This window comes from Nocardia sp. N2S4-5 (assembly GCF_044628355.1).
In the GTDB taxonomy this organism is placed as follows: Bacteria; Actinomycetota; Actinomycetes; order Mycobacteriales; family Mycobacteriaceae; genus Nocardia; species Nocardia wallacei_B.
In genome coordinates this window covers 5,862,240-5,918,803 of record NZ_JBIUPM010000001.1, presented here as the reverse complement: position 1 = coordinate 5,918,803, position 56,564 = coordinate 5,862,240, and the positions used below count along the sequence as shown (strand labels likewise).

The 56,564-nt window shown below is 68.9% G+C and carries 55 protein-coding genes (2 of these 55 cut by a window edge); 22 read left to right on the top strand and 33 right to left on the bottom strand.

Going from position 1 to position 56,564, the window contains the following annotated elements; genetic code table 11:
- Nucleotides 1-149, bottom strand: partial view of an alpha/beta hydrolase gene (locus ACFMRZ_RS27215; protein WP_280273286.1) — the beginning only. It extends 952 nt beyond the left edge of the window; 149 of the gene's 1,101 nt are visible here — the first part of the coding sequence; the start codon lies at nt 147-149; the stop codon falls past the left edge of the window.
- The gene (gene alr / locus ACFMRZ_RS27210) at nt 146-1,294 is read right to left on the bottom strand and encodes an alanine racemase (RefSeq protein WP_400181264.1); all 1,149 of its coding nucleotides are present in this window, start codon (nt 1,292-1,294) and stop codon (nt 146-148) included. The genes ACFMRZ_RS27215 and alr overlap by 4 nt, the downstream gene beginning before the upstream one ends.
- 420 nt (nt 1,295-1,714) lie before the next feature.
- Between alr and ACFMRZ_RS27205 the strand changes: the two genes are divergently transcribed.
- Nucleotides 1,715-2,533, top strand: a complete 819-nt coding sequence (locus ACFMRZ_RS27205; RefSeq protein WP_400181263.1) for an SDR family oxidoreductase — start codon at nt 1,715-1,717, stop codon at nt 2,531-2,533.
- A gap of 157 nt (nt 2,534-2,690) precedes the next feature.
- On the opposite strand, the gene ACFMRZ_RS27200 is transcribed toward ACFMRZ_RS27205, so the two are convergent.
- On the bottom strand, nt 2,691-4,142 hold the full coding sequence (locus ACFMRZ_RS27200; RefSeq protein ID WP_400181262.1) for an NAD(P)H-hydrate dehydratase: 1,452 nt from the start codon (nt 4,140-4,142) through the stop codon (nt 2,691-2,693).
- Nucleotides 4,143-4,241: 99 nt separating this feature from the next.
- On the opposite strand from ACFMRZ_RS27200, the gene ACFMRZ_RS27195 reads away from it, so the two are divergent.
- On the top strand, nt 4,242-4,655 hold the full coding sequence (locus ACFMRZ_RS27195) for a plastocyanin/azurin family copper-binding protein (RefSeq protein ID WP_400181261.1): 414 nt from the start codon (nt 4,242-4,244) through the stop codon (nt 4,653-4,655).
- A 37-nt stretch (nt 4,656-4,692) separates the two neighbouring features.
- Here ACFMRZ_RS27195 and ACFMRZ_RS27190 read toward each other — a convergent pair whose 3' ends face one another.
- Nucleotides 4,693-5,178, bottom strand: a complete 486-nt coding sequence (locus tag ACFMRZ_RS27190; protein WP_280272564.1) for a MarR family winged helix-turn-helix transcriptional regulator — start codon at nt 5,176-5,178, stop codon at nt 4,693-4,695.
- Between the two features lie 241 nt (nt 5,179-5,419).
- Between ACFMRZ_RS27190 and ACFMRZ_RS27185 the strand changes: the two genes are divergently transcribed.
- On the top strand, nt 5,420-6,622 hold the full coding sequence (locus ACFMRZ_RS27185; RefSeq protein ID WP_400177378.1) for an IS110 family transposase: 1,203 nt from the start codon (nt 5,420-5,422) through the stop codon (nt 6,620-6,622).
- Nucleotides 6,623-6,809: 187 nt separating this feature from the next.
- Nucleotides 6,810-8,015: an MFS transporter gene (locus ACFMRZ_RS27180; RefSeq protein ID WP_280272565.1), complete on the top strand. Its 1,206-nt coding sequence runs from the start codon at nt 6,810-6,812 to the stop codon at nt 8,013-8,015.
- On the opposite strand, the gene ACFMRZ_RS27175 is transcribed toward ACFMRZ_RS27180, so the two are convergent.
- Both ACFMRZ_RS27175 and glmS read right to left on the bottom strand, forming a co-directional pair.
- Nucleotides 7,979-8,539 (bottom strand): transglycosylase SLT domain-containing protein, encoded by a 561-nt coding sequence (locus ACFMRZ_RS27175; protein WP_400181260.1) that lies wholly within the window; start codon nt 8,537-8,539, stop codon nt 7,979-7,981. The two genes, ACFMRZ_RS27180 and ACFMRZ_RS27175, sit on opposite strands and share 37 nt — an antisense overlap.
- 313 nt (nt 8,540-8,852) lie before the next feature.
- Complete coding sequence (gene glmS, locus ACFMRZ_RS27170; RefSeq protein WP_400181259.1) at nt 8,853-10,721, bottom strand: glutamine--fructose-6-phosphate transaminase (isomerizing); 1,869 nt, start codon at nt 10,719-10,721, stop codon at nt 8,853-8,855.
- 193 nt (nt 10,722-10,914) lie between these two features.
- Between glmS and ACFMRZ_RS27165 the strand changes: the two genes are divergently transcribed.
- The 4 genes from ACFMRZ_RS27165 (at nt 10,915) to ACFMRZ_RS27150 (ending at nt 14,602) form a co-directional block, all read left to right on the top strand.
- Nucleotides 10,915-11,778, top strand: a complete 864-nt coding sequence (locus ACFMRZ_RS27165) for a dienelactone hydrolase family protein (RefSeq protein WP_400181258.1) — start codon at nt 10,915-10,917, stop codon at nt 11,776-11,778.
- Nucleotides 11,779-11,975: 197 nt separating this feature from the next.
- Nucleotides 11,976-12,287 (top strand): hypothetical protein, encoded by a 312-nt coding sequence (locus ACFMRZ_RS27160; RefSeq protein ID WP_280272569.1) that lies wholly within the window; start codon nt 11,976-11,978, stop codon nt 12,285-12,287.
- A complete protein-coding gene (locus ACFMRZ_RS27155) occupies nt 12,284-14,158 on the top strand; it encodes a hypothetical protein (RefSeq protein WP_400181257.1) in 1,875 nt (624 codons plus the stop codon). Before ACFMRZ_RS27160 ends, ACFMRZ_RS27155 begins: the two co-directional genes overlap by 4 nt.
- Nucleotides 14,159-14,230: 72 nt before the next feature.
- Nucleotides 14,231-14,602: a hypothetical protein gene (locus ACFMRZ_RS27150; protein ID WP_400181256.1), complete on the top strand. Its 372-nt coding sequence runs from the start codon at nt 14,231-14,233 to the stop codon at nt 14,600-14,602.
- A gap of 15 nt (nt 14,603-14,617) precedes the next feature.
- Here the strand turns inward: ACFMRZ_RS27150 and ACFMRZ_RS27145 are convergent, their stop codons facing one another.
- Complete coding sequence (locus ACFMRZ_RS27145) at nt 14,618-14,926, bottom strand: DUF6802 family protein (protein ID WP_280272572.1); 309 nt, start codon at nt 14,924-14,926, stop codon at nt 14,618-14,620.
- Between the two features lie 145 nt (nt 14,927-15,071).
- Nucleotides 15,072-15,263 (bottom strand): PspC domain-containing protein, encoded by a 192-nt coding sequence (locus ACFMRZ_RS27140; RefSeq protein ID WP_280361732.1) that lies wholly within the window; start codon nt 15,261-15,263, stop codon nt 15,072-15,074.
- Between the two features lie 196 nt (nt 15,264-15,459).
- Between ACFMRZ_RS27140 and ACFMRZ_RS27135 the strand changes: the two genes are divergently transcribed.
- Entirely contained in the window at nt 15,460-17,121 is a 1,662-nt protein-coding gene (locus tag ACFMRZ_RS27135) for an ABC-F family ATP-binding cassette domain-containing protein (RefSeq protein WP_400181255.1), read from the top strand.
- A gap of 32 nt (nt 17,122-17,153) precedes the next feature.
- Here the strand turns inward: ACFMRZ_RS27135 and ACFMRZ_RS27130 are convergent, their stop codons facing one another.
- The 10 genes from ACFMRZ_RS27130 to ACFMRZ_RS27085 all read right to left on the bottom strand — a co-directional run bounded on the left by ACFMRZ_RS27130 (nt 17,154) and on the right by ACFMRZ_RS27085 (nt 28,371).
- Nucleotides 17,154-17,846: a class I SAM-dependent methyltransferase gene (locus ACFMRZ_RS27130; protein WP_400181254.1), complete on the bottom strand. Its 693-nt coding sequence runs from the start codon at nt 17,844-17,846 to the stop codon at nt 17,154-17,156.
- Nucleotides 17,847-17,908: 62 nt separating this feature from the next.
- A complete protein-coding gene (locus ACFMRZ_RS27125) occupies nt 17,909-18,889 on the bottom strand; it encodes a hypothetical protein (RefSeq protein WP_280270597.1) in 981 nt (326 codons plus the stop codon).
- On the bottom strand, nt 18,876-20,204 hold the full coding sequence (locus ACFMRZ_RS27120) for a hypothetical protein (RefSeq protein WP_400181253.1): 1,329 nt from the start codon (nt 20,202-20,204) through the stop codon (nt 18,876-18,878). Before ACFMRZ_RS27120 ends, ACFMRZ_RS27125 begins: the two co-directional genes overlap by 14 nt.
- On the bottom strand, nt 20,201-20,524 hold the full coding sequence (locus ACFMRZ_RS27115) for a hypothetical protein (RefSeq protein WP_280270599.1): 324 nt from the start codon (nt 20,522-20,524) through the stop codon (nt 20,201-20,203). Before ACFMRZ_RS27115 ends, ACFMRZ_RS27120 begins: the two co-directional genes overlap by 4 nt.
- 164 nt (nt 20,525-20,688) lie before the next feature.
- Complete coding sequence (gene glmM, locus ACFMRZ_RS27110; protein WP_280371609.1) at nt 20,689-22,056, bottom strand: phosphoglucosamine mutase; 1,368 nt, start codon at nt 22,054-22,056, stop codon at nt 20,689-20,691.
- Nucleotides 22,057-22,244: 188 nt separating this feature from the next.
- Entirely contained in the window at nt 22,245-22,748 is a 504-nt protein-coding gene (rpsI, locus tag ACFMRZ_RS27105; protein WP_280270601.1) for a 30S ribosomal protein S9, read from the bottom strand.
- Entirely contained in the window at nt 22,745-23,188 is a 444-nt protein-coding gene (rplM, locus tag ACFMRZ_RS27100) for a 50S ribosomal protein L13 (RefSeq protein ID WP_187685274.1), read from the bottom strand. The genes rpsI and rplM overlap by 4 nt, the downstream gene beginning before the upstream one ends.
- 350 nt (nt 23,189-23,538) lie before the next feature.
- Complete coding sequence (locus tag ACFMRZ_RS27095; protein WP_400181252.1) at nt 23,539-25,668, bottom strand: hypothetical protein; 2,130 nt, start codon at nt 25,666-25,668, stop codon at nt 23,539-23,541.
- A gap of 79 nt (nt 25,669-25,747) precedes the next feature.
- Nucleotides 25,748-27,784, bottom strand: a complete 2,037-nt coding sequence (locus ACFMRZ_RS27090) for an ATP-binding cassette domain-containing protein (RefSeq protein WP_400181251.1) — start codon at nt 27,782-27,784, stop codon at nt 25,748-25,750.
- Nucleotides 27,766-28,371, bottom strand: coding sequence for an FHA domain-containing protein (locus ACFMRZ_RS27085; protein ID WP_400181249.1), 606 nt, complete (start codon nt 28,369-28,371; stop codon nt 27,766-27,768). Before ACFMRZ_RS27085 ends, ACFMRZ_RS27090 begins: the two co-directional genes overlap by 19 nt.
- 113 nt (nt 28,372-28,484) lie before the next feature.
- Here ACFMRZ_RS27085 and ACFMRZ_RS27080 point away from each other — a divergent pair, with 113 nt between their 5' ends.
- The 7 genes from ACFMRZ_RS27080 to ACFMRZ_RS27050 all read left to right on the top strand — a co-directional run bounded on the left by ACFMRZ_RS27080 (nt 28,485) and on the right by ACFMRZ_RS27050 (nt 35,102).
- A complete protein-coding gene (locus ACFMRZ_RS27080; RefSeq protein WP_400181248.1) occupies nt 28,485-29,930 on the top strand; it encodes a metallopeptidase in 1,446 nt (481 codons plus the stop codon).
- Nucleotides 29,931-30,040: 110 nt separating this feature from the next.
- Entirely contained in the window at nt 30,041-30,253 is a 213-nt protein-coding gene (locus ACFMRZ_RS27075) for a hypothetical protein (RefSeq protein ID WP_400181247.1), read from the top strand.
- 123 nt (nt 30,254-30,376) lie between these two features.
- The gene (locus ACFMRZ_RS27070; protein WP_400181246.1) at nt 30,377-30,664 is read left to right on the top strand and encodes a DUF3311 domain-containing protein; all 288 of its coding nucleotides are present in this window, start codon (nt 30,377-30,379) and stop codon (nt 30,662-30,664) included.
- Nucleotides 30,661-32,136: a sodium:solute symporter gene (locus ACFMRZ_RS27065; RefSeq protein WP_400181245.1), complete on the top strand. Its 1,476-nt coding sequence runs from the start codon at nt 30,661-30,663 to the stop codon at nt 32,134-32,136. The genes ACFMRZ_RS27070 and ACFMRZ_RS27065 overlap by 4 nt, the downstream gene beginning before the upstream one ends.
- A gap of 54 nt (nt 32,137-32,190) precedes the next feature.
- On the top strand, nt 32,191-33,153 hold the full coding sequence (ligD, locus tag ACFMRZ_RS27060; RefSeq protein WP_400181244.1) for a non-homologous end-joining DNA ligase: 963 nt from the start codon (nt 32,191-32,193) through the stop codon (nt 33,151-33,153).
- A 116-nt stretch (nt 33,154-33,269) separates the two neighbouring features.
- The gene (locus tag ACFMRZ_RS27055; protein WP_280270609.1) at nt 33,270-33,485 is read left to right on the top strand and encodes a hypothetical protein; all 216 of its coding nucleotides are present in this window, start codon (nt 33,270-33,272) and stop codon (nt 33,483-33,485) included.
- 450 nt (nt 33,486-33,935) lie between these two features.
- A complete protein-coding gene (locus ACFMRZ_RS27050; protein ID WP_400182981.1) occupies nt 33,936-35,102 on the top strand; it encodes a glycosyltransferase family 4 protein in 1,167 nt (388 codons plus the stop codon).
- A gap of 269 nt (nt 35,103-35,371) precedes the next feature.
- Here ACFMRZ_RS27050 and ACFMRZ_RS27045 read toward each other — a convergent pair whose 3' ends face one another.
- Entirely contained in the window at nt 35,372-36,349 is a 978-nt protein-coding gene (locus ACFMRZ_RS27045) for an AraC family transcriptional regulator ligand-binding domain-containing protein (protein ID WP_400181243.1), read from the bottom strand.
- A gap of 200 nt (nt 36,350-36,549) precedes the next feature.
- Between ACFMRZ_RS27045 and ACFMRZ_RS27040 the strand changes: the two genes are divergently transcribed.
- On the top strand, nt 36,550-36,726 hold the full coding sequence (locus ACFMRZ_RS27040; RefSeq protein WP_187689621.1) for a hypothetical protein: 177 nt from the start codon (nt 36,550-36,552) through the stop codon (nt 36,724-36,726).
- Nucleotides 36,727-36,737: 11 nt separating this feature from the next.
- Here the strand turns inward: ACFMRZ_RS27040 and ACFMRZ_RS27035 are convergent, their stop codons facing one another.
- The 8 genes from ACFMRZ_RS27035 to ACFMRZ_RS27000 all read right to left on the bottom strand — a co-directional run bounded on the left by ACFMRZ_RS27035 (nt 36,738) and on the right by ACFMRZ_RS27000 (nt 43,727).
- Nucleotides 36,738-37,532 carry an aldose 1-epimerase gene (locus ACFMRZ_RS27035; protein ID WP_400181242.1) on the bottom strand — a complete coding sequence of 265 codons (795 nt, stop codon included), beginning with the start codon at nt 37,530-37,532 and terminating at the stop codon, nt 36,738-36,740.
- Between the two features lie 176 nt (nt 37,533-37,708).
- Complete coding sequence (locus ACFMRZ_RS27030) at nt 37,709-38,302, bottom strand: TetR/AcrR family transcriptional regulator (protein ID WP_400181241.1); 594 nt, start codon at nt 38,300-38,302, stop codon at nt 37,709-37,711.
- Entirely contained in the window at nt 38,292-38,717 is a 426-nt protein-coding gene (locus ACFMRZ_RS27025; RefSeq protein WP_280270613.1) for a hypothetical protein, read from the bottom strand. The genes ACFMRZ_RS27030 and ACFMRZ_RS27025 overlap by 11 nt, the downstream gene beginning before the upstream one ends.
- On the bottom strand, nt 38,717-39,022 hold the full coding sequence (locus ACFMRZ_RS27020) for a hypothetical protein (RefSeq protein WP_280371631.1): 306 nt from the start codon (nt 39,020-39,022) through the stop codon (nt 38,717-38,719). Before ACFMRZ_RS27020 ends, ACFMRZ_RS27025 begins: the two co-directional genes overlap by 1 nt.
- A 443-nt stretch (nt 39,023-39,465) precedes the next feature.
- Nucleotides 39,466-40,566 (bottom strand): gephyrin-like molybdotransferase receptor GlpR, encoded by a 1,101-nt coding sequence (glpR, locus tag ACFMRZ_RS27015; RefSeq protein WP_400181240.1) that lies wholly within the window; start codon nt 40,564-40,566, stop codon nt 39,466-39,468.
- A 235-nt stretch (nt 40,567-40,801) separates the two neighbouring features.
- Nucleotides 40,802-41,452, bottom strand: coding sequence for a GNAT family protein (locus tag ACFMRZ_RS27010; protein WP_280270616.1), 651 nt, complete (start codon nt 41,450-41,452; stop codon nt 40,802-40,804).
- A 9-nt stretch (nt 41,453-41,461) separates the two neighbouring features.
- Nucleotides 41,462-42,715: a gephyrin-like molybdotransferase Glp gene (glp, locus tag ACFMRZ_RS27005; protein WP_280270617.1), complete on the bottom strand. Its 1,254-nt coding sequence runs from the start codon at nt 42,713-42,715 to the stop codon at nt 41,462-41,464.
- A gap of 64 nt (nt 42,716-42,779) precedes the next feature.
- Nucleotides 42,780-43,727 (bottom strand): UTP--glucose-1-phosphate uridylyltransferase, encoded by a 948-nt coding sequence (locus ACFMRZ_RS27000; RefSeq protein WP_280270618.1) that lies wholly within the window; start codon nt 43,725-43,727, stop codon nt 42,780-42,782.
- Between the two features lie 283 nt (nt 43,728-44,010).
- Here ACFMRZ_RS27000 and ACFMRZ_RS26995 point away from each other — a divergent pair, with 283 nt between their 5' ends.
- The 4 genes from ACFMRZ_RS26995 to mscL all read left to right on the top strand — a co-directional run bounded on the left by ACFMRZ_RS26995 (nt 44,011) and on the right by mscL (nt 46,384).
- Nucleotides 44,011-44,619, top strand: coding sequence for a 5-formyltetrahydrofolate cyclo-ligase (locus ACFMRZ_RS26995; RefSeq protein WP_400181239.1), 609 nt, complete (start codon nt 44,011-44,013; stop codon nt 44,617-44,619).
- A 66-nt stretch (nt 44,620-44,685) separates the two neighbouring features.
- Nucleotides 44,686-45,024, top strand: coding sequence for an FmdB family zinc ribbon protein (locus ACFMRZ_RS26990; RefSeq protein WP_400181238.1), 339 nt, complete (start codon nt 44,686-44,688; stop codon nt 45,022-45,024).
- Nucleotides 45,025-45,134: 110 nt separating this feature from the next.
- Entirely contained in the window at nt 45,135-45,821 is a 687-nt protein-coding gene (locus ACFMRZ_RS26985; protein ID WP_400181237.1) for an SAF domain-containing protein, read from the top strand.
- A gap of 155 nt (nt 45,822-45,976) precedes the next feature.
- Entirely contained in the window at nt 45,977-46,384 is a 408-nt protein-coding gene (gene mscL, locus ACFMRZ_RS26980; protein ID WP_400181236.1) for a large conductance mechanosensitive channel protein MscL, read from the top strand.
- 61 nt (nt 46,385-46,445) lie between these two features.
- On the opposite strand, the gene ACFMRZ_RS26975 is transcribed toward mscL, so the two are convergent.
- From ACFMRZ_RS26975 to ACFMRZ_RS26950, 6 genes are all read right to left on the bottom strand, one after another.
- Nucleotides 46,446-47,126, bottom strand: coding sequence for an MspA family porin (locus ACFMRZ_RS26975; protein ID WP_400181235.1), 681 nt, complete (start codon nt 47,124-47,126; stop codon nt 46,446-46,448).
- Between the two features lie 58 nt (nt 47,127-47,184).
- Complete coding sequence (locus ACFMRZ_RS26970) at nt 47,185-47,862, bottom strand: MspA family porin (RefSeq protein WP_280270624.1); 678 nt, start codon at nt 47,860-47,862, stop codon at nt 47,185-47,187.
- Nucleotides 47,863-48,486: 624 nt separating this feature from the next.
- On the bottom strand, nt 48,487-49,011 hold the full coding sequence (locus ACFMRZ_RS26965; RefSeq protein WP_400181234.1) for a molybdenum cofactor biosynthesis protein B: 525 nt from the start codon (nt 49,009-49,011) through the stop codon (nt 48,487-48,489).
- A gap of 65 nt (nt 49,012-49,076) precedes the next feature.
- Nucleotides 49,077-50,597: a trypsin-like peptidase domain-containing protein gene (locus tag ACFMRZ_RS26960; RefSeq protein WP_400181233.1), complete on the bottom strand. Its 1,521-nt coding sequence runs from the start codon at nt 50,595-50,597 to the stop codon at nt 49,077-49,079.
- Between the two features lie 143 nt (nt 50,598-50,740).
- A complete protein-coding gene (locus tag ACFMRZ_RS26955; protein ID WP_280270644.1) occupies nt 50,741-52,123 on the bottom strand; it encodes a HAMP domain-containing sensor histidine kinase in 1,383 nt (460 codons plus the stop codon).
- 91 nt (nt 52,124-52,214) lie between these two features.
- Entirely contained in the window at nt 52,215-52,904 is a 690-nt protein-coding gene (locus ACFMRZ_RS26950; RefSeq protein ID WP_187685297.1) for a response regulator transcription factor, read from the bottom strand.
- A gap of 383 nt (nt 52,905-53,287) precedes the next feature.
- Here ACFMRZ_RS26950 and ACFMRZ_RS26945 point away from each other — a divergent pair, with 383 nt between their 5' ends.
- Nucleotides 53,288-56,564, top strand: partial view of an ATP-binding protein gene (locus ACFMRZ_RS26945; RefSeq protein WP_400181232.1) — the 5' portion only. 230 nt of this gene lie beyond the right edge of the window; the window shows 3,277 of its 3,507 coding nt (coding positions 1-3,277); the start codon lies at nt 53,288-53,290; its stop codon lies beyond the right edge, outside the window.

Here is a 56,564-nt window from a genome sequence, read left to right as displayed (position 1 = left end):
CGCAGTTCGTCGCGGTGGGCGGGCCAGCGCACCGAGGATCCCATGCGGCGCAGCGCGTGTGCCCCCGCCAGAGCGCCCATCGCTCCCGCGGTCGCCACGCCGCCGCGCCACGCCGTCACCCGAAAACCGTGCGGCCGTTCGGGTTTCATAAGCCACCCCCTTGTTGCGCGATATCGCCCACATAGCGTCGCACGACCCTGCCCCGGGGGGAACAGACGATCTCGTAATGGATGGTGCCGAGCAGGTCGGCCCAGTGTTGCGGATGGGGCTGCCCCGGGCCGAACAGCACGGCAGTATCGCCCTCGCGGACGTTGGCGGTGTTGTCACCGAGGTCGACCACCAGCTGGTCCATGCACACCCGTCCGACATTGGGGTAGTGCCATTCGCCGATGCGGACCGCGATGCGCCCGCCCAGCGGCCGGAACACGCCGTCGGCATAACCCGCCGGAACCAGCGCAACCGTCGTAGCGCGCGGCGCGACCCATTCGTGACCGTAGGAGACGCCCTCCCCCTCGGCGACCTGCTTGACGAGCGCCACCCGAGCCTGGAACGTCATGGCCGGTCGCAGCCCGAAGTCGGAGATCTCCGGAACCGGCGACAGCCCATAGGCGGCGATACCCGGCCGCACCATGTCGAACGCCAGGTCGGGCCGCGTCAGCGTGGCCGCCGAATTGGCCAGATGCACCAATTCGGGCTCGAGCCCGTACTCCTTCGCCACGGCAATAGCGTCCAGAAAGCGATCCCGCTGCATGTCGATCGCCGGATGCTGCGGTTCGTCGGCCCGAGCGAGATGGGAGAACAACGCCCGAAACCGCACCACCCCCTCCTCGACAAGCCGCCGCAGCAGCCCGAGCACCTGCGGATACTCGACACTGGACACCCCGTTGCGATTCAACCCGGTATCAACCTTCAGAGTCACAGTCGCGGTAATCCCCGTAGCCCGCGCGGCCCGCTCGACCGCCCGCAGATGCGCCACAGAAGACACCCCGATCTCGATATCGGCGGCAACCGCCGCAGCGTAGTCGGCATCGGAAGTATTGAGCCAACTCAGAATCGGCGCACCAATACCCGCAGCACGCAGCCGCAACCCCTCAGCGACGGTAGTAACACCAAGTTCGGCAGCCCCCGCCGCCAGCGCCGCCCGCGCCACCGCCACAGCCCCATGGTTATACCCATCGGCCTTGACCACAACCATCACGGCAGCACCCCCCGCATGCTCCGCCAGCACCCGCACGTTATGCGAGATGGCGCCCAAATCAACGACAGTCTCCACCTGCGGCTCAGCACTACTCACAGCCACCGATCCTGCCACTACCCCTCACCCGAGCAGCACAGGCTTCCCCACCAGAAATCCCCCTTGCTTAGAGCCCACTCCAACTCACTAGCGTTGTACTCGCAAACAACAACCACCAACTGACAGCTACCACCCACCCCCGCGCCCCCTCCACCGAAACCTCCCAGTCCACACACCCCCCTCCGCCGAAACCTCCTCACCCCACGCAACCCCCTCCGCCAAAAACCTCCCCTGTAGCACGCCAACCCCGTAAGTTTTCGGCGCGTCTCGGTTTTCGGGTGCCGCTGCAAAGCGACGAAGGAGCCAGCAGCGGCACCCGAAAACCGAGACCAAGGGCGCCGAAAACACGCCGCAGCGAAGCGGAGGCCAAAAAACACAGCAGCGTTCCCCACCCAACGCAACTACCCCCAGGAGCCCCCCATGCCCAAAGCCTGGTTCATAACCGGCGCATCCCGCGGCTTCGGCCGAGAATGGACCCTAGCCGCCCTATCCCGAGGCGACCAAGTAGCCGGCACCGCCCGAAACCTCAAAACCCTCCACGAAATCACCACAAAATACCCAGACACCTTCCTCCCCCTACAACTGGACGTAACCAACCGCTCCGCAGATTTCGCCACCGTAGAACAAGCCGCCCACCACTTCGGCCACCTGGACGTCGTAGTGAACAACGCAGGCTACGGACACTTCGGAATGATCGAGGAACTCACCGAACCCGAGGTCCGCGCCCAACTGGAAACCAACGTCTTCGGCGCCCTCTGGGTAACACAAGCCGCCCTCCCCATCCTGCGCGCCCAAGGCAGCGGCCACATCATCCAAGTGTCCAGCATCGGCGGCATCAGCGCGTTCCCGAATCTCGGCGCCTACCACGCATCGAAGTGGGCACTGGAGGGCTTCTCCCAAGCGCTCGCGCGAGAGGTCGCCCCGTTCGGCATCCACGTAACCTTGATCGAGCCAGGCGGATTCGACACCGACTGGTCCGGGCCATCCGCCCAGCACAGCACACCGAACCCCGCCTACGACGAGATCCGAGACGCCCGCAACCGCGCCCGCGCGGGCCAGCACGGCGGCGAGCCGACCGCCACCCGCCCCGCGATCCTCGCCGTCGTAGACGCCGACCAGCCCCCACTACGCCTCTTCCTCGGCGAGGCCCCCCTCACCATCGCCACCGCCGACTACGAATCCCGCCTCTCCGAATGGCGCAAGTGGCAGCCGATCGCCGCAAGCGCCCAAGGCAACTAACCACCTGACCCCGCCTCACAAATCCGCTCGGCAACGCACGTCGCTCGGGTCCACAAGCCGCGTCCGCTCAAGCATGCACGGCACCACTCGGGCCGACGCATCACCCGCTCGGCAATGCGCGGCGGCTCGGCGGGCTCGTAAGGGCGAGCTGGGCTGGTCAGGTGGGGTGGGCCATGGCCCGGAGGGTTTGGATGGCTGGGCGAATGTGGTCGAGGAGGGGGGAGGCGGAGATCGGGGCGGGGGCGGGGCCGTGGGCGTGGGCCGCGAGGTTGGCGGCGAGGGAGTGGGCGCGGGCGGCGGCGGACGCGGCCCAGGATGGGTCGCGGCCCGTGGCCAGGAGTGCGCCGAGGATGCCGGAGAGCACGTCCCCGGAACCCGCTGTGGCCGCCCAGGATCCACCTGCCTCGTTGACGTAGACCGGGCCTCCGGGGCTCGCGACGAGCGTGGCACGGCCCTTGAGCAGCACGGTGACCTGCCATTGCTCGGCGAGTTGGCGGACCGCCGCCACGCGGTCCGGGCCAGGCTCACGACCGGTGAGCCGGGTGAATTCTCCCGCGTGCGGGGTGAGCACCACGGGTGCGCGCCGACCGGTGACCGGAGACGGGTCGTCGGCCAGCATGGTGAGTCCGTCGGCGTCCACGACCACCGGCAGGTCGGTCGCGAGGATCTCCGAGAACCGTTGGCGCGCGGCGTCGTCGGTGCCCGCGCCGGGGCCGAACACCCATGCCTGCACCCGCCCGGTCTCCGAAACCGATTGCGCCGCAATGACCTCCGGGAAGTGGGCGAGCACCTCCGCGGCTCCGGTCCCGGCGTATCGGACCATCCCGGAGGTCGCGGCCACCGCGCCGCCGGTGGACAGCACCGCCGCGCCCGGGTATCGCGCACTGCCCGCGCAGATTCCGACCACACCCTGGCTGTACTTGTCGTCCAGTGCGTCGGGTACCGGCCATGCCGCGCCGATCGAGACCGGTTCCAGCGCAGCCAGATTCGGTTCCGGCAGGGTCAGGCCGATCGGCACCAGTTCGATTCGGCCACACCGCGGAGCAGCCAGCGCATGCACCGGTTTGTATGCGCCGAACGCCACCGTCACGTCGGCGCGCACCGCCGGACCGTCGACGGCGCCGGTATTCGGGTCGACGCCGCTCGGCAGGTCCGCGGCAATGATCGGAACCTCCACCGCCGCAACCAGTTCGGCCGCCTGTGGACGCAGCGCACCCCGTCCCGAGATGCCGACGATACCGTCGACCACCAGATCCGGCTCGCCCAGATCGGTGCGGATCTGGCCACCGGTACGGCGCAGGGCGGCAAGGCCTTTCGCGTGTGCTCGTTCCGGCGAGAGCAGCACCGCCGACACCGCGACACCGCGACGGCGCAGCATCGATCCGGCCCACAGCGCGTCACCGCCGTTGTCGCCGGATCCCACCAGCAGCGTCACCGCACGCCCGGCGACGCCTCCGGTTCGCTCGCGCAGCTCGGCGGCGACGACCTCGGCCAGACCGTGGGCCGCCCGCCGCATCGGCACCCCGTCGGCGACGCGCTTGAACAGCTCCGCCTCCGCCGCCCGCACTTCATCGGCGGTGAAGTACCCGCGGACCGTCGGTGCGGTCATGCTCGCCTCCTACCTGCCCGCGGCATCGTGCGGGCCGACTCGGTAATCCGCAACGAGTGCAGAGTACGCCCGCCGACCGCGGCTACTACGCTGTCCCGCATGTCGACTGCTACCTCCGCGCGCGTCCTGGTCACCATGCTCGCCGCGGCGGGCGTGCTGCTGGCCGGGTGCGGTTCGGGTGACTCGGAGAAGACGCCGAATCCTGCCACGGCATCCACCGCGTCCGGCTCGTCGGCTCCCACGACGGACGCCCCGCAGTCGGCGGTGACGGTCCGGGTCGACAACATGGCATTCTCCCCCTCGTCGGTCACCATCACCGCCGGTGGCACCGTGACCTGGAAGTTCTCCGATTCGGCCCCGCACGCGGTACAAGGGATCGGCGACGCGGCCATGGGTCTGAACAGCCCGATCTTCCGAGACGGCGAGTGGAGCCACACCTTCACCACCCCCGGCACATACCGCTACCTGTGCCCCCTGCATCCCGACATGCGCGGCACCGTCACCGTCCAGTAGCGGGGATCTCGCCGCGCGGGAGAATTGCGAATACCCTTCAGACAGGCCGATATTCGCGCGATCGCGCGCCGAGGGCCGAAGTGTTGAGCGCCTGCACCGCGGCGACCAGAGGGGCCAGTTCCGGATCGGCGGCGGCTTGGCGGAGCGCGCCTGCCAGCGCGTCGTCGTAATCGGGACGCGCCTTCTCGAGCAGTTCGAGACCGGTCGCCGTGACGTCGGTGTAGATGCCGCGGCGGTCGTCGGGGCAGAGATAACGCTGTAGTAGGCCCCGATCCTCCAGCCGGGTGACCAGGCGCGTCGTCGCGCTCTGACTCAGCGCCACCGAGTCGGCCACCTGATTCATGCGCAAGTGCCCGCCCGGCCCGTCGTGCTGACGGCTGAGCACGGTGAGGACCGAATACTCGCGGACGCTCAGCTCGTGGGTCTGCAACGCGCGTTCGAGGTGCGCCTCGATCCGGTCGTGCAGCACCGACAGCGCGCACCAGCCATCCGCCAGGCCGGTCAGCGCGGCATCCGCTGTCATGGGTTCCTTACCTTTCTTCGTAGGTGGCCGAGCCCGCATCCAGTGGGTGTCGAATCACCTGGGAGTGGCGGGTATGGCTTTCATGTTTTTGCTGAGGTTCATGGCCGAGGAGGATTGGCCGCCCGCCGCTCCACGACGACCCGACTGCTGATTGAGAAACGCGAACCGATCGCTGTGTAAGGACACGACAGCGTGGTCGTCGGCCATCCGAACAACCAGTGCGAACCTGATGGAGGTGGTTGTGCCGCAACAACTGTGGGTGGGAATCGACGCGGGAAAGACGGCGCATCACTGCGTGGTGATCGACACCGACGGCACACGACGGTTCTCGCGGCGGGTCGGCAACGACGAGACCGAGCTGACCGGGTTGATCGACCAGGTCACGACACTGGCCGACGGCGCGGACCCGACGTGGGCGATCGACCTCAACCACGGCGGCGCGGCCCTGTTGATCACGTTGCTGCTGACTCGGGACCAGCGGCTGCTCTACATCCCCGGCCGGGTCGTGCACCACGCCGCCGGCAGCTACCGGGGCAACGGCAAGACCGACGCCAAGGACGCCGCGATCATCGCCGACCAAGCCCGCATGCGCCGTGACCTGCAACCGTTGCGTGCCGGTGACGAGATCGCGGTCGAGCTGCGCATCCTCACCGCGCACCGCACCGACCTGTCGTGCGACCGAACCCGGGCGATCAACCGGCTGCGCGCTGCTCTGGGCGAGTATTTCCCCGCGCTGGAACGCGCTTTCGACTACAGCAAGTCCCGCGCCGCGCTCATCCTGCTCACCGGCTACAACACCCCCGACGGACTGCGTGGGCTCGGCCGTGACGCACTGACGCAGTGGCTGCGAGACCACAAGGCCCGCAACGCAGCCACGGTCGCGGCCACCGCTGTCGCCGCTGCCGATGCCCAGCACACGCGAGTGCCCGGACAGCAGGTCGCCGCGGCCATGGTGGCGCGGCTGGCGAAGGAGGTGATGCGGCTCGATGACGAGATCGGTGACACCGAAACCGTGATCGAGCAGCGATTTCGCCGCCACCGCCACGCCCGGATCATCCTGAGCATGCCCGGCTTCGGGATCCTGCTCGGCGCGGAGTTCCTCGCCGCCACCGGCGGCGACATGGCCGTGTTCGCCAGCGCCGACCGGCTCGCCGGCGTCGCCGGCCTGGCACCAGTGCCCCGCGATTCCGGGCAGGTCAGCGGCAACCTCAAACGCCCCCGCCGCTACGACCGCCGCCTGCTGCGCGCATGCTTCCTGGCCGCCATGGTCGCCACCCGGCACGACCCAGCCTCGCGCGCCTACTACAACCGGAAGAAGACCGAAGGCAAACGCCACGTCCAAGCCGTGCTCGCACTGGCCCGCCGACGCCTCAACGTGCTGTGGGCAATGCTGCGAACCGGAACCCTCTACCAAGCCCCCGCACCGGCGACAGCCACCGCCTGACCACATCAGCGGTCCCCACACCACTTCGAGTCACTTGACAACTTCATTGAGAATCCTCCTGAGTACGGGGTGTCTCACCCAGGATAGCCACTCAATGCAATAGCCAGCGCTTGCAATTATCAGGCGTGTGCAATTATTGTCGACGCCTGTAAAGCTCGTTCGCAACATCGCTAGGGAGGCCGCGGCCATGCCGCTCGCTCTGTTCGCCCTGACGCTCGGGGCATTCGCCATCGGCACCACCGAATTCATCGTGGTCGGCCTGCTCCCGGGCATCGCCGACAGCTACTCCGTCACCATCCCGACCGCCGGATGGCTGGTCACCGGGTATGCCCTCGGCGTCCTGGCCGGCGCGCCGATCATGACCGGGCTCGGCACCCGCGTCTCACGCAAGCGCATGTTGCTGGCGAGCCTGTTGCTGCTCATTGCGGGCAATGCCCTCTCGGCAATCGCTCCGACTTTCGGGCTCATGCTCACCGGGCGCATCGTCGCCTCGCTGGCGCACGGCGCGTTCTTCGGCATCGGATCGGTGGTGGCGGGCACCCTGGTCGGCCCGGATCGCCGGGCCGGGGCGATCGCCATCATGTTCACCGGCCTCACCGTCGCCACCGTGCTCGGTGTGCCCTTGAGCACCCTGCTCGGCCAGCACTTCGGGTGGCGGCTGGCGTTCACGCTGGTCGCCCTGGTCGGCGTGATCGCTTTCGCCGGTGTGGTCGCCCTCGTGCCCGACCGCCCCGCGCCCCGCGACGCCCGGCTGCGGCACGAACTGGCCGTGCTGAAGAATCCCCAGGTGTTGCTGGCAATGGCCATGACCGTGCTCGGATTCGGCGGAGTCTTCGCCGCGATCACCTATCTCGCGCCGATGATGACCGACGTCACCGGATTCGCCGAGGGCACGGTCACCTGGATCATGGTGCTGTTCGGCCTGGGCTTCCTCATCGGCAATCTGATCGGCGGCCGCTATGCCGACCGGCACCTGATGCCGATGCTGTATCTCACGCTCGGGACGCTGGCGGTGGTGCTGGGCCTGTTCACCCTGACCGCCCACAACAAGATCGCCGCCGGGATCACGGTCCTGCTCATCGGCGCACTGGGCTTCGCGACCGTGCCACCGCTACAGAAGCGGGTGCTCGACCAGTCCGCCGGCGCGCCCACGCTGGCCTCGGCGCTCAATATCGGCGCGTTCAACCTCGGCAACGCCCTGGCCGCGTGGCTGGGCGGCCTGGTCATCGCCGCGGGCTTCGGCTACACCGCGCCCAACTGGGTCGGCGTGCTGCTGTCCGGCAGCGCGTTGGGATTGGCCGTACTGTCGGGCGCGCTGGAACGGCGCTCGACCGCGAAACAGCCTGTCCCCGTTGGTCAGTACGCCGAGAAGACGTTGTCGATGGAACCGTAGCGGTGCGCGGCGTAATTGCAGGCCGCGGCGATATTGGCGACCGGGTCGAAGATGTCCCACGACGTCCCGTCCACATGGAACGCCGCGAAGGTCGGGTCGATGACCTGCATGAGCCCCTTGGACGGGATACCGGCCGCGGCATTGGAGTCGTACAGGTTGATCGCGGCCGGATTACCGCCCGACTCCCGCATGGCATTGCGGTAGATGCCGTCGTAACTGGCCGGGATGCCGCGCTGCCCGAGGATATGCAGGGCATTGCGGATCCAGCCGTCGAGGTCGTTCGCGAAGATCGGCGGCAGTAATTGCGGAATCGGCTGCGGCATCGGCTGGATGAACTGCTGCAATTGATCCTGCTGCGCCTGCGGCAGTTGCTGCTGCCACTGCGCGGCCTGTAACTGCGCCTGCTGTGCGGGTTCCTGTAGTTCCGGCGGTACGCCCGCGATCGGAGTCTCGGCGTAGGCCTGCGCGGGAACGGCCACGACGGCGGCGAATACGGCGAGCGGTAACAGTTTTCGTACATGCATGATGAAGGGCTCCGACAGCGCGGCGGTACCACACCGGGGCCCCTGGCTACCGGCGTCGTTGTTGCGCTGTTTTCTTTTGTGACTTGTGTTGGGGGATTCGGCGGATCACCGCACGCGACAAACAGACTTGCGGTCTGTTATCTGGCACATCACAGACTGATTGCGAAAGGTGAACGCAATCTGAACTGGCAGTGAACTCTGGGTTCTATTGTCCTGAGAGAATTCCTCCGACCAGCACCGACCGAGATCTCGGCCACATCACAGCTTCGACGCTGTTCGTGAGAACCAGATTTGCCCGGGAGTGCCGGTCGGCTTATTCGACCGTGACCGACTTGGCCAGATTCCGCGGCTTGTCGATGTCGTAGCCACGCGCCTGCGCCACCTCGGCGGCGAACACCTGCAACGGAACGGTCGACAGCAGCGGCTGGAAAAGCGTTGGCGCGGCAGGGATTTCGATGAGGTGATCGGCGAACGGCCGCACCGTGTCGTCGCCCTCCTCGGCGATCACGATGGTGCGCGCGCCGCGCGCCTGAATCTCCCGGATATTGCTGAGCAGCTTGGAATGCAGCACCGCCCGGCCCTTCGGCGACGGCATCACCACGATCACCGGCAGGCCCTCCTCGATCAGCGCGATCGGGCCGTGCTTGAGTTCGCCGGCGGCGAAACCCTCGGCGTGCATGTACGCCAGTTCCTTCAGTTTCAGCGCGCCCTCCAGCGCCACCGGGTAACCGACATGGCGACCGAGGAACAGCACCGTCGGCACGTGCGCGAACTGCCGGGCGATCGCCCGCACCTGCGGCGCCGTCTCCAATACCCGAGCCACCAGCTTCGGCATCGCCTCGAGTTCGCCGAACTCGCGGGCGACCTCGTCGGGGTACTTGGTGCCGCGCGCCTGCGCGAGGGCGAGGCCCACCAGGTAATTGGCGGTGATCTGCGCCAGGAACGCCTTGGTGGACGCCACCCCGATCTCGGGTCCGGTCCGCGTGTAGACCACGGCATCGGATTCGCGCGGGATCTGCGCGCCGTTGGTATTGCAGATGGCGAGCACGCGGGCCTTCTGTTCCTTGGCGTGCCGCACCGCCTCCAGGGTGTCGGCGGTCTCGCCCGACTGGGAGATCGCCACCACCAGCGTCGAGCGGTCCAGAACCGGGTCGCGGTAACGGAATTCGCTGGCCAGCTCCACCTCGACCGGCACCCGCGTCCAATGCTCGATCGCGTACTTGGCCAGCAGGCCCGCGTGATACGAACTGCCGCAGGCCACGACGAAGACCTTGTCGAACTCGCGCAACTCCTGCTCGGCCAGGCGCTGCTCGTCGAGCAGGATGCGGCCGTTGGCGAAATGCCCGATCAAGGTTTCGGCGACGCCGGTCGGCTGCTCCTCGATCTCCTTGAGCATGAAGTAGTCGTGGCCGCCCTTCTCGGCCGCGGCCAGATCCCAGTCGATGGTGAAGGGGCGGGTGCGCACGCCGTCGGTGTTGCCGTCGAAGTCGGTGACCTCGTAGGAGTCGGCGGTGATCACCACCGCCTGGTCCTGTCCCAGCTCGACGGCCTCGCGGGTGTGCTCGATGAAGGCGGTCACATCGGAGGCGATGAACATCTCGCCCTTGCCGACGCCCACCACCAGCGGCGTGGAGCGGCGCGCCGCCACGATCGTGCCGGGATGGTCGGCGTGCGTGAAGACCAGCGTGAACGCGCCCTCCAGCCGGCGCAGCACGGCCAGCGCGCTGCCGACGAAATCGCCGGCGGTGGGCCCGGCGGCGTAGGCCCGCGCGACCAGATGCACCGCGACCTCGGTATCGGTGTCGCTGCTCAGTTCCACGCCGGCGTCCTCGAGTTCGCCGCGCAGCGGGGCGAAGTTCTCGATGATGCCGTTGTGTACCACCGCGACCTTGCCGGTGACATCGCGATGCGGGTGCGCGTTGCGATCGGTCGGGGCGCCGTGGGTGGCCCAGCGGGTGTGGCCCATGCCGGCGCTGCCCAGGAACCGCTCGATACCCGTCTCGGCCAGCTCGGCCTCCAGATTGGCCAGCCGACCGGCCTTGCGCTCCACCGCGATGGCGCCCGCGCCGTCCAGGATCGCTACTCCCGCGGAGTCGTACCCCCTGTACTCCATGCGGCGCAGCGCGTCCACGACGACGCCGAGCGCGTCCCGGTACCCGACGTAGCCCACGATTCCGCACATGGTGCCTCAGCGTACTTGGAGCCGAGACGCGCAGCGACGCCGCCGCAGGCCGATCGGTGCGCCGGAATAGGTCGGTGACCACGCACGCTCGTTCCGGGCGGCAAGCCGTCACGTTCGCTCGCCGCGGGCGGAACGGACGCCATGGCCGCACTGAAACGCCGGAAGAGTGCGTTCATCCGATAAGTTCGTCCACGTGTCGGCGTCTGTGAAATCGCTTCTGAGCAAACTCAGTACCCCCGGACCGCATCGGGTGCTGCGCGGCAATCTCGGTATCGCGGGGCAGCCGGGGGTGGTGTTCACCCCGGAGACCGGGCTCAATCTGCCCGCGGTCGTGTTCGGCCACGGCTGGCTGGCCGGTGTGGGCAACTATCGGAAGTTGTTGGAGCACCTCGCGTCGTGGGGTTTCGTGGCGGCCGGACCGGACACCGAGCGCGGACCGATCCCGTCCCACCTGAACCTCGCCACCGACCTGCTGACCACGCTCGACATCTGCACGGGCGTGCGCCTGGGCAACGGTTCGATCAGCGTGCACCCCGACAAACTGGCCCTGGCCGGACACGGCATGGGCGCCGGGGCGGCCGTGATCGCCGCCGCGCAACGCCAGGTCGCCGCCGTCGCGGCCCTCTTCCCCGCCCCGACCGCCCCCGCCGCGGAATCCCTCGCCCCCGACATCGAGGCCCCCGCTCTCATCCTCGCCGCCGAGGACATCGATGCCGTCGGCTCCAACGCCCTCTCCTTGGCCACCGCCTGGGGCGGTCCCATGGCCCTGCGCACCGTCGACAAGTCCACTCACAACGGCATAGCCTCGGGCCGCCGCGCCCTCGCTGCCCTCGGCGCCGCGAAATACGAACCCCGAACCGACCGCATCGTGCGCGGCCTCCTCGTCGGCTACCTGAACTACCAGCTACTGGGCGACAAGACCTACCAGCCCTTCGCCGACCCCGACGAGCCCATCCCCCACACCCAGCCCGTCGACCCGCACGCCGTGAGCGAGGAGGAGCCGGAGCGCCCGTCGAAACTCCAACTCCTGCAAGCCGTCCAGACGCTGCGGAAGTAGCGGACACCGGCTGTTTCGGGCGATCTCGGCACGCACGGAACCGGGGAGCCGTCGAGAACGTCAAACCCTTCGAACAGCCAAGCTATGTGGTGCCGCTCGAGCCTGGCAGCGCCGATGGTCGGTCTGTCATGATCGTAGGACCGCGGCCGGCCCTGGGTGGCCGGTTCTCTGTGGAATCGGGAGATGAGGAGGGGGCCGTGCTGATCGACCCGCAGTCCGTACTGAACATGGCGAAAACGTTGGAGCCCAGCGTCGACGCGACACAGAACCACGCGACCCAGATCGCCGGCGTCGGTTTCGACGCGAGTCACACCGGTCAGGATTACCAGGACGAAGGGCAGAAGCTCGCCGCGGGCGTCGACAACATCGTCGGAATGCTGCAATCGTGGTCGCAGGCGTCCGACGCCACGGTAGCGGCGATGCGTCAAGCGGTGACGGCCATTCAGACGCAGGAGCAGCAGAACACCGACGGTCTCGGCCAAGCGCCCGAAGGTTCGGGTACTGCATGACCGGCGCGCAGCAGTACCGGCAGGCTTACCAGCGGGATTTGACGGCCGCGCGAGATGCGCTGGGCCGTTTCCTGCGGGACGACGGCACCAACGTCTTCGACAAGAAGATCTGGAACGACACGGTCAAGGCCACCGGTGCGGACGTCAACGCTCTACTGAATTCCGCGGCTCCGGGTCTGCAATGGTTCGAGCGGGCGCTGATCCGATATCACCGTTGCGGCGACATCGGCCTGCCCGGGTTCGATGAATTCGCGGTGCCCGCACTGCCCGTGGGCGGGGAAACGCTCGGCGGCGAGACCATCAAGACGCGGGACGACCCCGGTAAGGAGATTGTTCGGCTGGAGGGCAAGTGGTACGACCAACAGCGGAGCATGAACCTCGCCAGTCTGCGCGATTTGTCGAGCCAACTCGGACTGGCCTCGACCGCAAACGGTACGCAGGTCTCCGCCAGTGAGATCACACAGGACCTCAACGGTGTCGCCCAAGCGGTGCCGGAGTACTGGCAAGGTCAATCCGGCGGCGCTACACAGGACCACCTGGCGGGTTTCCATGCCCATGCCGACCAGCAGACCCAATACCTGCAAGCGGTGACAGCCGCGTTGAACGGCCTGCCGGAGGTGCTCCTGCAGATCGTCAGCGACAAGGCGAATTTCATCGCCGGGTTCAACAGCGAGCAACTGCCGGTCGCCGGACACGCGATGCGCGTCGGGGACGAGGACCCGGTGAGCACGATAATCACGGTGGCGGCGGGACAGGGGAAGTCGTATTCCCTCCGCGCCGATCGGGAAGTGGTAGTAGACCAGTTCCATCTCCAAACCTATGAGAACGCCGACGGTTACAAGGAATTGGTCGCCAACACCTGCAAACAATGGTTGACCGATCATTTCCGCCCGGCGGTGCAGGAGGCATTCAAGGCCTTCGTCCACCAGTGCGCGCTCGCCGACTACTACATCCGTCAGGCGTACAAGCCGGTAATCACCCTGCTCGACAGCCACGACACCACACCGTTCCCCGCGCCCGCCCAACCGGGCCCTTCCACACCCGGCCCCTCCACGCCCGGCCCTTCTACTCCCGGTCCCTCCACGCCCGGCCCTTCCACTCCCGGCCCGAGCACCACGCCCGCCGCCACCCAACCAGCCTCGACGACACCGGCGGCCACGACGCCCGACCTCAGTTCGGTGCTGTCCGGTCTGGGCCAGCTCTCCAGCGTCGGCCAGACCGTGGGTCAGCTGGCCACGCAGGGGATCAGCTCGCTGTCGGGAGCCATTCAGCAGAGTCTCGACGGAGTGCTCGGGCAACAGGATGTCTCGCAACAGGTTTCGGGCAGCCCGACGGATGGCAGTGCCGCCCCGAAGCCGTCGGCGGAGTTCGATCTGGCCGGTAAGCACCTGAAGTTCGAGATGGGGCCGAACGGCGAACTGCAAGTGGTCACGACCGACGGTGGCGGCCAGGACACGAAATACGAGCTGAAACTCGATGAGCAGGGCAGGCCGACCATCGCCGTCGCAGGCCAGTCTCCGGAAGCTCCGCAGGGCGAGAATCCGGCCGGTGCGCCCGCACCCGGCGGCCCACCGCCCGGCGACCGGCACGGCGAGGGACAGCCTGCCGAACCGGCCGACCAGCCACCGCGGGGGCAGCAACCACCGCAGCAACAGCCCACGCCGGGGCCTCAGCACACCGGCGAGCATCCGCCGCAGGCGACCGGCGACCAGAACGCCCACCAGCCTCCGCCCCCTGCTCAGCAAGCCCCGCCGCCGAGGGTGGCCCCACCCAGTTATCGCCCCGTGGGCAATCAAAGCGGGCCACCGGTCGCCTCACCCGCCCAGCCGATCGACAGCGGCGCGGAATTGTCGGAAGCGGGCCCACTGTGAACTTCGCGGAAACCGGCCGATTCCTGATGGCTCGGCCAGCGGCGGTTGTCGACCGAGATAGGTGACACAGCAATGGATTATCAGGCGGAGATGGACCGAATCCTCGCCGAGTACAGGACCGCGGCCCGCGGCGTGCAGAGCGAGTTCTTCGAGGCCGACGAGCGGACCACTCGAGGCGGCGCGGCGGTCTTCGAAGAGCTTCGGCAAGAGGTGAATCAGCCCGAGCCACAAGCGGAAACGCCGGAGGAAGCGGCGGCACGCGAAGCCCGAGAAGAACACGATCGGCTGCTGCGTGACGCCGCCGAGCGAGCACGTGCCGCGGCCGCGGAGCGGACGGGGCAACCCCGGTCCGGCCGGAAAGCGTATGTGCTGCCGTCCGACTGGACCGATGAGGACGAAGCCCGGATGGAAGGCTACGGTCCACCGGACTCCTGGCTGCGCTAACCGCCGGGCACTCCCCTACTTCCCCAACTCCCCCTTGTCCGTACGGACCCACTCACTCGTCCCGTCGGGATGCTGGTGGAATTCCCATGCGGCATAGGCCCCGTCGCGATCGATGGTCTTGACGTGGTCGGCGGTGCCGTCGTGGTCCATGTCGGTCCAGATGTCGGTGCCGTTGGGGGTTTGGATGGATTCGGTGTCGGGAATGCCGTCGGCGTCGATGTCCTGTGTGGGGTGGTGGAGTTCGACGGCACCGAGACCGCCGAGATCGGAGTGCGCATCGACGTCCGGCAGGTGCAGACCCGGCAGATCGTCCGATGTCATCATGTGCGGCTCCTCGAGGACGTGCGGCGGATGTCGCTCCATCCTGACATCCGCCGGGCCTCTCGCGCAGCCCCGCTGTGGATAACTGTGCCCGGCGGAGCGAGATGACGCCCGGCCTCGCTCGTTGCCTGTGGATAACCGCGTGCGGTCAGCCCTTCGGAATGACCAGCCACAGAATGATGTAGAGGATGAACTGCGGCCCGGGCAGCAGGCACGACAGCACGAACAGCAGGCGCACCACGGTGGCGTTCCAGCCGAAGTATTCGGCGAGGCCGCCGCAGACGCCGCCGATCCACTTGTCACTGCGGGATCGGGTGAGGCGGCGGGTGGGGGCGGTCATGTCGGTTCTCCTTCTCTCGTTCGCTACGTCTCCACTCTGCGCCGATCCGGGCCCCACCGGCATCGGGCGCCGGACCTATCCACACCCTGATTTTTCCCGGGCCGGACTCAGGGTCCGACCCCGAGCACGGCAGACTCTTCGGGGTGAGCGAACCGAAACCCGGATGCGGGCGGCCCCTGTGCGCCGAGGCGCGGCCGTGAGCGCCACCCTGCACGCCCGCGGCCTGGCGGCCGGTCACGGCGAGCGCACGCTGTTCAGCGACCTCGATCTGGTGCTCGCGCCGGGTGACGTGATCGGCCTGGTCGGCGTCAACGGCGCGGGCAAATCGACGCTGCTGCGGATGCTGTCCGAGCGCACCGCGCCGACCGGCCGGATCACGCTGAGCCCACCGGACGCGACGGTCGGCTACCTCGCCCAGGAGCCCGAACGCGTGCCCGGCGAGTCGGTCATGGGCTTCCTGACCCGGCGCACGGGAGTGGCCGCGGCACAACGGGTGATGGACGCCGCGGCGGAGCAACTCGCGGCGGCCGACGCATCCGGCGACGAATACACCCCCGCGCTGGAACGCTGGCTGGCGCTCGGCGGCGCCGACCTGGAACCGCGCGCCGAGGAGACCGCTGCCGACCTGGGCCTGATCGACAGTCTCCCGGACGGCCTGGACACCCTCATGACGGCCCTGTCCGGTGGCCAGGCCGCGCGCGCCGGGCTGGCCTCGGTGCTGCTGTCCCGCTTCGACATCCTGCTGCTGGACGAGCCCACCAACGACCTCGATCTGGACGGCCTGGACCGGCTGGAGCGCTTCGTCACCGGCGTGCGGGTGCCGCTCATGGTGATCAGCCACGACCGAGAATTCCTGGCGCGCACCGTGAATCGGATCGTGGAACTCGACCTGGCACAGCAGCAGGTGGGTGACTACGACGGCGGCTACGAGGCCTACCTGGCCGAACGCGAGATCGCCCGCCGGCACGCGCGCGAGGCGTTCGAGGAGTACGCCGACACCAAGTCAGCCTTGGAGACCCGGGCGGTGACGCAGCGCAACTGGATGGAACACGGCGTGCGCAATGCCCGCCGCAAGGCGCGCGACCCGCGAAAGGTGGACTCGGACAAGGCCGGTCGCAAGATGCGCGCGGAATCCACCGAGAAGCAGGCCTCGAAGGTGCGTCAGACGCTGCGCCGCATCGAGCGGCTGGACGCGGTCGAGGAGCCGCGCAAGGAGTGGGAACTGCGAATGTCGATCGCCGCGGCGCCGCGCAGCGGGACGGTGGTCGCCACCGTGTCCGGCGCCACGGTGACTCGGGGCGATTTCACGCTGGGACCCGTTACGGCACAGGTGGATTGGGGCGACCGGATCGTGCTGACCGGCACCAACGGATCCGGCAAGTCGACGCTGCTGGGCTTGTTGCTGGGCCGGATCCGACCGGACGAGGGATCCGCGTCGCTCGGCTCGGGTGTCGCGGTGGGCGAGGTGGACCAGGCGCGCGGCCTGTTCCGCGGAAGTGCCACGCCGGCAGATACTTTCGCCTCCGAGGTGCCCGACTGGACCGATGCCGACATCCGCACCCTGCTGGCGAAGTTCGGCCTGCGCGGACCACATGTGGTGCGCGCCAACGACACCCTGTCCCCCGGAGAACGCACCCGCGCCGCCCTCGCGCTGCTGCAAGCGCGCGGCGTGAACCTGCTCGTACTCGACGAACCCACCAACCACCTCGATCTGCCCGCCATCGAACAGCTGGAGCAGGCGGTCGAATCCTTCACGGGCACACTGCTGTTGGTCACCCACGACCGCCGGATGCTCGACAGCGTCCGCGCCACCCGCCGCTGGCGGATCGAAGGCGGCCTGCTCACCGAGGACAGGTGACCGAACTGGATGCCTGCATCGTTGCCGGCTTTCTACACGTCTGGTTCTGACCGCCGATCGGAACGTTCCCGCACGGTCGGATCGGACCCCGCCTCGTCGGACGGCTTGTGCCACAACAAGAAGTAGCGCCAGAACAGGACCCGTCGCACCCGGACACCGGGGAGCACCGACTCCGCCACGCGCCGCGCCTCGCGGGTGGTGAGGGGCGGGTCGAGCACGACCGGCATCGCGGGATCGTCTGCGGCGGCGAACCAGCGGTCACCGGTCAGCGTGCGCAGCACGAGGAATACGACCGCAAGGAACCTGTGACCGAGCGCCGCCGCGACCTCGAGCGGCAGTTCGCGCGGGTCGTACCGAGGCAGCGCCACCGCGGCGAGAACACCGCCGGGTCGCAGGGCACGAGCCAGGACGGGCAGCGCGTCCTCGAGCGGCAGATGGTGCAGCGCGGTGACCGAGACTATCGCGTCGTACTCCGCGTCCGGAAGTTGCCGTTCGAGTACGTCATCGAGGAGGCAGGTGACGTTCTCGGGCACCGTCGCACGCGCACGGTCGATCATCTCCGGGGAACGGTCCAGGGCGTCGACCCGCTCGGCGCGCCGGGCGAGTTCGACCGCGAACTCGCCCGCGCCGCAACCGACATCCAGGACGTGACGACACGGTCGTGGCAGCTGCCGAATGAGCAGCCGGTGATAGAAGGCGTTGTGGCTCCAGGCGAATGCGGTCACGCGCCCCAGAATGCCAGCCGTGAGTCTCGGCGAGTCAGCCCGTCACGACCACACGCCGCGGCTCACCCCGCGTGAATGGCGCTGATCAAGGTGCGGTTGGCGACGGTCTCGGTGATGACCGTCTGGGTGAACGACTTCGGCGCCTCGTCGGGCGTCTGCTGGGTCAGCCGGACCTCCCACTGGCCCTCCTCCCCGGACCGGGTGATCTGCACGCAGTAGCGGGTGCCGACGGGGATCTGGTTGATTCCGCGCTGAATCTGTTCCGCCGCGGGCACAGTCGCGTCGTCGGCGACGACTGCGCGGGCCGCGAAACCGGAACGCTGCACGTAATAGGCGCGTTCGAAGGCGAGGATGGCGTCGGGGCCGTTGCCGGTGCCGCCCGGGTCGGTGCCGGACACCACGTCGGCGGTACGCCGCTGCTCACAGCCGTCCGCGGCGAAGGTCGCGGGCTGGCCGGTGGAGGGCACGGGCGCGGCCGGTGCGGCGGCCGAACGGGTCGGCACACCCTGCGCGGCGGCCGTGGTGCGGGCGGCGGTGGTCGGCGTCCGGTCCCGGGCGGTGTGGATGACCGTCAGCACGATCGCCACCACGACCACGCCGAGCCCCAGCATGATCAGCGCGGCGACCACCTTGTCGCGGCGGCGATTGTCCGCCTGCTGCCGCCTTCGCGGATGCCGCAGCCGCGGACCGGGATTGCCGCCCGACCGATCGACGAGCGCCGGAACCAAGGGGGGTCGATCCTCGGCGAGAGGCTCCTCACCCCACGATTCGGACGGCTCGGACGGCGTCACCACAACACTCGGCTCCCGTTGCGGCGGCGCGGAATCCAGCCACTGCTCCCATTCACCCGACTGATAGGAAGGACCGTCGGTCATGGGTAGCGCCTCGGGGACGTCGGGTGGCGGCGGCCGGCGACGCCGCGCGCCACGACGCCCGGGACGGCGTCGCTTCGGCCGGCGGGCCGGCATTCGCACCATCGGCAGCCCCAGCTCGAACGGGTTGCCGTCGTCCGGGTGCGGTGCGCCGGGATCAGATCGTGTCATCGCCGAAGTCGCCGATGACGGCCGCCGGGACCGTCTCCTCGACCCGCGCCGGAACGGTCACCCCCAGCTGGCCCTCGCCGCGCGGCTTGTGGTCCTGATCGCCGGACGCGGGCGGCGGCAGCGCGAGCCCGCCGGTCGCGCCGGGAACATGCTCGGGCGCGGCGGGTTTCGGCGCGGGGGCCGACGCCTGCGGGACCGGGTCGCTCGGCGGGATGACCGGGGAGGGCATCGGGGCGGGTTTGGGCTCCGACTTTTCCGGCGCGGCCGGAGTGTTCTGCGACGGCGGGATGACGGCGCCGCCCGGCGCGGTGCCCGACGGCGTGGACTGTTGTCCCGAATGCCCGGAGCCGCCGCCGAAGTCGAACAGCTTGCTCGACCCGTTGCTGCCGCTCGAGGTGGTGCTGTCGGCCGCGTCGGGGTTGATGGCCTCGGTGATCGCCTTGTCGGCCGAGGCCGCGACGGTGTCCATGGCGTGCGTGCCGACCTCGGCGATCTTGTCGATCAGATGCGTGCCGATATCGACACCGGCGTTGATCGCGGTGGTGCCGATCTGCACGCCCGCGGAGATGAGCTGCTGCTGCAACTGCATCTGCGCCGCCAAGGCCGGATCCATCGGCTGCCCCGGCGGCTGGCCGGGCACGGCCGAGTACTGCGGGGGCATTGTCGAGGACTGGCCGGGCGCCGACCAGCCCTGCGTCTGGGTGCCGTAGTTCTGCGCCATGCCGGACGGCGCGCTCACCGTCAGCGGACCCATCTCGTCCAGGCGGCGGCTGTGATCGTTCATCTCGGTGCGCGCCGCGGTGACCGTGCCGATGGCGTCGCGCAGCGCCTGGGTGGCACGGGTGATCACGGCATCGGTGTCGGGGGCCGAGTTGGCGTTGTCCAGAATGACGCGGGCGTCGCGGCGGAAGTCGTCGATGATCACGTCGACCCGCTTCGCCGCCCGGGAACTCGTGGACTGCGCGTCCGACAGCACGGCCAGATAGGCCGGGCCGCGATCGGAGATGTCGCCTATCTCGGTCTGCGTGGTGCGCAGCGCCGGGACCGCGGCATCGGAGGTCTGGCCGACCATGCTGGACTCGATGGCGTGCAGGCCGTCGCGGTGCGGGGTTTCGGTCTCGGCGGCCTGGGCCGAGGCGTTGGACAGCGCGGCGGCGATCGTCGCGTCGGGGACGGGGACGCCGGTGCCGAGCGAAGCCCGCAGCGCCAGCATCGGTTCCACCAGCCTCGCGATGATCGGCGGGTCGCCGGTGGGGGTGGCGGTGGACGCGGGAGTGGCGGCGGGTTCGGTCGGCCGGTTCCGCAGGCGCCTCATGGCAGGGACTCCCCGGTCCGGGTGATGGCCGCGGCCGCCTCGGCGTCGCCGCCCTGGACCGAGGTGTCGAATCCGCGCAGGACCTGGCCGTAGGCGGAGACCAGCTGGCCCGCCGTCGACAATGCTTGCGCGTGCTCGGAGACCGCCGCGGTGAACCGGGCCGCGAAATCAGCGCCCAGCATGCCCAGGTCGGCCGACAGCTTCTCCTGGTTCACGGCGCCCTCCGCGACGGCCGCCGCCGACGCCAGCTGTTGCGACACCGTATCCGCGATGGTGGTGTAGGCGGCCATTGCCGCCGGATCGAGCTTCAGCGTGTTCACTGTTCCCCCTCACGGAAACCCAAGCTTTCGCTGCCGCATCAGGATTCGACGTCCACCATACGTGGCGGCACCGGGCCTTGCTTCCCGATCCCTCCGACGGCTACCGGACGTTCAGTCGAGATTAACGCCTCACCGCAGCTCACGCACTCTTTCGCCGACTTCCCTCAAATGGCGGCCACGCGCTTGGCAAGATCGTCGGCGAGTTCGCGCGCACGGTCGGGATCGGTGGCCTCGACCATCACGCGCACCAGCTGCTCGGTTCCGCTGGGCCGCAGCAGGACTCGCCCGGACTCGCCGAGGATGCGTTCGGCCTCGGTAACGGCGTCGCGGATCTCGGGGGCCGCGGCGACGGCGGCGCGGTCCGACACGGGCACGTTGATCAGCACCTGCGGCACCGTCCGCACCAGGCTCGCGAGGTCGTCGAGGCCGCGACCGGTCTCGGCCATGCGGGCCATCAGCTTCAGGCCCGTCAGCACGCCGTCGCCGGTGGTGCCGAACTTCGGGAAGACCACGTGCCCGGACTGCTCGCCGCCGAGGGTGTAGCCGCCGCGGCGCAGCTCCTCCAGCACGTACCGGTCGCCGACGGCGGTGGTACGCACCGTGATTCCGGCCTCGCGCAGCGCGAGGTGCAGGCCGAGGTTGCTCATCACGGTCGCGACCAGGGTGTCGTGGGCGAGTTCGCCGGCCTCGTGCATCGCCACCGCGAGGATCGCCATGATGGCGTCGCCGTCGACCACCGCGCCCGCGGCGTCGACGGCCAGGCAGCGGTCGGCGTCGCCGTCGTGCGCCAGGCCCAGGTCGGCGCCGTGCTCGCGGACCGCGCGCTGGACCTGGTCCAGATGGGTGGAGCCGCAGCGGTCGTTGATGTTGAGGCCGTTCGGTTCGGCGTTGATCGCGACGACCCGCGCGCCCGCCTCGCGGTAGGCCGCCGGTCCCACGTCCGAGGCCGCGCCGTGCGCGCAGTCCACCACGACCGTCAGCCCGCTGAGGTCGCGGCCGGTCGCCTCCACCAAATGCTCGACATAGCGTTCGTGGGTGCCGTGCAGGCTGTAGTGGTCGTCCACGTGGCCGTCGATGCCGGACTGGCTCAGTATCCGGCCCAGCCCCGCACCCGTCGGGCGCACGAAGGCGCGTTCGCGCACCAGTTCCTCGATGCGGTCCTCCACGGCGTCGTCGAGCTTGCGACCGCCCGCGGCGAAGATCTTGATGCCGTTGTCGGGCATCGGATTGTGCGAGGCGGAGATCATCACGCCCAGGCACGCGTCGTACGTGGCGGTGAGGTAGGCGACGGCCGGTGTCGGCAGCACCCCGACCGAGAGCACGTCCACCCCGGCGGCGGTCAGGCCCGCGGTGACCGCGGCCTCGAGCATCTCGCCGCTGGCGCGCGGGTCGCGGCCGACCACCGCCACCGCGCGGCGCTTACCACGCCCGAGAACCTGTGCCGCCGCGGCCGAAACATGTAGCGCCAGTTCCGGACTCAACGACTCGTTGGCAAGCCCGCGGACTCCGTCGGTGCCGAACAAACGTCCCATTCCCTCGCCCCTAGTGTCTGATCGCGGTGCCCGGCCGCGGTCTTGGTTGCGCGTCCGCGGGAACCTCCATAGTCACGCAGGCTGCCCGTCCGCGTGGCCGAATTACGAAGTGCCGCGGCTGGATACAGCACGAGAGCAGGCGCCCGGACGGGGCGCCTGCTCTCGTACGAAGGCCGCACGCCGCAAGATCAGCGCTTCGAGTACTGCGGAGCCTTGCGGGCCTTCTTCAGGCCGTACTTCTTGCGCTCGGTGGCACGCGGGTCACGGGTCAGGAAGCCCGCCCGCTTCAGGGCCGGACGGTCGTCCGGGGTGACCTCGATCAGGGCGCGGGCGATCGCCAGCCGCAGGGCGCCGGCCTGACCCGACGGGCCGCCGCCGACCAGGCGGGCGAACACGTCGAAGTTCTCGGTGCGCTCGACGGTGACCAGCGGGGACTTCACCAGCTGCTGATGCACCTTGTTCGGGAAGTAGTCCTCGATGGTGCGGCCGTTCAGCACGAAGTTGCCGGAGCCGGGCACCAGGCGGACGCGGACCACGGCCTCCTTGCGGCGGCCGACGGTCTGCACCGGGCGGTCGATCAGGGCCGGGGCGACGGTGGCCTCGAAGGGCTCCTCGTAGCCGGCGCCGTCCTCGACGACCTCGGCCGGGGCCTCCTCGACGTACTCTTCGTTGAATTCCTCAGGAGCGGTCACTGGGCCACCTGCTTGATCTCGAACGGAACGGGCTGCTGGGCCGCGTGCGGGTGCGACGGGCCGGCGTAGACCTTCAGCTTGCGGGCGATCTGGTTGCCCAGCTTGTTCTTCGGGATCATGCCCTTGATGGCACGCTCCACGACACGCTCGGGACGGGTCTCCATCAGCTGACGGACAGACCGGGTCTTCAGACCGCCCGGGAACCCGGAGTGGGTGTGGATGAACTTGCGGTCGGCCTTGTTGCCGGCGATCGCAATCTTGTCGGCGTTGATGATGATGACGAAATCGCCACCATCGACGTTCGGCGCGTAGGTCGGCTTGGTCTTGCCCCGCAGCAGATTCGCTGCCTGCACGGCAAGGCGGCCGAGCACTACGTCAGTGGCGTCGATGACGTACCACTGCCGGGTCACGTCACCCGCCTTCGGGCTGTACGTAGGCACAGTGCTTCCCTGTCTGTCGTCGTGTTCTGCCGGCCAGGCGAGCGGTCGGGTGATCCCGGCGGCCAGTGGAGACCCGGGGCCCGTCGGACGACGCGAGAATTCCGCGACGTACCGCACGCCAACGGGCAACGATACCAGCAGGCCCATCGGCCCCTGAAATCGGTCACGCAAGGCGTTCGACCGGCGCGGATGCACCGGGCGGCGACTGCCACGGCTCGAATGTGCCCTCGCCCCGGTGGCCGAATATTCGGCGTTCCGGACATGAGGCACTGGATCGGTAGCAGCGCCGCTCCTCCCTGCCCGCGCCGCAGCTGTCCTGCCTGCCGGAGTGTTCCCGGCGTGCCCACAGCTCAGATGTGCATGGGCGGGCCCGGATCGATGGTGCCGCGGGGTGTGGGGATCGTGTAGCGGAGGTTGTGCACGCCGAGGCGTGGGCAGTCGTCGGAGTCGCGGGCCTGGTTCGTGCCGTGTGACCGGTCCTTCGGGGTGAATGCGCAGAGGGGCGCGGAGTCGAGGACCGGGCGGGCGGAGTGGTCGGCCGCGCCGCCGGGGTGCAGGAGGAACGCGGCCAATGCCACCGCCCCGACGATCGTCGGGGCGCCGAACGGGTTGTCCTTGACCTTGCGCGAGCGCTTGCCGTGCTCCGGCTCGTCGCCGGATTCGGCGTCCGGAGCGGTCCGGGTTCCGCTCGGGCGTTCGGCTTCAGCCTGGTCGTCGGCCGGACGACGGCCGAGGACGGTGGTCAGCTGGTCGTCGGGCGGGATCTCCGGCGGCCGGGTGAAGCGGCTGCCGGTCTCGTTGAGCGCGGTCTGGTCGCGCGTGATGCGGGTGGTCTGCTCATGATCGGGTTCGCGGGCGGCGTGGCGGCCGTGCCGCGGCGGCGAATCCGCTTCCCGCGCAATCGTGTCCGACCCGCGACGGGACGATGCCACGACGGGACCGACGTGCCGAATACCCTGGTCGACCGGGCGGCCACCCGCGTGGCGCACCTGATCGGTCGGGGTGCGCAGGCTGTGCCGCCCGCCCTCCTCGACCGGAGCCGCCATCATGGGCGTAGCCGACGTGAGGCCGGATTGTGCCCCCGCAGAACCGAAATGCTGGGTCGGCCCCGCCCCCGGTCCCCCGCTGGGCATGCCGGGCGTCGCCTGTCCAGCCGAGCCCGGCCCGGAGTTCCCCGGGTCCACCCCGGATTCCCCCGACGCCGGACGCCCGGCCCCCGGCTGTCCGATGTCCTGCCCGCCCCCACGCGCGCCGGGCGCCGTGGCCCCCGAACCGGACGACGGCCCCCCGAGCGGCGATCCCGATGCGGGACCCGACCCGAACGACGGTTCTCCGAGCGGCGATCCGGGCGTTGCGGGACCCGAGCCAGAGGCACCCGGCCCCGACGACGGGCCCCCGCGTGGGAATCCCGATGTGACGGGACCCGAGTCTGAGGCGAGACCGCCGGGCGGCGATCCAGGTGTAGCGGAACCCGAGCCCGAGGGACCCGCGCCGGACGGCGGGCCCCCGCGTGGAGATGCCGATGTGGCGGGACCTGGGCCTCCGGGCTGCGAGCCCGGGGTGGCGGGACCCGAGGCCGGGTTTGCCGGGCGCGCAACGGGTCCCGAGGCGGGATGTGGGTGGTCCGGTTCCTCGTCGGCATATTCGCTGTCGGTGACGAGCAGGTGGGCCGCGCCCAGCGCCAGCGCGTGCATTGGATGATCCGCGACGCGCAGCCGGTGACCCAGGTGGTTCTGGAACGCCAGCCGCAGCGCGTCGTTGAAACACACGTTTCCGGTGAGGAGCACGGTCGAGGTGTCGGCGCCGATGGAGCGGGCCGCGGCCATCACCTCGATCACCACGTTGTCGGCGGACTGGGCGTCGCGCATGGCGTCGGGGGCGATCGGCACTCCGACCGACTCGGTGGGCTGCTCGTCGTCGCCGTGCACCGCGACCACCAGGCAGATCCGGCCGTCGGAGTACACGCCGGTGGCCCCGTTACCGCCGCGACCGGCCTCGGGCGGACGGACCAGGCCGAGCGCCCGCACGTATCCCGACAGCGCCACCGATTCCGGTAGCGGTTCGGTTGCCACATCCAGCATTTCGACAACCCGGCAGTACTCGTCGATCTTCTCGTCGGGCCAGTCGTCCGGGTAGGGCAGCGCCACGACCTGCGGCTTGCCGCGCACGTGCTTACCGATCGCGGCCAGCGGGTTGTAGAGGCGGGCGCGGAACACCAGCTCCACCGGCCAGGTCGCACCCGCGATCCGGATCTGCCGATGGCCGAGCACGTCGCGCACATCGGAGATGGCGATGCCCAGGTCGGGACGCTGCCGCTCGGCGCCTGCCGTGTGCAGTCGGCCCGACGCGTCCGCCAGCAGATACGCGGGCGGCGTGTATGTGCCTTCCACCTGGACCGGGCGGATCGGTGTGCCACCGCCGCCTGCGGCCACGGACACCACATCCCAGCCGAGATGCATTGCCCCAACTCGAGCCGTCACATGCATAAGTGTGCCTGCTGCGCTGCCGACACGCTCGGGGCAGGGCAGGATTCCCACACTGAGCTGCGGGTTCGCTGAATCATGCCGAGGTCTTCCGCAGGCGCAGCCGCCACCACGTCAGCACCGACAGCACGGCCGTGATCACCAGCAGCATGCCGATGTCGAGCAGCCAGAAGCCGGCCTTGTGCTGCCAGATCGCGTCCGGCTGGGCGTTCGCGAACAGATAGCGGAGATCGACCGTCGCGGCTCCCGAGGCGAAGCCCCAGCGCGACGGGAAGATATAGGAGAGCTGCTCCAGCACGATGCGGTCGGTCACCGGGATCATGCCGCCTGCCATCACCAGCTGGCACATGATCATCACGACCAGCAGCGGCATCACCTGTTCGTTGGATTTCGCCACCGTGGACAGCAGCAGCCCGATGACGACGCACGCCACCGCCGTGAACGCCAGATCGAAATACAACTCCACGCTGCCCGACGGGATGAGCGCGCCCTTGCCGGGCGGGTTCTTGCCCGCCAGCACGATCCCCACCAGCACCGCCGACTGCAACAGCGCGGCGATGCCGAAGATGGCGACCTTCGCCAGCAGATACGCCGACGGCAGCAGCCCCACCGCGCGCTCGCGGAAGAAGATGGGGCGCTCGCCGACCAGGTCGCGCACGGTCAGCGTCGAGCCCATGAAGCAGGCGCCGAGAATGAGCACCACCAGCAACTGCTGGGTCTCACCGCCGCCGTCGAGGACGAACGTGCCGTCCGGCAGCGGCACCGGCACGCCGGGCGCGAAGCCGTTCTCACCGGGGACCACCAGCGACAGGATGCCCAGCACGAACGGCAGCACCACCAGGAACGCCAGATAGCCGCGATCGGCCAGAATCAGCCGCACCTGCCGCCGCGACAGTGTCGAGAACTGTTTCCAGCCACTGGATTTCGGGGGCTGCCCACCGCCGCCGCGCGGTGCGACCGGGGGTGGCGGCGGAGTCGCGGCGGCCTGCCGGGACCGGTAGTGCGCGAAGGCCCGGTCCGGGTCGGCGGCGACCCGCGCGAAGATATCCGCCCAGTCGCTGGTGCCCAGGAAGTCGCCGACGGTCGCGGGATGCCCGCAGAACGCCGTCTTACCGCCGGGCGCCAGCAGCAGCACCTGATCGCACATGTCGAGACACGCGACCGAGTGCGTGACGACGATGACCGTGCGGCCCGCGTCGGCCAGCTCGCGCAGCATGGTCATCACCTGGCGGTCCAGCGCCGGGTCCAGGCCGGAGGTGGGCTCGTCGAGCAGCAGCAGCGCCGGACCGGTCAGCAGCTCGAGAGCGACCGAGGCACGCTTGCGCTGACCGCCGGACAGCTTGTCGACGCGGGTGTCGGCGTGCTCGGTGAGCGAAAGCTCCTTCAGCACACCGTCGATGACCTGCTGGCGGTCGGCCTTGCTGGAGTCGGGCGGCAGGCGCAGTTCGGCGGCGAAACCGAGGGCCTGACGGACGGTGAGCTGGCGGTGCAGCACGTCGTCCTGCGGCACCATGCCGATTCGGCTGCGCATGGCCTCGTACTCGGCGTGCAGGTTGCGGCCCTCGAAGGTGACCACACCCGCGGACGGATGTGTCGATCCCGCAATGAGTTTCGACAGCGTGGACTTGCCCGCGCCGGAGGGCCCGATGAGCGCGGTCAGAGTGCCGCGCCCGGCCTGCATGTTCACGTCGATCAGCAGTTGCTTGTTGCCCTCGACGGTGAATCCGACGCCGTGCACATGCAGGCCCTGCTCGGTGACGGGCTTCTTGCGGTGCTTGAGGGCCCCCTCCTGCACCACGAAGTCGACGTTGCCGATGGTGACGATATCGCGCTCGCGCAGCGCCACCCGCTGTTCGCGACGGCCGTTGACGAAGGTGCCGTTGGCCGAGCCGACGTCCTCGAGGACCAGGCCCTCGGCGCCCTTGACCAGGCGAGCGTGCCGGCGCGAGGCCAGCGGATCGTTGACGACGATCTGGTTGTCGCTGGTGCGGCCGATGGTCAAGCCGCCGGCGGGGATTCGGTCGGCGCGGGCGATCGGCGCGGTGGACGCGCGGGCGCGCACCGGCGGCAGCGCGGAGGTATCGGCCTTGGTCGTCATGTTGACGTTGGGCATGTTGGCGCTCGGACCCAACGGGACCGGCTGCCGGGGTTGGGAATTCGGGCGCTGCGGCGGCGTGCGATCGCGCCCGTGCGGCGGCGATTGCGGGCGCTGCGGCGGACCACCCTGGGGACGCTGCGGCGGCTGTTGCGGGCGCTGCGGCGCGGGAGGTCGCTGGCCCGGCGGCGGCTGCTGACGATGTCCGCCGGGCGGAGTCTGCCCGCGCGGATGCCCGTCCGCCGCGGCCTGCCCCGGGACGGCGCGGGACGCTGCGGCGGCGCCTGCCGCGCGGCATCGGGCACCAGATGCAGCAGCGGACCGGTGACCGCGTCCCCCAGCCGCACGAGCGTCGGCCGCTCGATCGGCACCGGCCCGTCCAACCGCTGCGCGTCCACGAACACGCCGTTGGTACTTCCGTTATCGCTGAGTATCCAGGTACTACCCTGCCAAGTCAGTGTCGCGTGCACACGGGAAACCAGCGGGCTGTCGACGAACAGCAGTACCTCCGGCGCGCGGCCCACGGTGACGTGCTGAGTGGAGTCGAAGACCCGATCGGTTCCCTCATGGCGCACGGTGATCTTTTGCGCCCCCGGTGATGACATGTGCCGGATCCTATGCGATGACCCGGACATCGGTGAGGCCCGAAGCTGCCCTCGATTACTCTGTACCGGCGACCGCGACCGAGACGTGACCGGCCCCGGGGAGGGAGTGAAGGGTGGCAAGACGCCTAGCCATCACGGCGCTTGCCGTATCGGCCCTGGCAGCCATGGTGCTCACGGGCTGCACGATGACCGTCGACGGCCGGGCGGTGTCGATCTACGACGACCCGTTCAAGGTCGCCGGACTCCCCACCACCGACGGCCCCAGCGGCCCCCGCGAGGGCGTCCCCGACACCCCGATGTCCGCGGTCGGCGGCGACCGTGGCGAGATCGACAAGCTGGCGCTCAACGCCATCGACGACATCCAAACCTATTGGCAGGGTGAGTATCACAAGGAATTCCAGGGTGACTTCGCGCCGGTCGGCAAGTTCTACTCGTGGAACGCCAAGGACCCGAAGTCGCAGGAGACCCAGTTCTGTAAGGAGAGCACCTACCACCTGGTGAACGCGGCCTACTGCCGGCTGGACAACTCCGTCGGCTGGGACCGCGGCGTGCTGCTGCCGATGATGCAGGAGAGCTTCGGGAAGATGGCGGTGGTCATGGTGCTGGCGCACGAGTACGGGCACGCCATCCAGACCATGTCGCGCATCGTCGGCGCCAAGGATCCGGTGATCGTCAAGGAGCAGCAGGCCGACTGTTTCGCCGGAGCGTTCATGCGGCATGTGGCCGAAGGCAACGCGACCCACTTCACCATCAACACCTCCGAGGGACTGAACAACGTTCTCGCCGCAACGGTCGCGATCCGCGACGCCAACCCGGAAGACCCGGAGGCCGTGCACGGCTCCGCGTTCGAGCGGGTGACCGCCGTCCAGATCGGCTTCACCGACGGCCCCAAGGGCTGCAAGGCGATCGACATGAAGGACATCAACCAGCGCCGCAAGAACCTGCCGCAGTCGTTCGAGAGCGACCCCAACCACGGCGAGATGAAGATCACCAAGGCCAGCCTGATCGAGCTGAGCAAGGCGATGGCGGCCATCATGCCCGTCCCCTCCGAGCCCGCCTACGACTACCACGGCGCGACGCTGAACTGCCGAAACGGCGCCGACACCGCACCGGTCACCTACTGCCCGGCGACGAATACGATCGGCACCGACGTGCCCGCCCTCGCCGAGCGCGGCCTCGCGAATACCGCACAGCACGACGGCTTCCCGGCCCGCGTCGGCGGCGACTACAACGCCTACGTGGTGTTCGTGTCCCGCTACGCGCTGGCGGTACAGAACAACGCGCACCAGGCACTGACCGGCGCGAAGACCGGCCTGCGCGCGGCCTGCCTGGCCGGGGTCATCACGGCGAAGCTCGGCGACCAGAACCGCGATCCCGCCGACGGCGACATCACCCTGTCCCCAGGCGATCTCGACAAGGCCGTCTCCGGCCTGCTCAGCGACGGACTCGCCGCCAGCGATGTGGAGGGCAATACCGTCCGCAGCGGTTTCGCCCGGGTCGACGCCTTCCGCGCCGGTGTCCTCGGCAACCGCCAGACCTGTCAGTCCCGATACTCCTGAGCCGGTCTCCGACCGTATTCGGAGGCAGAAGGAACCGAACCGGCCTCGCATGCATCCAATGCATACGGGGGGCATTCGTCCCCTTCGCGTGATGAAGGAGAGATCGAACGATGAAACGCACTGCCACCATGGCCCTCGCCGTGACCGGATTCGCCCTCGCCACAGCGATGTCCGGCGCCGCGATCGCGTCGGCCGAGCCCGCGCCGCCGACCAAGGGCGTCTTCTGTTTCCACGACGACCAGAGCAAGACCGTGCCCATGTACCACCCGCTGGACAAGGTCTGCCCGCCGGGAACACGGCCCGCGCCGGGCTGGCGCAACTGACCTGAGACTGCGGTCGTCGGTGCCCGATGGAGGGGATGGCACCGGCGGCGCAGTACGGTTCGGAACAGCCTGTGAACGAAGGTGCTCGGACGATACCCGGACCCGTGAGAGGCGGCACGAACCATGCCCGAACCCACCTCGGACGTCCCCGACCACTCATATCCGCTGCGGCGGCGTGGGCGAGCGTTGTGGTTGCTGGCGCTGCCCGTATTGCTGTACTGCCTGGCGCCGTTCGTGGCGAACCGGATCGAGCCGCGGGTATTCGGAATTCCGTTCCTGATCTGCTACCTGCTGGTGGTGACGGTGTCGACCGGTCCGATCGTCGGGCTGGTGGCCCGGTTCGATCCCGCCTATCGCGAAGGGGCCGCGGAATTCGTTCCGGTCGACGATGATTCGCGGGACCCGGCATGACGTCGGATGCGGCGGTAGCGGTCACGCTGTTCGGTGTGGCGATGGTGGCGACGGTCGCGATCGGGGTGCTGTCGGGACGCGGGCGCGAACGGTCGATGGCCGAGTGGTCGGTGTCCGGGCGCGCGTTCGGCACGCTGTTCGTGCTGCTGCTCATGGCGGGCGAGTCGTACACGAGCTTCTCGTTCCTCGGGGCCGCCGGTTGGTCGTACCGGTACGGCGTACCGATCTTCTATCTGATCGCCTATCTGAGCAGCGGATTGGTGGTCGCCTACTTCGTCGCGCCGCTGCTGTGGACCTACTGCGCCCGCCATCGGCTGGTCTCGATCGCCGACATCGCCGAGCACCGGTTCGGGTCTCGTCGGCTCGGCATCGTGGTGGCCGTCGTCTGCACCATCTTCCTGATTCCCTACGTGCAGTTGCAGATTCAGGGCATGGGCGTGGTGGTGAACGCCATGTCCTACGGCGCGGTGGATCTGAAGGTGGCCGCCGTCGTGTCGTTCGTCGTGGCCGAGGCGTTCATTCTCGCGTCCGGGTTGCGCGGGTCGGCCTGGGTGAGCGTCCTCAAGGACGGGCTGGCGGTGTTGTCGGTGCTGTTCCTGGCGATCTATGTGCCCTGGCACTACTTCGACGGTCCGGCCGAGTTACTCGATCGCCTGGTCGCGGAGAAACCGCAGTGGCTGACGTTCCCCGGCGCGGGCGGCGGCACCTTCGGCGCGGGCTGGTTCGTCTCCACGATCCTGCTCAACGTGGCGACCATCTGCATCTTCCCGACCACAGTCGCGGGCTATCTGTCGGCCGCCGGCCCGACGCCGCTGCGCCGCAATTCCATCCTGCTGCCGTGGTACCAACTGCTACTGGTCATTCCGATGCTGATCGGCGCGGCCGCGCTGTTCGTGGCGCCCGGACTGACGAACCCGGACCTGGCGCTGTTCGAACTGGTCACCGACGCGCTGCCACCGGCGGTGGTGGCGGTCATCGGCATCGCGGGCGCGCTGTCGGCCATCGTGCCGATGAGCGTCTTCCTCATTTCCCTCGGGACGCTGTGGGGCCGCACCATTCTCGGCGGCGGCCTGCACGGGACCCGCCGCGCCGACGGCGTCAGCGATCGCGGGCAGCGCGGGCGCTCCCAGCTGATCTGTTTCGTCGTGGGCCTGCTCGCGCTGGCCGGCGCGCTGATCTATCCGAAGGCCCTGGTCAACCTGTCGGTGCTGTCCTACGAGGGCATCGCGCAGTTGGTGCCCGCCGTGCTGCTCGGGCTGTACTGGCGGCGGCTCACCACCGCGGGCGCGACCGCGGGACTGCTGACCGGCACCGCGATCGTGCTGGTCCTGCACGCCCTCGGCCGCGACCCACTGGCCGGGATCAACGGCGGTCTCATCGCCCTGGCCGCCAATCTCGCCGTCGCCGCCGCGGTCTCGACGGCGACCGGCTCCACGCGCGTGACCGGTGACGCCGTGCCGACCACGCGCTGAGCCGAGGCTTGCCGGACAGTTGACCGGGCTCGCGCCGCGGGGCATGGTTGGGCGATGAGCGGCGAGGAGACACGCCAGGGCGTGACGCTGACCAATCTCGACAAGCCGCTGTTCGACGGCGCCGACGCCACCAAACGCGACCTCGTCGACTACCTCGAGTTCGTCGGTGACCGCATGGTCCGCGGGTTGCGCGAGCGGCCCCTGTCGGTGGTGCGCATCCGCCCCGGGCAGGAACCGTTCATGCAGAAGAACCTGCCCAAGTACACCCCGGAGTGGATGGCCCGGGTGACCATCTGGGCGGAGAGTTCGCGCCGCGAGGTTACCTACGCACTCTGCGACGACGTCCGCACGCTGCTGTGGTTCGGCAATCAGCGCGCCATCGAATACCACCCCACCCTGCTGCTCGCCGATCACAGCACCGGCCCGACCCATCTGGTCCTGGACCTGGATCCGCCGCCCGGGGAGCATTTTCGCCAGGCCGTGCGCGCCGCCGAATTGATCCGCGCGGCCCTGCACGCCGACGGCCTGGCCGGAGCGGTGAAGACCAGCGGCGCCAAGGGCCTGCACGTCTTCGTCCCGATCGCGGCGGGCACCGGCATCGAGGACGCCGCCGCGGCCACGCGGGCCGTCGCCGTCCGTGCCGAACGTCTCGACCCCGACCTCGCGACCACCGCGTTCATCCGGGAAGACCGGGGCGGCAAGGTGTTCCTGGACTCGACCCGGTCCGGCGGCGCGACCGTGGTAGCCGCGTACAGCCCGCGGGTGCGGCCGGGCGCCCCCGTCTCCTTCCCGCTCTCGTGGTCCGAACTCGACGGAATCAGCCCTGGCGACTTCACGATCCGCACGGCGGCGGCCGCCCTCGGCGATCGTGACCCGTGGCGCGACGAGATGCCGCCGCCTCAGACACTGCCGGCCGACCTGGTCGAGGAGGGTCATACCATCCCGATCGCCCGCGTGCAGGCCATGCACGAGGGCAAGCGCCGGGCCCGCGCCCGCCGCGCCGCCACCGACTCCTGAACACCCTTCGCCACGACGGCACGAAGCCGGAACCGGTCCGGCGACCAGTTTGTATCGACCGCAAATAAAAACCTGCGTTACGGTTTGTCTGACAATTTACTGGGTAATTGCCAAGCATGCGCGAGCATCGCCCGCCGGAACCGGCGGAGCGCAACCACGAGGAGCGCGGCATGTTCGATATTGCTCACCGTCGAGCCCTGCTCGATCAGGACACGCAACGCATCATCCGCCCGTCCCGCGACGGCGATCCCGACCAATTGCGCATTGCCGAAGAATTCTACGCAGAACCGGCTGTTACCACATCCGACACGGCCGAGAAGTTTCGCACTTAGCGCCGCCGATCCGATGTGATGTCCACCGAATTTATCGGAATGAAAGCCTATATTCTAAAATGCCGACCGTTTTCCGCGGTCGGTAGTTCTCGATTGTCTGAAACTTATTGATTCACGACGACCGGAGGGCAGTGCGGTGAATGCTGAGGTACCTCGAAGCCTGCAGCACAGCTCGTGAACGAATCAGAACAGCCCGCACACCGCGCCGAAGCCGACCTCTGGCTGGCGCAATATCGCGATTGCGGCTGTGAACCCGTGGGACTGACGCCGGAAAAAGCTAGATTCGTGCGAACGGTGCACGCCGGCCATGGTCCCGGATGTCAGTTGTACCTCGCCGCCGCGGCTTATCTGAGCCAGGCGGTCGAGGCGCCGACCGAGCCGACCACGCCATCCGGACGAGACTCGGTCATCACTCCACACCATCGAGGAGGAAGCACCATGAGCAGTACCCTGTCCGGCACCGATTCGATTCTCGATCAGCTGCGCGGATCCGGCTCACCACTGCATGTCGTGATGGTCGCGCCGCCGTACTTCGAGGTCCCACCGGCCGGCTACGGCGGCGTCGAGGCTGTGGTCGCACAGCTCGCCGACGCGCTCGTCGACTGCGGGCATCGAGTCACTCTGCTCGGAGCAGGGCGCCCCGGGACCAAGGCGGATTTCGTGCCCGTATGGGACGACATTCTTTCCGACCGGCTCGGCGAACCTTTCCCGGAGGTCCTCAACGCCCTCAAGGTGCGACGCATCGTCACCGAGATCGCGCAAAAGGAGCGAGTGGACATCGTGCACGACCACACCTTTGCGGGGCCGTTGAACGCACCGATGTACAAGGAACTCGGTATTCCGACCGTGGTGACCGTGCACGGCCCGGTCGACGGCGACCCAGGCGAATATTATCGGGCACTCGGTGACACGGCCCATCTGGTCGCCATCAGCGATCGGCAGCGCGGCCTGGCCACCGAGCTGAATTGGCTCGGGCGGGTGTACAATTCGATCCGGCCGAGCGAGTTCCCATTCCAGGCGAAAAAGCAGGACTTCGCATTGTTCCTGGGTCGCTACGCGCCTTACAAGGGCCCGGATCTGGCGTTGGAGGCGGCCCATGCCGCCGGAGTTCCACTGGTCTTGGCGGCGAAGATGAACGAGCCTCCGGAAAAGGCCTATTTCGAGCGATCGGTGCGTCCGTTGTTGACGGCTCGCGATCTGGTATTCGGCGAGGCAGACTCGGTTGCCAAGAAGCTGCTGCTTTCCCAGGCACGCTGCTTGCTGTTCCCGATTCGCTGGGAAGAACCCTTCGGAATCGTCATGATCGAGGCGATGGTCTGCGGCACTCCCGTGGTGGCGCTCCGCGGCGGAGCGGTCGAGGAGGTGGTCGAGCACGGCGTCACCGGCATCATCTGTGACGACCCTGCCGAGTTGCCTGCCGCGATCGCCGCGTCGGCCGAACTCGACCCGGCGGCGTGCCGGCGACGCGTGATGGAGCGCTTCGCCAGCGAGCACCTCGGCGCCGGCTACGAGGCGGTCTACTACGCCGCCCTCGAATCGGCGGAGCTGCCGCGGATCCCGGCCCTCGCGGCCGGGCGGCGGTCCGGCCGCACGCTGTCGGTCGCCAGCAACAGCTGACCGGTCGAGTGGTACGACTCTCCACAGCACCATGCGCCCGGGTCGGATTCGACCCGGGCGCGCCGTCGCGTACGGCCCGATAAACGGACATTCAGGGCGCGAGACAGCTCTTTCGACAGCTGTCCGAACACCGCGGCTCAGACACCTGTGTTCGCTCACAAGAATTGCCCGCGGACTATTGTGGTGAAGTTATTTTTTCTTCAACTATCAGACGACTGGTATTGCTCGCATTTTCCCCGGCCGCGGTCCTGGAAAAATCCCGGCGAAATCTACTTACGTAATACCGATTGCCGGTACGCCCGCGGCGACATGCCGCGCCAGCGGGTGAAGGCGTGGGTGAAGTTCGCGGTCTCGGCGTAGCCCAGGCGGCGGGCCACATCCTCCACCGTCGCGGAGGTGCGTAGCAGCTCGGCCGCCTTGATCTCGCGGACGTTGTTGAGCAGGCCGCGGAAGGTAGCGCCCTCCTCGGCCAGTCGGCGCCGGAGGGTGCGCACGGTGACGTGCAACTCCGCGGCAATCTCAACCATCGACGGCATCCCGTCCGGGTCGCTCAGCAGTCGTTCGCGCACCTTCGCCGTGAGGCGCCAGCTCGACCCGAGCAAGTGCCGCAGCGCCTCGCGGCACTGCCGCTCGATGGCCGAGGCGGTGCGCGAATCCGCTTGTGGCATAGGGTGGTCCAGGAAGGAGCGAGGCAGTCTCACGAGATTGCGGGGACGCTCGAAGACGATCGGGTGACGGTCGAACGGCGTGAGCCCGGCCAGCTCGTCACCGCGCTCGGCCGACATCTGCATCTCGACGCCCAGGACCGGGATATCGACATCCAGCAACTCGCCGGCCATGAAGATGAACGCCACTTCACGCTCGATGAAGAAGTCCCGCACATCGGCGGGGACCGTAGCGCCGTCGACCACGATCGCGACCTCGTCACCGCGGTCCTCCAGCGAATAGCGCGCCGCGACGGAGACGAGGTCCTGGTAGCGGACCGTGATCGAGAGGACGTCGCCGATCGTCGGGCTGACCAGCGCCGCGAGGCCGACCATGCCGCCCTTGCCGATGGTGGCGTGCCGAGCGGTCTGCACGCCCAGACCGGGCGCGTCGCCGAGGTGCCCGAGCAGATTCCGGGCAACATCGAATTCCTGATCCGGCCAGATTTGCGCATTCTCGTCGTCGAGGTCGGCGACGCCTATTCCGGTACCCGCCAATAACAATGTTTCGTCCAGACCGTGCGCCTGTCCGACACTGACCATCATCCGCACGCTGACGCTGCTGTGAGGTAGCACGCCGGGCGGTACACCAAACGAAACCACTGTCCGAAATTACCAACAATCCGTCCCGTCGGCACATTCTTTCGAACGGAATCGCTGAATAGTCTCGACGACACCGGCGTTGCGGTCCCCCGGGCACGGCGCGCCGATGGGTTTCCGGGATCGAGAAAGAGGCATCCGACGTGGACATGTTCAGTACCTGCTGGATCGAGCCCCTCCAGCTGACGCCGCAGAAGGCCCACGCCATCATGCAGATGCATCTCAACTGCCGCACCGAGGAGTGCCCCCGGCGACGGGCGGCGGTGCGGACCCTCGTCGAGGCCGGACGCCTGGTTCCCGATTCCTCGCGCGCGCGGTGAGCCGCGGCTGATCAGTCGAGAGCGCGCCACCGCCAGGACATCTCGGCCACCAGCGGCCGCTCCGGCGTGACTGTCCGGGGCTCGGTGTTCAGGCCGTTCGGCGGGCCGGATTGTGGTTCGACACAGACGGTCTCGGCCGGGAGGTCGTAGACCACCACCCACGACAGGGGGCTGGTGATCGTCAGCTCGAGGGTTTCCGGCCAGGTGAGGGTCGCGTCCACACCCTCGGGCATGGCGAAGCAGTCGTCCCACGGGCCCGGCAGCGGGGCGATACGGTGGCCGTCGGGCAGATAGTCGGCGCCGCGCCGCTCCTGCCACGCCGGGGTGAATCGGAGTTCGACCGCCTTGCCGTCGGTGTCCAGCGTCCGCCGGAACCAGGGATGCCAGCCGACCTGTGCCGGAAAGGAATCAGCGGCCGATTCGACGCTCATGCGGAAGGTCGCGGAGTCGGCGGCAAGCCGGAAGGACTGCGTCACTCGCCCGGCGAACGGCCACGGCTCGGTAAGTTCCTGCGCGAGAACGGCTTCGGTGCCGTCGTTGTCGAGCACCCGCCAGGGCCGATCGCGGACCGTGCCGTGGATGGCGTGTGGTTCGGCGTTGCGGGGCAGTTGGTAGGTGTGCCCGTGCCACGTCAGCACGCCGTCGCGCATGCGCCCGCACCACGGTGCCATGGGGAAGCTGCCGAACCGGGCGCCGGTCCGCAGGATGCCGAGGCCGCCGATATCGAGGCTCGCGATCCGGCCGGTGGCGGTGTTCACCACCATCCGCGTGTCGCCGGCGGTCAGCTCCAGTTCCGCGTCGGCCATGCCACGCCTCCTCGCCTCGACAGACTCCGATCGTGTCCCGGCCGAACGGTTTCCGATCGGCATCCACAGCATGTCACAGGGCACCGACGGTCCCGCCACAAGATCACCGCGAACCGGTCACGCATCCCTGCGACGCGCCGCGCACGGGTGCCTGCTGTGCCGTGGCGGACGCCGGACTAGCTCGACCAGGCAGCGGTCCAGCGGCGCGCGATGCGGGTGGCGCGGCCCGGGGGCATGCGGTTCGGTTCGGTGAGGACCGCGATGGTGAGACCGTCCAGCAGGCCCAGTAGTTCGGCCGCGGCGTCGGCGGCTTCGCTCGCGCGGGCGGGATTCACGGCGGTCAGGGCGCGGGCGATGATGTCCTCGGTCTGCTGCCACTGACCGCGGTGCAGGGCGGCGATCTCCGGATCGTGAGCGGCGCGGGCGGCCAGGGCGAGCCAGACGCGGGCCAGCGTGTCGTCGCTGTCGGGGGCGATGAGCAGGTCGGTCAGGCGGTGCAGGCGTTCCTCCGGTGGCAGGTCGGCGACGCCGGAGTTCAGGAAGCGGCGGGACGCCTCGTCTCGCACGTGCTCCCAAACCCGCAGCAGCAGATCGTTCTTCGTCGAGAAGTAGTACTGCACGGTGCCGATCGACACGTTGGCGCGGGCGGCCAGGGTGCGGATGCTGACGCCCTCGATCCCGTCCTCGGCGATCACCTCGGCCAGCCGGTCGAGCAACGCGCGGCGACGGTCGGTGGCCTCGGCGGTCGCCGCCGCCTGCCTAGCGCCCATCGGGCCGACTCCTCTCCCGCCGATTACGGTCTCGATAGTAGCGCCAGGCCGCCGCGCCGAGTTGCCGCGCCGCCGCGACCGGCTCGCGACGTCCGTCCACGTCGGGCCGCTCGACCACCGCCGCGAAGAACAGCAGCAGCACGCCGATCCCGCCGACACCGAAGTAGACCGTGTCGCCCAGCAGGTTCACGATCATGCGCGCGGACTCGTGCTCGTCACCGGCCAACGCGGGGCCCACCACACCGAGTTGCAGCCCGCGCAGCGCCTCCGCGAGCAACCACACCAGGGACCCGGCCGCCAGCGACAACCCCGCGATCCGATATCGCCGCGCCAGCCGCAGCCCGAACACCAGCGACCCGACGGCCAGCGCCACGACCGCGACCTCCCCCGCCCCGAACACCACCGATCCCGCCATCACCGCACCTCGACCCGGCGCGGCCGCCGCGTAATCGCGACCAACAGCAACACCCAGGCCCCCGCCAGCAGCAAATTACGCACACCGCCCCCGAATTCCATCCGCTCGGTGATGCCCTCCGCCCCACCGCCGCCGAACCACATCGCCCGACCGGTCACCACGCCGACCACAGAACCGCCGCCCGCCACCGCAGCACCCGCAAGCGCGAATCCGAACGCCCCACCCATCCGCCGCCGGTAATACAGCACCAGCGCAGCCCCGACGAGCGGTGCGCACAACCCCACCAACTCAACTACCCGCAGCATAGAAGCTCCTTTCATACGTTCGTATTGCACGATAGGAGCTCGCCACCTCACGAGTCAATACATTCGTATGAAATACCTGGTAAACCGTGCCCTCAACGGGGTTCCGACTCCAGACCTATTGCGTCCCGCCATCAGGACGGCACCGGCCCGCCGACACGGCGCATCACCGGCCCCCTGCGTGTTCTGCACACCGTCTGGTTCGCTGTTCGACGGCCACACGGCGTCGGCGTCCTGATCACGACCGGGCGCAGACCCGCCGAACATATGTCAAGGCGTGTGGGAGGGAGACCGCCGTGGCATCCCCGCCGCGCCAAAATCCTTGAACCGCACCGCGTCTGGCTCGACGGAGGTACCCACTCGTGGTGGACCTCCGCCGCACCGAGGACAGTCACGTTGAGCCGGGGGAAACGCCGACCCGCGAATCGGGGACGTAGCGAACTGGCCTATTCGCCTGCGGCGCGCCGGATTTCGCCGCCGGCGGCGCGGTTGCGGGTGGCTCGGGCGGTCGCGGCGTCGAAGGGCTCGAGGTGGTCGAAGGCGGCGTCCTCGTCGTCCACGTCGAGAACGACCGCGCGGCGGCGCAGGACTCGGGCGGCGTCGCGGTCGAGGGCGGCGCTGTCGTCGCGGGCGGGGCGGCCGTCGGTGGCGGGGCGGTCCGGTAATTGACGGCCGCGGGACAGGCGGGCGGCACGGCGGCGGCGGATCTCCTCCTCCATGCGCACCTGGCGGCGGAGGTAGGCGAGATAGGTGCCGAGCGTCAGGACGGCCAGCGCGCAGCCCCACCACAGCATCGGCGCGACAGCGAACGCGAAACCGCCGAACATCAAGGCGCTCAACGCCAGACCGAGCGCGGTGCGCTGACGGAAGCGGTAGCGCATCCGGCGGGCCATCGCGTCGGACTCCGGGTCGTAGCCACCGCGGCCACGCCGGGTCGGCACGAAATCCGGGTCGTCCGCATCGAATTCGTCCTCCTCCGGCAGCGCTGCCGGGTCGGCCGCCGCGGGAGCCGGGGGGATGCGCGCCATCGCCGGAGCGGGCTCGGCGGCGGGTTCCTCGTCGTACTCCTCGAAGTCCGCGTCGGTCGCCGCGTCGTCGAAGGTGTCGGCCTCCGTGCCCTCGAGATCGGCGCCGGCAGGCGGCGCGTCGTCGTCGGTGGCCGAATCATCGGTCGCATCGTCGTCGATCTCGGCCTCGAGAATTTCGCTGTCGGTCTCGGCTGTCGGTTCGGCCGGATCGCGGTCGCGGGCGGTCTCGTCGTCGTGCTCGGTGACGGTCTCATCGGTCGATGTCGTCATCCGATCCTCCGCATCATCGCCGTGGGAAAGCTTTCTGTGCACGCGGGTCGGCACCCAGTCCGGGTCGGATTCGTGCCCGGCGGCCGGGCCCTTCTTCATACGTCGCTTGGTGTCGCCGCGGTGCAGCACCCGGGTGGCCAGCGCGGCATCCGTGGTACGCCGGATGCGCGGGTGCCGGTCGGCGAGCATCGGGAACAGCACGAAGACCCAGAGCACGACAAGGCCGACCCACAAGATCGAATTCGGCATCGCGCTCGCACCTCCGTCCCCGCCCGGCCGTTGTCCCTTCGACGGTTTTCACCTCGTGACCGGCGCAGCGCCCCGTCGGCGCGCCGGTTACACCGCCGCCTGGTCGGGTCACTCCGCCGGCTCCCTTCCGGTAGTGCGGGACGCACCACCGACGTCCGTAGGCTAGTGCCGTGCCACAGGAATATCCCGCAGGCGCGCCGTCCACACCTGTCACAGGGGTAACAGGGGGCGGGGGTTATGGGAGGGTGGCTCGGCCTGTTTTTATCAGGCGGTCCACTACCGTGCCGGTGACTTCTTCGGCGGTCATCGCTACCAGGAGGTGGTCTCGCCAGGAGCCGTCTACGTCCAGGTAGCGGCGGAGTAGGCCTTCTTCTCGGAAGCCCACATTGCGGAGGACTGCTTGGCTGGGGAGGTTCTCGGGGCGGACGGTCGCTTCTACTCGGTGCAGGCCTACGGGGCCGAAGCAGTGGTCCAAGCCCAGGGCCAGGGCCGCGGTGGCTACTCCTTGGCCTCCGACATCTTTCGCTACCCAGTAGCCGATCCAGGCCGAGCGCAGCGCGCCGCGCACGATATTGCCCACGGTGAGCTGGCCTGCGAAGGCGCCGTCGACCTCGATCACCAGGGGGATCATCGCGCCGCGGCGGGCCTCGGCTTTCAGGCTCGACCACAGGGACGGCCAGTTGGACGGGTGGTTGCGGGCCTCCCAGGAGCCGCGGCCGGTCGGCTCCCAGGGCTCCAGATGTTCGCGGTCGCGGACCCGGATGCGGGCCCAGGCGGCGGCGTCACGCAGGCGGATCGGGCGCAGGGTGACCCGGCCGGCGGCGACCCGTACGGGGCCGAGATGTGCGGGCCAGCCCGGATGCTGCGCCGCCCGGAACACGTTCATGTCCACATCTCACCCGCGCTGGGCGAGGAAGGCGACCTGAACCTCGTCCCCCGTGCGCACCTCGGTGACATCGGGGTCGAGCACGATCAGGCTGTTCGCCTCGGCGAGCGTGGACAGCAGATGTGAGGATCCGTTGCCGCCGAGCGGCTGCACCAGGTACTCGCTGGTCTGCTCGTCGCGCATGAGCTGCGCCCGCAGATAGCCGCGGCGACCCTGCATCGAGGCGATCGGCATGATGGTGCGCGCCCGCACGACCCGCCGCATCGGATGCCGCCGGCCCAGCGCGATCCGGATCAACGGGCGCACCATCACCTCGAAAACCACCAGTGCCCCAACGGGATTCGACGGCAACAGAAAGGTCGGCACCTCGTCGCGGCCCAGCCTGCCGAAGCCCTGCACCGAGCCGGGATGCATGGCGACCCGGGCGACCTCCAGCTCCCCCAGCCCGGCCAGCGCCTCACGGATCTGCTCGGAGGCCCAGCCGCCGACCGCACCGGCGATCACCACCACCTCCGAACGAACCAGCTGGCCCTCCACCACATCACGCAACCGGCCCGGATCGGCGCTGACGATGCCGACCCGGTTGACGTCCGCGCCCGCGTCGCGCGCGGCCGCCGCCAGGGCATAGGAGTTCACGTCGTAGACCTGGCCGGGACCGGGCGTGCGATCGATGTCGACCAGCTCGCCGCCGATCGAGATCACCGACAACCGCGGCCGCGGATGCACCAGCACCTTGTCGCGGCCCACCGCGGCCAGCAGCCCCACCTGCGCGGCGCCGATGATCGTCCCGGCCCGCACCGCGATGTCACCGGGCTGCACATCGTCGCCGATGCGGCGCACGTAGTCGCCGGAACGCACCGGCTCGTACACCTTCAGCCGGGCGCGCCCGCCGTCGGTGAAATCCAGTGGCAGCACCGCGTCGGCCAAAGTCGGCAGCGGCGCGCCGGTGTCGACTCGCACGGTCTGGCGCGGCTGCAACCGGATCGGCTGCCGCGAGCCCGCGGCGACCTCACCGACGACCGGCAGCGACAGATCGATCGGCTGGCCGTCCTCGTCCCGAATATCGGCGCCCGCGCCTTGCACATCGACGCTGCGTACCGCGTAGCCGTCGATGGCCGCCTGGTCGAAACCCGGGAGCGGCCGCTCGGTGACGACGTCCTCGGCGCACAGCAGACCCTGGGCCTCGGAGATCGCGACCCGGACGGGCCGCGGGGCGACGGCCGCCGCGGTCACCTTGATCTGCTGGTCCTCAACCGAGCGCATGCAGCCCTTCCCTCATAGTCCGGCGTCCTGGCGACCCCGCACGACGAGAACCGAGCCGCACCCGTCACTCGGACGAGGTCAGCTGCGGATTCCAGTCGGGAGCGAGCCGGCGCTCCAGCCACTCGCGCAGCGCCGGGCCGTATTCCTCTCGCTCCAAAGCGAAATCGACCGCAGCACGAAGATAACCGCCCGGGTTGCCCAGGTCGTGGCGCGACCCACGGTGCACCACCACATGAACCGGATGACCCTCCGCGATCAGCAGCGAGATGGCATCGGTGAGCTGCAGTTCGCCACCCGCGCCGGGCTCGATGCGCCGCAGGGCGTCGAAGATCGCGCGATCGAGCAGATAGCGGCCGGCGGCGGCGTAGGTGGACGGCGCCTCGGCCAGCTCGGGCTTCTCGACCATGCCCTTGACACGCAGGACGTTCGGGTTCACCGCGTCGGGCACGGTGGCCACGTCGAAGACGCCGTACGCGCTGACCTGATCCTTGGGCACGTCGATCGCGCAGAGCACGGTGCCGCCGCGCTTGCGGCGCACCCGGTCCATCACCTCCAGCACACCGCTGGGCAGCACCAGGTCGTCGGGCAGCAGTACCGCGATGGCGTCCTCGTCGGTGTCGAGCACCTGCTCGGCCTGCGCGACGGCATGGCCGAGGCCCAGCGGCTCCTCCTGCACAACAGAGGTCACGTCGAGCAGGCCCGGCGCCTTGCGGACCTTCTCCAACAGCTGGAACTTGCCCCGCTCGGCGAGCGTGCTCTCGAGCATCAGGTCCTCGACGAAGTGCGCGACCACGCCGTCCTTGCCCGGCGAGGTGACGATCACCAGGCGGGACGCACCGGACTCGGCGGCCTCCGCCGCGACCAGTTCGATGCCGGGCGTGTCCACCACCGGCAGCAGTTCCTTCGGCACGGTCTTGGTCGCGGGCAGGAACCGCGTTCCGAGCCCGGCCGCGGGCACCACCGCGGTGCGGAAACAGGCCTGCGGCGCGTCCGTTCCGGCGTCAGCTGTCATGTCGCACACCCTATCCATCAGATTCGTCGGCCGGACCCGCTTCGACCGGGCCCGGCATCCGGAGAGCCTAAGCGTCGGCCGAGAGCGGCGCTTGCCGGTGGCGGTCCGGAAACGGCCGGTCGAGCGGTTCACTCGACGAAGCCGGTTCGGCACACGCACGCGGGGCGGCCACGGAGAACTCGGCCGACGCCCGGCCTGTGGTGGCACAGGATTACCCGTGGATCGGACGGAGAAACGCACCCGCAGGCAAGATCACACTCGGCGCGGGTCCTATCGTGGTCGGGTGAATACGGCTGGTCAGCGCGACAAACAGCAGTGGCGCGCGGAGTTGTCGGCGCGCCGGGCCGCCGTCGGCGCGCAGGTCCGGAAGACCGAGGCGGACGCGCTGACCGCGGCCGTGGGGCGACTGGCCACCGAGTGGGCGGACGGTGCGTGGGTGGCCGCGTACGTGCCGGTGGGCGGCGAACCGGGCTCGACCGCGATGCTCGACGCGCTGCGTGCGGGCGGCGCCCGCGTGCTGCTGCCGGTGACCGGGCCGCCCGGCCCGCTGGACTGGGCCGAGTACACCGGCGCCGGTTCGTTGTGCCGCGGGCGGTACGGGCTACTGGAACCCGACGGTCCCCGATTGTCCACGGCCGCAATCGAATCGGCGCACGTGATCCTCGTCCCGGCGCTGGCCGTGGACCTCGAGGGAGTGCGGCTGGGTCGCGGTGCGGGATACTACGACCGCACCCTGCCCGCGGCGCGCCCCGATGCCCGGCTGGTCGCGGTCGTGCGTGACGACGAACTGGTGTCCCGGTTGCCGGAGGAACCGCACGATCGGCGGATGGGCTGGGCGCTGACTCCCGGCGGCGGATTGCGGCGGCTGGGCAGGCGCGTGACCGGGAATTAAGGCCGGATTGGCACTGTTGGCACTGTCGGCTGTAGAGTGCCAACGACGGAGACTGTGGAGGTTCCTGTGCCTACTTACTCGTATCAGTGCACGCAGTGTGGTGACAAATTCGACATCGTGCAGTCGTTCTCGGACGACACACTCACCACCTGCGAGAAGTGCAACGGTAAGCTGCGCAAGCTGTTCAACTCGGTCGGCATCGTTTTCAAGGGCAGCGGCTTCTACCGCACCGACAGCCGCAACGGTTCCTCGACCGCGAGCGATCCCGCCAAGGCCGACAGCTCGTCGTCCGGTTCGTCCAACGGCGCGGACTCGTCGAGTTCGTCGTCGTCCGACCCCAAGCCGTCGACCAGCACCTCCGCCAACGGCTCCAGCACGGCCACCACCGGTTCGGCGGTCGCCTGAGCGACGCTCGCCTCCGGCGAGTTTTCCACAGCATTCTCGTTATCCACAGCCCGGTTTCGACCAGCTGATTTCCGGCGCTGATCGGCGTCGCCCGACGTAGCGTCCCGGGCATGAGACGACGACCGCGCCGCGATGCCGACCTGGGCCGGGAACCGCACTGGGACAGGCTGATCCGGTACCGCCCCGCGTGGGCGGATGCCGCGCTGGCCCGCCGTGTGCTCGCGGCCGCGCTCGTCGTACTGGCCGGAGCCCTGTACTTGCGCGGCGACCCCGACACGCACCCGGTCGACGTCGTTGTCGCCGCACGCGATCTATCGCCCGGCCGCGTGCTGGAGACCGCCGATCTGCACCGCGTCCCCCGCCCTGCGGGCATGTTGCCGGAGGGCGCTCTCCGCGACATCGCACCCGTACTGGGCGCCACGGTGACCGGGCCGGTGCGGGCGGGCGAGATACTCACCGACCTCCGCGTACTCGGCCCGCGGCTGGCCACGGCGGCCACCGGTGCGCGAGAGGCCCGCATCGTGCCGATTCGCTTGGCGGACAACGCTGTTGCCGACATCCTCCGCACCGGAGACCGGGTCGATGTGATCGCGGGCGCGGAGCACGCCACCGAGGGCGCGCACGGTCCCGCGCCGCCGCACACGCTCGCCACCGATGCCGTGGTGGTGCTCATCGCGGGTGCCGCCAAGGTCCGTGGTTCCGACGAGCGAGTCGTGCTCGTCGCGCTGGATCCCGCGCCCGCCACCATCGTGGCGGCGGCCTCACTCACCAGCGCGCTGACCGTCGTCTTCCATTGACCGGCACGCGACCTTCACAAAGTTCGCCGAATATTTGCTTTCAACTCGAGTAGCATCCGGTCTACCCGATCCGAAACGCAGCCCTCCACCGCGCTACATACCACTACCAGCACTTCTGCCCGATGCCAGGGCGCGGTGAGGAGACAGGAGCCGCAATGCTGAAGGGTTTCAAGGAGTTCCTGCTTCGCGGGAATGTGATCGACTTGGCCGTCGCGGTGGTCCTGGGCACCGCCTTCGTCGCGATCGTCACGGCCTTCACCAACGGGATCATCAATCCGTTGCTCGCGCTGCTCGGCGAACAGAACGAACTGGGCTGGGGCATCCAGCTCGACGCCGATAAACCGGCCACCTTCATCGCCGTCGGGCCGATCGTCACCGCCGCGGTCAATTTCCTGATGATCGCGACGATCCTGTACTTCGTGCTGGTGATGCCGGCGGCCAGGGCCAAGAAACGGTGGGGCGCGGCCACCAAGGACGAGGCGACCGAACTGGAACTGCTGCGCGAGATTCGCGATCTGCTCGCCGAGGGCGGCAAGAGCGCGGGCGGTCGGCACGAAACCTGAACACGACGGACCCGGCGCCGGAATGGCGCCGGGCCCCTCGGTTATCGGTTCGTACCGGTGATCAGCCGATGCTGAAGGGCTGACCCCACACCGTCACCCAGGAGATGACGTTGTCGGTCTCGACCTCGACGCTCACGAACGACCGCGCCTGCGCGTAGCCGCCGCAGCCGTTGAGACCGATGGTCTCGTCGGCCCAGGACACCGAGCCGCTGTTGCCCTTGAACTTGTTGCGCTTCTTGTGCGCCTCGTTGCCGTAGTCGTCGGCCTGCTCCAGATCGAGCACGTAGAACGACTGCGCCTGACCGGGTCCGAGGGTCAGGTCACCGCCGCCGCTGCCCTTGACCGACGGGGTGACCTTGCCTTCGGTGTCCCACGACGCGCCCGCCTCCGGGCCACCGTTGACGCCGCCGCCATCGATGTTGACCTGGCAGCCGACGACGTAACCGGGGTAGATGCTGCCGCCGGTGGCGCTGGTGTCACCGCCGATGTCCACATGGGCGCTGCCGGTGACCCACGCATTGCGGTGCACCGGAGTCGAACCCATGGACGGATTGATGTTCGCCGATTCGCCGTCGACCCAGATGTGCACGACGGTGCCATCGGACAGGGTCTTGGTGAGTTCCGCGCCCGGCAGCGGGATGAATGTGTCGGCGTTGGCGGCACCGGTGGAGAAAAGGCCTAGAGCGGCGGTCGCGACAGCGCCGATACCGGCCGCACGGGCCACGGTCTTACGGATGTTCATAACGAGTCCCTCGATGAATCGCTTTACGCGGTAATGGTTTTGGCGGAATCGACCAACGTCAGCCGATGGAGAACGGCTGCCCGTAGAGAGTGGTCTTCGAGTAGTGGTCACCGACGACCTCGACGACCGTGTACGACCGCGCCTGGGCATAACCCGCGCAATTCTGGATCTCGATCTCCGCATCCTGGTACTCGACCGAGTAGCGGCCGGGCTTCGTGATGTCCTTGTAGTCGATCTGGACGAACTTCACGTCGCCGGGGCCGAGTTCCAGGCCGATGGAACCGCCGATGCTCGCATCGGTCATGCTGACGCCGCCGGAGATACCGGCGGAGATGGCATCGGAACCGATGTTGACCTGGCAACCGACGATGTAGCCGGAGTTCACCTGGGACGCGCCGTGCGTGGACGAATTGTTCGTTCCCGGCGCGTTGAGTGGACCGTTGTTCGGGCCGACCTCCGCTTCGGGAGCGTTCGGCACGTCGGCGATGGCGTTACCCGACACCCACACGGTGCGGCCCGCACCGTTGGCCGCCAGAGACGGTGAAATGGTCGCGTGCTCTCCGGTGCGCGTGATGACAACGCCATTGGGACCCACCTTGTGACCGTCCGGCAACGGTACGAAGGTGTCGGCGTTGGCGGCGCCGGTGGAGAAAAGGCCGATGGCAACGGCCGCAGCTGCGCCGATACCCGCGAAGCGGGCACCACGCCGCAGACCGATGGTGCGGTTCTCGCTCATACTTCCCCTCATCAGGTTCTAACTGTCAACCTCGGCTTTCGAGGTTGAAAAGCGGGTCCCTTCAGGCCCAGCTCAGTTTGTCGCTGGCTTGTTGCCGCCGTGTAACCGACGCCAAATTTCCGGCAACGACAACCAACGGTCGGAACTGGGCACTGTTCCGCTGAGGTCGGCGCCGGCACGCCTTGCTCGAGCCGTTGGGATCCGCAGGTGTAGCAGCCCAAAGTGGGACATTAAACGCACCGGCATCTACCTGACAACGCAAGGCCCTGTAAACTAGGTGTGATCTGGATCACACAACAAGCCGCGACATATCACGTTTTACGCATAAATGCTGTGAGCGCTCCCAATCGAGGGGTGATCGGAGCAATGGCACATACGAGACGTTGTGATAGCGCCGTGATGCGACGGGTCAGCCGTGATGAGGGGGTACTTGTGAACGCAACCAGTCGTCCGGCGAGCCCGCCCGTTCGCCGTCGGGCGACCGTTCGTCACTGGTTGTTTGCGGAAGGGTATCTCCGAAGATGCGGGCCAGTCGCGCCGCATCGGACTCCGGACGAACGCGACCCCGCGTCGAGTCGTCGGAACGGCTCGGGCGCGGGGTCGGGTCGTCTTGCTCGGTGTGGCTCACTCGTCCAATCCGGACAGCTCGTCGATGACCCGGGCGGCCAGCGGGCTCAGCGTGGCCATGCCGTCGCGCACGGCGGCCCGGGTGCCGGGCAGGTTGACCACCAGCGTGCTGCCGGAGACGCCGGCCAGCCCGCGCGAGAGGCCCGCGTCGAGAGAACCGGCGGCCAGCCCGGAGGAGCGCAGCGCCTCACTGATGCCCGGCAGCTCGCGATCGAGCACCTCGGAGGTGACCTCCGGCGTCACGTCGCGCGGGGACATGCCGGTACCGCCGACCGAGATCACCAGATCGACGCCGCCGATGACGGCGGTGTTGAGCGCGTTGCGGATCTCGACCTCGTCGTTGGCGACCAGCACCGTGGCGTCGACCAGGAATCCGGCCTCGGTGAGCAGCTCGGTGACCAGCGGCCCCAGCGAATCCACCGCGCCGTGCGCGGTACGGTCGTCGACTACCACCACAAGTGCACGGCCGGCCACAGCGGCATCCATTTCCATGTTGCTCACCGTAGCGTCCAGCTGTGACATCGGCGCAGTGTCCCCGGGGCGTGGACGGCGCTCGTCCAGCACCGTGACCGGGCGCGGGCGGCGGTTCATCGGCCTCCCTCCGCGGGCGCAGCGGCGAGGGTCACCTCGGCGGTCTTCGGGTTCTGTCCCTTGTCGTCGGTATAGGTGATCTTCACCTTGTCCCCCGGCTGATGTGAGCGGATGGCGGCGACCAGGGCGTTGCCCGAGTCGATGACCTGACTGTCGACCCTGGTCACGACCGTGCCGGGCGGGATCCCGGCCTTGGCCGCCGGGCCGTCCGGGGTGACGTCCTGCACCCGAGCGCCGTTCATGTCGTCGGCGCGCGACACGGTAATGCCGACCTGGGCATACGTCGCGCGACCGGTCTTGATCAGCTGATCGGCGACCCGGCGCGCCTGGTCGACCGGGATGGCGAAACCGAGCCCGATCGAACCGCTCTGCTGTCCGGTGAGTTCCGAGGAGCCGAGCGTCGCGATCGCGGTATTGATCCCGATGAGATTGCCGTTCATATCGACCAGCGCGCCACCGGAGTTGCCGGGGTTGATCGGCGCGTCGGTCTGGATCGCGGAGATGACCGAAGCCGGTTCGGCGCCCCCTTCGCCGCTGGCGGAGACCGGGCGATTCAGGGCGGACACGATGCCGGTGGTCACCGTTCCGGCCAGGCCGAGCGGGGAGCCGACCGCGACCACCGACTGGCCGACCTGGAGGTTCTGCGAGGAGCCCAGTTCGATGGGTGTCAGGCCGGTCTTGTCGGCCTTGATGACGGCCAGGTCCGACACCGGATCGAGGCCGACGACGGTCGCGCCGGCGACGCTGCCGTCGCTGAACTGCACCTCGATCTTCGCGTTCGGCCCGGCGCCGCTGGCGACGTGGTTGTTGGTGAGGATCATCCCGTCCGAGGAGAGCACCACGCCCGAGCCCTCACCCTGCGCGCGGGCCCCGACCACCTGGATCATGACGACGCTGGGCACCACCTTCTGCGCGACCGCGGGGACGGTGCCCGCGGGTGCGTTGGCGGCGGGCTGCCCGGACTTGGGCGACGGGGCGTTCAGCGCATTGATCGACGTGGACGATCCACCATCGTCCGAACCGCTGACGAGCGCGCCGACCGCACCTCCGACGCCACCACTGACCAGAGCCAGCGCCACGGCACCGGCGATCAGGCCCGCCCGCCCGCGACGCCCCGGCGTCCCCGGATACCCGGCCGACGCCGCGGGATATCCGACACCCTGGCCGGGCGGATACGGCGGCAGCGGAGCCGTCTGCTGATCCCCCATCCCGTAACCGGCATGCTCGGCATTCGGCCCCTGCGGACCGTATGCCTGATTCGGGCCATAGGAAGCGCCCGAATCCTGCACGACACCCGGGCCCTGCGGTGAGTTCGGGGGTGGGGTTGGGGCCCATGGGCTTTGCGGGACGTATGGGTCCTGTTGGGGCTGGCCTGGATACGGCTGCTGGGGGGTGGGGGCGCTCGATGCGAGCCGCGGGTCGGATTGCGGCTGGGCGGGGCGCGGGGCGTCGGGGTGCGAGGCCGGGCCGCTCGGCGCGGCCGACTCGTCCCGCGTGTCCTTCGAGTCCTCGGTCATTTCTCTCGTTTCTCCTCGAGTCTGCCGCCTAGTGTGGTGACGCCGACTGAGAGCGGACTGAGACCGCACTATCAGTTGTCCGAGACATCCGTGCCTGCCTCTCGTCATCCTAGGGTTGCCCCGGCTCGCGCTCCGAACCGGATTTACGCGTCCTCGGGCGGAGGCTCACCCGCACCGGGGAGCACGATGCGGACCAGGGTGCCGCCACGCTCGGACGTTTCGATGACAATCGTCCCGCCGTGCTTGGTCACCACCTGTTTGACGATGGCGAGACCCAATCCGGAGCCGGGCATCGAGCGCGAGGCGGTCGTTCGGTAGAAGCGTTCGAAAACGAGTTCCCGTTCGGCGGGCGGGATCCCGGGCCCGGCATCGTCGACGGTGAGTTCGAGCAGCCCAAGCCCGGTTTCGCGCATCCTGACCAGGACGGGCGCACCCACCGGATTCCACTTCGCCGCGTTGTCCAGCACATTGAGAATGGCCCGTTCGAGACCGGCCTCGTAGCCGTAGACGAACCAGGGCCGCAACTCCGCGACGAATTCCAGGCCCGTTCGACGACGCCGCGCGCGTTCCAGCGCACGCTCGGCCACCTCGCCCAGATCGACTCGTTCGTAAACGTTTTCGGGGGCGTCTTCGCGCGCGAGATCGACCAGATCACCGACAAGATTGGACAATTCCTCGATCTGGGCGATCACATCGGCCCGCAATTCGGCCATGTCCTGTTCGGAAATGGGTGGCGCACCCGGGCGCTGCGAGGCGATCAGCAATTCCATATTGGTGCGCAATGACGTGAGCGGGGTGCGTAATTCGTGCCCGGCGTCGGCGACCAGACGCCGCTGCCGATCGCGCGATTCCGCGAGCGCGCGCAGCATCGTGTTGAAACTCTCGGTGAGCCGCGCCAATTCGTCGTCGCCGGTCACCGGGATGGGCGTCAGGTCGTCGGTGCGGGCCACTCGCTCGGTGGCGGCGGTCAGCCGCGCGACCGGACGCAAACCGGTGCGCCCCACCGCCGTCCCCGCCGCGGCGGCGACCACAACACCGCAGCCCCCGATCACGAACAACAGCCACGCCAGCCGGTCGAGCACGCGCCTGGTCGGCTGCAATCCTTGCGAAATGATCAGTGTCGCACCGCTTTTCATCCGTTCGGCGAGCACCCGCTGGTTGCCGTAGGTACGCAGCGAGGACGCGGATTTGCCGTGCGCGACCGCCAATTCGGGCTCCCCGATCGGCGGCAGGGTCTGCTGTGGCGGCACGTACGCCTGTTCCGGGTCCGGATAGATGAGCGCGACGCCGACCTCCTTGGAGTAGAGGCCCGCGAATTGCAGCACCGGTACGACACCGTAGGCATCGAAGTTGTTGTCGATCATGGCTTCGGCGCGGGCCCGCAGCTGATTGTCGACGTCGGCGTACAACGCGCGCGCCACCATGGCGTACGCGGCGATCGAGGTCACCGCCACAGCCACCGCCACCACGGACGCGGCCAGCAGCGTCACACGCCAGCGCAGGGAGACCGAGCGCGTCAGCGGCATCGGCGGGCGCAGTTCGTGCGCGTCGGACCGGGGCCGCAGCCCGGCGACCACCGGTCGGCGCGGAACTGTTCTACCCACCACTACGGCACTCCTACGGCGGGGTCTCGCGCAGCACGTAGCCGACGCCGCGCACGGTATGGATCAACCGGGGCTCGTTCTCGGCCTCGGTCTTGCGGCGCAGGTAACCGATGTAGACCTCGAGCGCGTTGCCCGAGGTCGGGAAGTCGTAACCCCACACCTCCTCGAGGATGCGGCTGCGGGTCAGCACCCGGCGCGGATTGGCCATCAGCATCTCCAGCAGAGAGAACTCGGTGCGGGTCAGGCTGATCGAGCGCTCGCCGCGGGCGACCTCGCGGGTCACCGGATCCAGCGACAGATCGGCGAACCGCATCGCCTCCGAGGACTCGACGCCCGAGTCGGCGGCGGTGCGGCGCAGCAGGGCGCGCAGCCGGGCCAGCAACTCCTCCAGCGCGAACGGCTTGGGCAGATAGTCGTCGGCGCCGGCGTCCAGCCCGGCGACCCGCTCGGAGACCGAATCGCGGGCGGTGAGAACCAGAATCGGCAGATCGTCGCCGGTGCTGCGGAGCCTGCGGCACACCTCGAGACCGTCCAGCCGCGGCATCATCACATCGAGCACCAGGGCGTCGGGACGCTGCACCCCGACCCGGTCCAGGGCGTCGACCCCATCGACGGCCAGATCGACGGAGTAGCCGTTGAAGGTGAGCGATCGACGCAGCGATTCGCGCACCGCCCGATCGTCATCGACTACCAGAATGCGCATAACCATCAGTCTGACCGTACCGACTGAGAGCCGACTGAGAAGCAAACATGCGACACGCCGGGCCTTCCTGCGGCGATGGCCACTCACCCGTCCGGCGGGCCATGGGTGAGCCATCACATAAGCTGCGAAACATATTGTGGTCAGCAATAATCGACCCCTCGCGCAGGGGAGTTCCGAATTGCCGTAGCCCACTCCACGCGGTATGTTGCGAGCCGTAAAAGAAGACCTCCAGTTGGTTGTGCGCGGGATACACCCCGAAGGCCGCTACACCCGGGCAACGAATCAGGTCTCGGGTGGGAGCTTTCCGAGCTTCGGCGGGCATTGCGGTCGGCGCCGCGCCCGGACCGGAGGGCCATAAGCAAGCGGAGGCGACACGAGCGGGTATGGGCACAGCACCGCGGCCATGGCAGAGCAATCTGTCCAACCTGTCCGTGACGAGCAAGGTCGGCATCGTTCTGCTGCTGCCCGTCATCCTCGCCTCGGTCTTCGCTGTGCTGCGCATCAAAGACGAGCTGGCTACCATCTCGCAACTGAACACGGCCGGCGAGCAGGCTCGAATCATCCGGCCGATGCTGGAATACAGTTCGGCCGCGAACCAGTTGGCGATCACCGCGGCCGGTGACGGTCCCGGCGATCGCGCCGCGAAGCCGACGCTCGACCAGGACGCCGCACACTTCGACCAGTCGCTGGCCAATCTGCAAGCAGCACTACAGGTATCGAAGGCGGACAAGCGCGTCACCACCGCGATCAACAACGCGCTCGCCGCGGGACGCGCGCTGCGCGAGAACCGCACCGGCACCTCACCGATGCAGATCGGCAAGCAGGCCGACGAGGTCGCCACCCACATCGACACCGCGATCACCGCGCTGCCCACCCCCAAAGAGACCGCGATCGAGCGGTACTACGTGCAGATGGGCGTCATCGCCATCGCCCGGCAGATGTTCACCCAGGAGCAGCTGTGGATCATCAGCGGCGAACTCGGCGACAATCCCGCGCTGGTGTCGCAGGCGCTGCTGTCCGCCGGTGGTGAATCGGCCACGATCCACCAGTACGCCGCGGTCTATCCGGAGACGGCCGACCGGCCCGACGTGCTGCTCGCCGCCCTGCAGACCCGCGTCGACGCCCTGAACCAGAACTCGGTGGAGCCCATCGAGCTACCCGGTGTCGCGGACTCGCTGCGGATCAGTTCGGGGATCTACACCGACTCCACCAACCGCTTGGTCGACCTGATCGACACCAGCCTGCGCGACAGCCTCACCGAGGCCCGCGGGCAGGTGCTGCGGGACGTGGCGATCGTGGTGGTGACGCTGTTGGCGGGGCTGGCGCTGGCCCTAGCAGTGGCCCGCTCGCTGGTCGTCCCGGTGCGGCGGCTGCGGCGCGACGCCCTGCAGGTCGCGCACGACGACCTGCCCGCCGAACTCGCGGTCGTGCGCCAGGGCGGCGCCACACCGGAGATCGTCCCGGTCGACGTGCAGACCACCGAGGAGATCGGTCAGCTGGCCCGGGCCGTCGACGACATGCACCGCCAGGCGCTGCATCTGGCGGCCGATCAGGCTCGCCTGCGACTGCAGATCAGCAGCATGTTCGAGACCCTGTCGCGGCGCAGCCAATCGCTGGTCGAACAGCAGCTGACCCTGATCGAGGATCTCGAGCGCGACGAGGACGACTCCGGGCGGTTGCAGAGCCTGTTCCGGCTGGACCACCTCGCCACCCGCATGCGCCGCAACGGCGACAACCTGCTGGTGCTGGCCGGTACGGCGTTGCGCCGCGGGCATCTGCCGCCGGTGCCGCTGTCGGACATGCTGTGGAGCGCGGTCTCGCAGGTGGAGGATTACCAGCGCGTCGAGATCGGTTCCGTGCCCGACGGTATCGTCGCCGGTGAACCGGCCGTCGACATCGAGCACCTGCTGGCCGAGCTGATCGATAACTCGCTGCGCTACTCGCCACCCAGCACCCCGGTGGCGGTGTCGGTGAACCGGGCGGTGGACGGCGGCTACCTGATCGAGATCACCGACCGAGGCCTGGGCATGTCCGGCGACGACCTAACCGCCATCAACGAGCGACTGGCCTCCGGTGGCGAGGTCACCATCGAAACCGCCCGGCGCATGGGGCTTTTCGTCGTCGGGCGGCTCGCGAAGCGGCACACCATCACCGTCAGCCTGCGGCGCACCTCGTCGATGTCGCACCAGTCGGGCATCACGGCCGGTGTGCACCTGCCGGGTTCGCTGGTGTCGCCGGCGGACGGCGGAGCACCGGTCACCGGAACCTTCACCGCCCCCGCGGGTGTCGAGGACGAGCCCGCGAACGCCACACAGCGTTTCCTGACCGCCGTGCCGTCCGCGGAGCCGTCGCTGTACGGCACGACCAGCGCCGGTCTCCCGCAACGCCGCACCCCCGAGTCCGTCTCCGCCCTCGCGGCCACCGATTCCGACGTCGACCCCGCGCCCGGCGACCGAGATGCCGACTCGCACAACGGTTGGACCCCACCGACCACAGGCTCCTGGCGTGCGGTGCCGCCCGCCCGCCCGGCCTTGAACATGTGGGCCGATCCCGAAGACGAGCCGGGCGAGCGCGACTACGACGATGCCGACGAACCCGGGCTGACCACACAGCAGACCGCCCTCCTCCCGCTGCAGTCCGCCGCCGAACCGTCCGGGACGACCTCGGACTTCGACGCCGACGGGCCGCTCGCAACCCGCGCAGGGTTCGCCGAGTCCGACTTCGAAAACGCCTCGGCCTTCGACGACGCTCCGGAATTCGCCACACACTCGAACCTCGAGGCGGACACGGACTTCGCGCCGAATTCGGAGTTCGAGGCAGGTACCGAGTTCGACCCGGACTCGGAGTTCGGCCCGGACACGACGTTCGATGCGGACGCGGAGTTCCAGAAGGGCTCAGAGTTCGAGGCGGACTCGAATTCCGAACCGCGCCCGAACTTCCAAGCGCGCTCGAGATTCCAGCCGCGCTCAACCTTCCAACCGCGCTCGAATTCGGCGAACGCGCAGGCCGACACGGACGCCGCATCCGACCCGCAGTCCGGCGCAGGCCAGGGGTTCGACGCGAACCCACAGGCCGACAACGGTTCTGGGTTCGGCGCGGACCCGCAGACCGACACAGGCTCCGGGTTCGACGCGAACTCGCAGTCCGACACGGGCTCGAGGTTCGACGCGAACCCACAGGCCGACACGCGCTCCAGGTTCAGCGCAGACTCACAGGCCGACCCGGGCTCGAGGTTCGGCGCGGACCCGCAGTCCACCACGGGTTCTGGGTTCGGCGCGGGGTCGAAATCGGGTTCGGGGTCGGGGTTCATGTCGGGGTCGGGCTTTGCCACGGCCCCACGCGAGGAGACCTTTCCTCAGTTCGACAAGTCGCCCCGGATCGACGGCGGCTCGCAGCCGGATCCGCAACGGGGCGAGGCGTTTTCGCCCCCACCCACCACCGCGCGATCGGCGACTCGCGCGACCGGTACGGGCCCGAACGTCACCCGCCCGGCGACACCGGAGCCCGCGACTGCTCTCCGGGAAACCACGGGATCGACCGCTCCCGAATCGGGCGCGTCCGGCCCCGCCACTCCGATCTACCAGCGCATGGTCTCGGAGTGGCTGGTGGAACCGTCGTCGAGCACACCGGCCGGGATGTGGGCATCCCCGGCCGACGAGG

Coding starts and splice junctions, on each gene's coding strand:
- ACFMRZ_RS27205 (WP_400181263.1), top strand. CDS start 1,715: ATGCCCAAAGCCTGGTTCATAACCGGCGCATCCCGCGGCTTCGGCCGA.
- ACFMRZ_RS27200 (WP_400181262.1), bottom strand. CDS start 4,142: ATGACCGCACCGACGGTCCGCGGGTACTTCACCGCCGATGAAGTGCGG.
- ACFMRZ_RS27195 (WP_400181261.1), top strand. CDS start 4,242: ATGTCGACTGCTACCTCCGCGCGCGTCCTGGTCACCATGCTCGCCGCG.
- ACFMRZ_RS27190 (WP_280272564.1), bottom strand. CDS start 5,178: ATGACAGCGGATGCCGCGCTGACCGGCCTGGCGGATGGCTGGTGCGCG.
- ACFMRZ_RS27180 (WP_280272565.1), top strand. CDS start 6,810: ATGCCGCTCGCTCTGTTCGCCCTGACGCTCGGGGCATTCGCCATCGGC.
- ACFMRZ_RS27175 (WP_400181260.1), bottom strand. CDS start 8,539: ATGCATGTACGAAAACTGTTACCGCTCGCCGTATTCGCCGCCGTCGTG.
- glmS (WP_400181259.1), bottom strand. CDS start 10,721: ATGTGCGGAATCGTGGGCTACGTCGGGTACCGGGACGCGCTCGGCGTC.
- ACFMRZ_RS27155 (WP_400181257.1), top strand. CDS start 12,284: ATGACCGGCGCGCAGCAGTACCGGCAGGCTTACCAGCGGGATTTGACG.
- ACFMRZ_RS27150 (WP_400181256.1), top strand. CDS start 14,231: ATGGATTATCAGGCGGAGATGGACCGAATCCTCGCCGAGTACAGGACC.
- ACFMRZ_RS27145 (WP_280272572.1), bottom strand. CDS start 14,926: ATGATGACATCGGACGATCTGCCGGGTCTGCACCTGCCGGACGTCGAT.
- ACFMRZ_RS27140 (WP_280361732.1), bottom strand. CDS start 15,263: ATGACCGCCCCCACCCGCCGCCTCACCCGATCCCGCAGTGACAAGTGG.
- ACFMRZ_RS27125 (WP_280270597.1), bottom strand. CDS start 18,889: ATGACACGATCTGATCCCGGCGCACCGCACCCGGACGACGGCAACCCG.
- ACFMRZ_RS27120 (WP_400181253.1), bottom strand. CDS start 20,204: ATGAGGCGCCTGCGGAACCGGCCGACCGAACCCGCCGCCACTCCCGCG.
- glmM (WP_280371609.1), bottom strand. CDS start 22,056: ATGGGACGTTTGTTCGGCACCGACGGAGTCCGCGGGCTTGCCAACGAG.
- ACFMRZ_RS27090 (WP_400181251.1), bottom strand. CDS start 27,784: ATGCCCAACGTCAACATGACGACCAAGGCCGATACCTCCGCGCTGCCG.
- ACFMRZ_RS27085 (WP_400181249.1), bottom strand. CDS start 28,371: ATGTCATCACCGGGGGCGCAAAAGATCACCGTGCGCCATGAGGGAACC.
- ACFMRZ_RS27075 (WP_400181247.1), top strand. CDS start 30,041: ATGAAACGCACTGCCACCATGGCCCTCGCCGTGACCGGATTCGCCCTC.
- ACFMRZ_RS27070 (WP_400181246.1), top strand. CDS start 30,377: ATGCCCGAACCCACCTCGGACGTCCCCGACCACTCATATCCGCTGCGG.
- ACFMRZ_RS27065 (WP_400181245.1), top strand. CDS start 30,661: ATGACGTCGGATGCGGCGGTAGCGGTCACGCTGTTCGGTGTGGCGATG.
- ligD (WP_400181244.1), top strand. CDS start 32,191: ATGAGCGGCGAGGAGACACGCCAGGGCGTGACGCTGACCAATCTCGAC.
- ACFMRZ_RS27055 (WP_280270609.1), top strand. CDS start 33,270: ATGCGCGAGCATCGCCCGCCGGAACCGGCGGAGCGCAACCACGAGGAG.
- ACFMRZ_RS27045 (WP_400181243.1), bottom strand. CDS start 36,349: ATGGTCAGTGTCGGACAGGCGCACGGTCTGGACGAAACATTGTTATTG.
- ACFMRZ_RS27035 (WP_400181242.1), bottom strand. CDS start 37,532: ATGGCCGACGCGGAACTGGAGCTGACCGCCGGCGACACGCGGATGGTG.
- ACFMRZ_RS27030 (WP_400181241.1), bottom strand. CDS start 38,302: ATGGGCGCTAGGCAGGCGGCGGCGACCGCCGAGGCCACCGACCGTCGC.
- ACFMRZ_RS27025 (WP_280270613.1), bottom strand. CDS start 38,717: ATGGCGGGATCGGTGGTGTTCGGGGCGGGGGAGGTCGCGGTCGTGGCG.
- ACFMRZ_RS27020 (WP_280371631.1), bottom strand. CDS start 39,022: ATGCTGCGGGTAGTTGAGTTGGTGGGGTTGTGCGCACCGCTCGTCGGG.
- glpR (WP_400181240.1), bottom strand. CDS start 40,566: ATGCCGAATTCGATCTTGTGGGTCGGCCTTGTCGTGCTCTGGGTCTTC.
- ACFMRZ_RS27010 (WP_280270616.1), bottom strand. CDS start 41,452: ATGAACGTGTTCCGGGCGGCGCAGCATCCGGGCTGGCCCGCACATCTC.
- glp (WP_280270617.1), bottom strand. CDS start 42,715: ATGCGCTCGGTTGAGGACCAGCAGATCAAGGTGACCGCGGCGGCCGTC.
- ACFMRZ_RS27000 (WP_280270618.1), bottom strand. CDS start 43,727: ATGACAGCTGACGCCGGAACGGACGCGCCGCAGGCCTGTTTCCGCACC.
- ACFMRZ_RS26985 (WP_400181237.1), top strand. CDS start 45,135: ATGAGACGACGACCGCGCCGCGATGCCGACCTGGGCCGGGAACCGCAC.
- mscL (WP_400181236.1), top strand. CDS start 45,977: ATGCTGAAGGGTTTCAAGGAGTTCCTGCTTCGCGGGAATGTGATCGAC.
- ACFMRZ_RS26975 (WP_400181235.1), bottom strand. CDS start 47,126: ATGAACATCCGTAAGACCGTGGCCCGTGCGGCCGGTATCGGCGCTGTC.
- ACFMRZ_RS26970 (WP_280270624.1), bottom strand. CDS start 47,862: ATGAGCGAGAACCGCACCATCGGTCTGCGGCGTGGTGCCCGCTTCGCG.
- ACFMRZ_RS26965 (WP_400181234.1), bottom strand. CDS start 49,011: ATGTCACAGCTGGACGCTACGGTGAGCAACATGGAAATGGATGCCGCT.
- ACFMRZ_RS26960 (WP_400181233.1), bottom strand. CDS start 50,597: ATGACCGAGGACTCGAAGGACACGCGGGACGAGTCGGCCGCGCCGAGC.
- ACFMRZ_RS26955 (WP_280270644.1), bottom strand. CDS start 52,123: ATGCCGCTGACGCGCTCGGTCTCCCTGCGCTGGCGTGTGACGCTGCTG.
- ACFMRZ_RS26950 (WP_187685297.1), bottom strand. CDS start 52,904: ATGCGCATTCTGGTAGTCGATGACGATCGGGCGGTGCGCGAATCGCTG.